The organism is Streptomyces sp. B15 (assembly GCF_018070605.1).
Taxonomy (GTDB): domain Bacteria; phylum Actinomycetota; class Actinomycetes; order Streptomycetales; family Streptomycetaceae; genus Streptomyces; species Streptomyces smyrnaeus.
Window position 1 is genome coordinate 1 of sequence record NZ_JAGPXJ010000056.1, and the last position, 49,716, is coordinate 49,716.

At 71.9% G+C, this 49,716-nt stretch carries 45 protein-coding genes, 2 pseudogenes and 1 riboswitch; of the genes and pseudogenes, 29 read left to right on the top strand and 18 right to left on the bottom strand.

The features are described from left to right. Positions 1-48: 48 nt before the first annotated feature. Entirely contained in the window at positions 49-1,023 is a 975-nt protein-coding gene (locus KBY19_RS23255) for a carbohydrate kinase family protein (protein ID WP_099880038.1), read from the bottom strand. Between the two features lie 162 nt (positions 1,024-1,185). Here KBY19_RS23255 and KBY19_RS23260 point away from each other — a divergent pair, with 162 nt between their 5' ends. After that, a complete protein-coding gene (locus KBY19_RS23260; protein WP_099886439.1) occupies positions 1,186-1,398 on the top strand; it encodes a hypothetical protein in 213 nt (70 codons plus the stop codon). Positions 1,399-1,538: 140 nt separating this feature from the next. After that, positions 1,539-2,930 (top strand): hypothetical protein, encoded by a 1,392-nt coding sequence (locus tag KBY19_RS23265; RefSeq protein WP_210966626.1) that lies wholly within the window; start codon positions 1,539-1,541, stop codon positions 2,928-2,930. Between the two features lie 105 nt (positions 2,931-3,035). On the opposite strand, the gene erpA is transcribed toward KBY19_RS23265, so the two are convergent. Continuing rightward, positions 3,036-3,389 carry an iron-sulfur cluster insertion protein ErpA gene (erpA, locus tag KBY19_RS23270; protein WP_099880034.1) on the bottom strand — a complete coding sequence of 118 codons (354 nt, stop codon included), beginning with the start codon at positions 3,387-3,389 and terminating at the stop codon, positions 3,036-3,038. Between the two features lie 248 nt (positions 3,390-3,637). On the opposite strand from erpA, the gene nadA reads away from it, so the two are divergent. Together nadA and KBY19_RS23280 are read left to right on the top strand one after the other, a co-directional pair. Continuing rightward, positions 3,638-4,816 (top strand): quinolinate synthase NadA, encoded by a 1,179-nt coding sequence (gene nadA, locus KBY19_RS23275; protein ID WP_099880032.1) that lies wholly within the window; start codon positions 3,638-3,640, stop codon positions 4,814-4,816. Positions 4,817-4,865: 49 nt separating this feature from the next. After that, the gene (locus KBY19_RS23280) at positions 4,866-5,756 is read left to right on the top strand and encodes a GNAT family N-acetyltransferase (RefSeq protein ID WP_210966627.1); all 891 of its coding nucleotides are present in this window, start codon (positions 4,866-4,868) and stop codon (positions 5,754-5,756) included. Between the two features lie 13 nt (positions 5,757-5,769). On the opposite strand, the gene KBY19_RS23285 is transcribed toward KBY19_RS23280, so the two are convergent. Next, positions 5,770-7,161, bottom strand: a complete 1,392-nt coding sequence (locus KBY19_RS23285) for a cysteine desulfurase/sulfurtransferase TusA family protein (protein WP_099880028.1) — start codon at positions 7,159-7,161, stop codon at positions 5,770-5,772. Positions 7,162-7,463: 302 nt separating this feature from the next. On the opposite strand from KBY19_RS23285, the gene coxB reads away from it, so the two are divergent. The 4 genes from coxB (at position 7,464) to KBY19_RS23305 (ending at position 11,994) form a co-directional block, all read left to right on the top strand. Continuing rightward, on the top strand, positions 7,464-8,438 hold the full coding sequence (gene coxB / locus KBY19_RS23290) for a cytochrome c oxidase subunit II (RefSeq protein WP_099880026.1): 975 nt from the start codon (positions 7,464-7,466) through the stop codon (positions 8,436-8,438). Beyond that, positions 8,435-10,168, top strand: a complete 1,734-nt coding sequence (ctaD, locus tag KBY19_RS23295; protein ID WP_099880024.1) for a cytochrome c oxidase subunit I — start codon at positions 8,435-8,437, stop codon at positions 10,166-10,168. Before coxB ends, ctaD begins: the two co-directional genes overlap by 4 nt. After that, positions 10,165-10,563, top strand: coding sequence for a cytochrome c oxidase subunit 4 (locus KBY19_RS23300; RefSeq protein ID WP_099880022.1), 399 nt, complete (start codon positions 10,165-10,167; stop codon positions 10,561-10,563). The genes ctaD and KBY19_RS23300 overlap by 4 nt, the downstream gene beginning before the upstream one ends. A 132-nt stretch (positions 10,564-10,695) precedes the next feature. Then, on the top strand, positions 10,696-11,994 hold the full coding sequence (locus KBY19_RS23305; RefSeq protein WP_185016671.1) for an Ig-like domain-containing protein: 1,299 nt from the start codon (positions 10,696-10,698) through the stop codon (positions 11,992-11,994). 108 nt (positions 11,995-12,102) lie between these two features. Here KBY19_RS23305 and KBY19_RS23310 read toward each other — a convergent pair whose 3' ends face one another. After that, positions 12,103-12,516 carry a hypothetical protein gene (locus tag KBY19_RS23310; protein ID WP_099880020.1) on the bottom strand — a complete coding sequence of 138 codons (414 nt, stop codon included), beginning with the start codon at positions 12,514-12,516 and terminating at the stop codon, positions 12,103-12,105. Between the two features lie 243 nt (positions 12,517-12,759). On the opposite strand from KBY19_RS23310, the gene KBY19_RS23315 reads away from it, so the two are divergent. The 5 genes from KBY19_RS23315 (at position 12,760) to trpD (ending at position 18,275) form a co-directional block, all read left to right on the top strand. Further along, a complete protein-coding gene (locus KBY19_RS23315; RefSeq protein ID WP_099880018.1) occupies positions 12,760-13,377 on the top strand; it encodes a heme-copper oxidase subunit III in 618 nt (205 codons plus the stop codon). Between the two features lie 102 nt (positions 13,378-13,479). After that, positions 13,480-14,292 carry a c-type cytochrome gene (locus KBY19_RS23320; protein WP_099880016.1) on the top strand — a complete coding sequence of 271 codons (813 nt, stop codon included), beginning with the start codon at positions 13,480-13,482 and terminating at the stop codon, positions 14,290-14,292. After that, a complete protein-coding gene (locus KBY19_RS23325) occupies positions 14,289-15,356 on the top strand; it encodes a ubiquinol-cytochrome c reductase iron-sulfur subunit (protein WP_099880014.1) in 1,068 nt (355 codons plus the stop codon). Before KBY19_RS23320 ends, KBY19_RS23325 begins: the two co-directional genes overlap by 4 nt. After that, complete coding sequence (locus KBY19_RS23330) at positions 15,353-17,005, top strand: ubiquinol-cytochrome c reductase cytochrome b subunit (protein WP_099880012.1); 1,653 nt, start codon at positions 15,353-15,355, stop codon at positions 17,003-17,005. Before KBY19_RS23325 ends, KBY19_RS23330 begins: the two co-directional genes overlap by 4 nt. 202 nt (positions 17,006-17,207) lie before the next feature. Beyond that, on the top strand, positions 17,208-18,275 hold the full coding sequence (gene trpD, locus KBY19_RS23335) for an anthranilate phosphoribosyltransferase (RefSeq protein WP_099880010.1): 1,068 nt from the start codon (positions 17,208-17,210) through the stop codon (positions 18,273-18,275). A 166-nt stretch (positions 18,276-18,441) separates the two neighbouring features. Here the strand turns inward: trpD and KBY19_RS23340 are convergent, their stop codons facing one another. The 3 genes and pseudogenes from KBY19_RS23340 to KBY19_RS23350 all read right to left on the bottom strand — a co-directional run bounded on the left by KBY19_RS23340 (position 18,442) and on the right by KBY19_RS23350 (position 20,127). Beyond that, the gene (locus KBY19_RS23340; RefSeq protein ID WP_210957629.1) at positions 18,442-18,924 is read right to left on the bottom strand and encodes a VOC family protein; all 483 of its coding nucleotides are present in this window, start codon (positions 18,922-18,924) and stop codon (positions 18,442-18,444) included. A gap of 137 nt (positions 18,925-19,061) precedes the next feature. After that, a pseudogene (locus KBY19_RS37320) lies at positions 19,062-19,631 on the bottom strand (DMT family transporter); the annotation flags it as partial. 247 nt (positions 19,632-19,878) lie between these two features. Then, positions 19,879-20,127, bottom strand: a complete 249-nt coding sequence (locus tag KBY19_RS23350) for a hypothetical protein (protein WP_099880003.1) — start codon at positions 20,125-20,127, stop codon at positions 19,879-19,881. Between the two features lie 73 nt (positions 20,128-20,200). Here KBY19_RS23350 and KBY19_RS23355 point away from each other — a divergent pair, with 73 nt between their 5' ends. From KBY19_RS23355 to KBY19_RS23395, 9 genes are all read left to right on the top strand, one after another. After that, complete coding sequence (locus KBY19_RS23355; protein ID WP_185016669.1) at positions 20,201-21,121, top strand: LysR family transcriptional regulator; 921 nt, start codon at positions 20,201-20,203, stop codon at positions 21,119-21,121. Between the two features lie 91 nt (positions 21,122-21,212). After that, positions 21,213-22,649, top strand: coding sequence for a NarK/NasA family nitrate transporter (locus tag KBY19_RS23360; RefSeq protein ID WP_210966628.1), 1,437 nt, complete (start codon positions 21,213-21,215; stop codon positions 22,647-22,649). Positions 22,650-22,743: 94 nt separating this feature from the next. Beyond that, positions 22,744-24,843, top strand: coding sequence for a molybdopterin oxidoreductase family protein (locus KBY19_RS23365; RefSeq protein ID WP_099886437.1), 2,100 nt, complete (start codon positions 22,744-22,746; stop codon positions 24,841-24,843). After that, complete coding sequence (locus KBY19_RS23370; RefSeq protein WP_307843595.1) at positions 24,840-26,357, top strand: FAD-dependent oxidoreductase; 1,518 nt, start codon at positions 24,840-24,842, stop codon at positions 26,355-26,357. Before KBY19_RS23365 ends, KBY19_RS23370 begins: the two co-directional genes overlap by 4 nt. A 5-nt stretch (positions 26,358-26,362) precedes the next feature. Next, positions 26,363-28,951 carry a nitrite reductase large subunit NirB gene (gene nirB, locus KBY19_RS23375; RefSeq protein WP_247691328.1) on the top strand — a complete coding sequence of 863 codons (2,589 nt, stop codon included), beginning with the start codon at positions 26,363-26,365 and terminating at the stop codon, positions 28,949-28,951. 35 nt (positions 28,952-28,986) lie between these two features. Further along, complete coding sequence (gene nirD, locus KBY19_RS23380; protein WP_210966629.1) at positions 28,987-29,391, top strand: nitrite reductase small subunit NirD; 405 nt, start codon at positions 28,987-28,989, stop codon at positions 29,389-29,391. A 40-nt stretch (positions 29,392-29,431) separates the two neighbouring features. Then, positions 29,432-30,595, top strand: coding sequence for a uroporphyrinogen-III synthase (locus KBY19_RS23385; RefSeq protein WP_099879995.1), 1,164 nt, complete (start codon positions 29,432-29,434; stop codon positions 30,593-30,595). Continuing rightward, on the top strand, positions 30,592-31,320 hold the full coding sequence (locus KBY19_RS23390) for a sirohydrochlorin chelatase (protein WP_210966630.1): 729 nt from the start codon (positions 30,592-30,594) through the stop codon (positions 31,318-31,320). The genes KBY19_RS23385 and KBY19_RS23390 overlap by 4 nt, the downstream gene beginning before the upstream one ends. A gap of 629 nt (positions 31,321-31,949) precedes the next feature. Further along, a riboswitch (SAM riboswitch) is annotated at positions 31,950-32,068 on the top strand. A 234-nt stretch (positions 32,069-32,302) separates the two neighbouring features. Beyond that, positions 32,303-33,703 (top strand): aminotransferase class V-fold PLP-dependent enzyme, encoded by a 1,401-nt coding sequence (locus KBY19_RS23395; protein WP_099879989.1) that lies wholly within the window; start codon positions 32,303-32,305, stop codon positions 33,701-33,703. Between the two features lie 84 nt (positions 33,704-33,787). On the opposite strand, the pseudogene KBY19_RS23400 reads toward KBY19_RS23395, so the two are convergent. Beyond that, a pseudogene (locus KBY19_RS23400) lies at positions 33,788-33,898 on the bottom strand (NAD(P)H-binding protein); the annotation flags it as partial. Positions 33,899-33,970: 72 nt separating this feature from the next. Then, positions 33,971-35,200: an MFS transporter gene (locus KBY19_RS23405; protein WP_185016666.1), complete on the bottom strand. Its 1,230-nt coding sequence runs from the start codon at positions 35,198-35,200 to the stop codon at positions 33,971-33,973. A gap of 95 nt (positions 35,201-35,295) precedes the next feature. On the opposite strand from KBY19_RS23405, the gene KBY19_RS23410 reads away from it, so the two are divergent. Together KBY19_RS23410 and KBY19_RS23415 are read left to right on the top strand one after the other, a co-directional pair. Beyond that, positions 35,296-36,213 (top strand): LysR family transcriptional regulator, encoded by a 918-nt coding sequence (locus tag KBY19_RS23410; protein WP_210957609.1) that lies wholly within the window; start codon positions 35,296-35,298, stop codon positions 36,211-36,213. A gap of 92 nt (positions 36,214-36,305) precedes the next feature. Then, positions 36,306-36,494: a hypothetical protein gene (locus KBY19_RS23415; protein ID WP_210966631.1), complete on the top strand. Its 189-nt coding sequence runs from the start codon at positions 36,306-36,308 to the stop codon at positions 36,492-36,494. On the opposite strand, the gene KBY19_RS23420 is transcribed toward KBY19_RS23415, so the two are convergent. The 9 genes from KBY19_RS23420 to KBY19_RS23460 all read right to left on the bottom strand — a co-directional run bounded on the left by KBY19_RS23420 (position 36,470) and on the right by KBY19_RS23460 (position 44,022). Next, positions 36,470-37,300, bottom strand: a complete 831-nt coding sequence (locus KBY19_RS23420) for a MerR family transcriptional regulator (RefSeq protein WP_185016664.1) — start codon at positions 37,298-37,300, stop codon at positions 36,470-36,472. The genes KBY19_RS23415 and KBY19_RS23420 overlap by 25 nt on opposite strands. Positions 37,301-37,356: 56 nt before the next feature. After that, positions 37,357-37,713, bottom strand: coding sequence for a hypothetical protein (locus KBY19_RS23425; protein WP_185016663.1), 357 nt, complete (start codon positions 37,711-37,713; stop codon positions 37,357-37,359). Continuing rightward, entirely contained in the window at positions 37,710-38,927 is a 1,218-nt protein-coding gene (locus KBY19_RS23430) for a glycerate kinase (protein WP_185016662.1), read from the bottom strand. Before KBY19_RS23430 ends, KBY19_RS23425 begins: the two co-directional genes overlap by 4 nt. A gap of 44 nt (positions 38,928-38,971) precedes the next feature. Continuing rightward, positions 38,972-40,423, bottom strand: a complete 1,452-nt coding sequence (locus tag KBY19_RS23435; RefSeq protein ID WP_210966632.1) for an SLC13 family permease — start codon at positions 40,421-40,423, stop codon at positions 38,972-38,974. 80 nt (positions 40,424-40,503) lie between these two features. Beyond that, positions 40,504-41,163, bottom strand: coding sequence for a response regulator transcription factor (locus tag KBY19_RS23440; RefSeq protein ID WP_099879974.1), 660 nt, complete (start codon positions 41,161-41,163; stop codon positions 40,504-40,506). Continuing rightward, positions 41,160-42,722 carry a cell wall metabolism sensor histidine kinase WalK gene (locus KBY19_RS23445; RefSeq protein WP_210966633.1) on the bottom strand — a complete coding sequence of 521 codons (1,563 nt, stop codon included), beginning with the start codon at positions 42,720-42,722 and terminating at the stop codon, positions 41,160-41,162. The genes KBY19_RS23440 and KBY19_RS23445 overlap by 4 nt, the downstream gene beginning before the upstream one ends. Next, on the bottom strand, positions 42,625-42,981 hold the full coding sequence (locus KBY19_RS23450; protein ID WP_210966634.1) for a hypothetical protein: 357 nt from the start codon (positions 42,979-42,981) through the stop codon (positions 42,625-42,627). The genes KBY19_RS23445 and KBY19_RS23450 overlap by 98 nt, the downstream gene beginning before the upstream one ends. A 91-nt stretch (positions 42,982-43,072) precedes the next feature. Beyond that, the gene (locus tag KBY19_RS23455) at positions 43,073-43,354 is read right to left on the bottom strand and encodes an Lrp/AsnC family transcriptional regulator (RefSeq protein WP_099879968.1); all 282 of its coding nucleotides are present in this window, start codon (positions 43,352-43,354) and stop codon (positions 43,073-43,075) included. After that, positions 43,351-44,022, bottom strand: a complete 672-nt coding sequence (locus KBY19_RS23460; protein ID WP_099886434.1) for a rhomboid family intramembrane serine protease — start codon at positions 44,020-44,022, stop codon at positions 43,351-43,353. Before KBY19_RS23460 ends, KBY19_RS23455 begins: the two co-directional genes overlap by 4 nt. Positions 44,023-44,351: 329 nt before the next feature. On the opposite strand from KBY19_RS23460, the gene KBY19_RS23465 reads away from it, so the two are divergent. From KBY19_RS23465 to KBY19_RS23485, 5 genes are all read left to right on the top strand, one after another. Next, entirely contained in the window at positions 44,352-44,591 is a 240-nt protein-coding gene (locus KBY19_RS23465) for a hypothetical protein (RefSeq protein ID WP_099879966.1), read from the top strand. 164 nt (positions 44,592-44,755) lie between these two features. Beyond that, positions 44,756-46,057, top strand: coding sequence for an NYN domain-containing protein (locus KBY19_RS23470; protein WP_099886433.1), 1,302 nt, complete (start codon positions 44,756-44,758; stop codon positions 46,055-46,057). 349 nt (positions 46,058-46,406) lie between these two features. Further along, positions 46,407-47,438 (top strand): NlpC/P60 family protein, encoded by a 1,032-nt coding sequence (locus tag KBY19_RS23475; protein ID WP_099879964.1) that lies wholly within the window; start codon positions 46,407-46,409, stop codon positions 47,436-47,438. A gap of 217 nt (positions 47,439-47,655) precedes the next feature. Continuing rightward, complete coding sequence (locus tag KBY19_RS23480; RefSeq protein WP_180289613.1) at positions 47,656-48,702, top strand: NlpC/P60 family protein; 1,047 nt, start codon at positions 47,656-47,658, stop codon at positions 48,700-48,702. A 34-nt stretch (positions 48,703-48,736) separates the two neighbouring features. Then, a partial coding sequence (locus KBY19_RS23485) for a DUF4157 domain-containing protein (protein WP_210966635.1) occupies positions 48,737-49,716 on the top strand: 980 nt, incomplete at its 3' end.

The window sequence follows — 49,716 nt, forward strand, 5'->3', positions numbered from 1 at the left end:
CCCAACACCAGGGAGGGGGCCCAGGAGTGGGCCCCCATCCACTGGCCCTCAGGAGAGGTGAGCCTGCACTTCGGTGGCGGCATCATGGCCGTAGGCCTTGGTGAAGCGCTCCATGAAGTGCACGCGCTTCAACTCGTACTCCTGCGTACCCACCGTCTCCACGACGAGAGTCGCCAGCATGCACCCGACCTGCGCGGCCCGCTCCAGGCTGACGCCCCAGGCGAGTCCGGAGAGGAACCCGGCGCGGAAGGCGTCGCCGACCCCCGTGGGGTCGGCCTTCTGCTTCTCCTCGGCGACGCCGACCACGATCGGCTCCTGGCCCGCCCGGTCGATGCGGGCGCCCTTCTTGCCGAGCGTGGTGACGCGGGTACCGACCCGCTGGAGCACTTCCTCGTCGCTCCAGCCGGTCTTGGTCTCGATCAGTTCCTTCTCGTACTCGTTCGAGAAGAGATAGGTGGCGCCGTCGGTGAGGTTGCGGATGCCCTCGCCGTCCATACGCGCGATCTGCTGCGAGTAGTCGGCGGCGAAGGGGATGCCGCGGGTGCGGCACTCCTCGGTGTGGCGCATCATGCCCTCGGGGTCGTCGGCCCCGATGAGCACCAGGTCGAGTCGGCCGACGCGGTCGGCGACGTGCTGGAGTTCGATGTTCCGGGCCTCGCTCATGGCGCCGGTGTAGAACGAGCCGATCTGGTTGTTGTCCGCGTCCGTGGTGCAGACGAACCGTGCGGTGTGCGCGACTTCGGAGATGTGCACGGACTCCGTGTCCACGCCGTGGCGTTCGAGCCAGGCGCGGTATTCCTCGAAGTCCTCTCCCGCCGCGCCGACGAGGACCGGCCGGACGCCGAGTTGGCCCATGCCGAAGGCGATGTTGGCGCCGACGCCGCCTCGGCGGATGTCGAGGCGGTCGACGAGGAAGGAGAGCGAGACCGTGTGCAACTGGTCGGCGACCAGTTGGTCGGAGAAGCGCCCCGGGAAGGTCATCAGGTGGTCGTTTGCGATGGAGCCGCAGACTGCGATACGCACGACGAATTCTGCTCCTGAGAGACATCGGGTACCCCCGTACGCCCAGCGCACGAGGGGAAGGCGCTCGCCACGCTACCCGCTGGGTCCCCGGAGTCGAACAGGACACAACTACCTCATAGTAGGGTCTTCCGGGCAGCTCATCCGATGCGTAGCGTGATCCTCATGTGGAAAACAGCGCCTTTCCCGGCCGGATACGCCGAGCATGAGTCGATGGAACAACTGCTCGGCGACTGCGCACGGATGGTTCCGCACTGGGCCGCCGCGTGCTCGGTGCCCCAGGAGCGGCGCCCTGTCGCGTTCTCGTCGTTGCGCGGCGTCCGTGTGCCGGTGCGCTCCGCGCGGCTGCTGGAAGGGATGTCCGAGTACGGCGACTGACCGGGCCCGGCCGCGTCGCGGAGCCCCGGTCGGGAACCGTCCGCTTCCGGGGGCCGTCCCACTCACGTCCCCCGCATGAGGGAGGGCGGAAGCCCCCCTCGGGCAGGGGCCTCGTGGACGCGGAGCCAAAGGAGTTTTCGGTGAGTACAGACCAGTCCTCCGAGACCGAGGGCCGGCCGGCGCCCCGGAGCAGGCGGCGGCAGCTCTCCGTCGTCGCTGTGGCCGCCGCGGTTCTGGTGGCCGGCGGGGGCGGCGCGTACTGGGCGTCCTCCGCCTTCGACGGTGATGCGGGCGGGTCGGGCCGGGGCGCCGGCTCGGACAACGCGGCGGGCGGCGCGCGCGCCGACGGCCCTCCGAAGCTGGCGCTGGACGGCACCGCCACCTCGGCACGGGACAGCGGTGAGGGCATCGCCCCCGGTGAGCCGATGGGCCCGCGGGGCTATCGCGCCGAGGGTGAACTGCCGGACGGCCCCGAGTCCGCGGCCGTCCGCAAGCCCGGGCACGACGTGAGCCGGGGGCAGGTGGCGAAGCTCGCCGAGGCGCTGAAGGTCAAGGGCGGCGTCAAGGCCGAGGAGGGCCGCTGGCAGGCGGGTGGCGGCCAGGGCAAGGGTCCCCGGCTGACCGCGGAGCGTGGGGCCGCCGGCGGCGCGTGGACGTACCAGAACGGCGACACCGTTCCGCTGGACGCCGAGCCTGATCCCGCACCGGGCGGAAAGCCCCTCTCCGCCGCCGAGGCGAAGGACGCGGTACGCCCGGCGCTGCGCGCTCTCGGTCTCAAGGACGCCGAGCTGGACGCCGGATCGGCGGTCGGCGGCACCCGTACGGTCACCGCCTCGCCCAAGGTCGCCGGCATGCCGACGCACGGCTGGGACAGCACCTTCGTGGTGGACGACAAGGGGTCCGTCACCCGGGCGCAGGGCAGCTGGAACCAGACCCGCAAGGGCGCGGTCTACCCGGTGCAGAGCGCCACGGCGACGCTGGACCAGTTGAACAAGGCGAGCCAGTCGCGGGGCGGTCACGCGGGCGAGGGCGAGCAGGGGAAGGAGCCGACGAAGATCGGCGACGCGGTCTTCGGACTCTCGCTGGAGCGCTCGCAGGGCAAGCCGCTGCTCGTCCCGGCGTGGATCTACGAGGTGAAGCGGCCCGGTGGCGGTGATATGGAGGTCACCCATCCGGCGGTGAAGCCGGAGCATCTCAAGCCCTCGAAGACCTCCGGTCACCCCGGGAAGCCGGGCAGCGGCGATCTTGGCTCGGGCGGTGCGAAGGCCGTACAGGCTGCCGAGTCCTACCGGGTGGCGGGCCGCACCCTGAAGCTGACCTTCTGGGGCGGGGTGTGTCACACCTACAAGGCCACCGCCGAGGAGTCCGGCTCCGAGGTGAAGGTCAAGATCGAGGCCGAGAAGAAGAAGGACGGCAAGAACGTCTGCGTCAAGATCGCCAAGCGGCAGACGGTCGAGGTGGAGCTCGACAAGAAGCTGGGCGACCGCAAGGTGCTGGACGCGCGGGACGGCAAGCAGCTGCCCCGCAAGTGACCGGCGCCGCTCCCGGGAACGACAAGGGCGGCGGACTCCTGGTGGGGGGAGTCCGCCGCCCTTGTCACGGCTTGGAGCGGTCGGCAGCGGCTGACCGCGGGTGGCTCAGTTGAAGGAGTCGCCGCAGGCGCAGGAGCCGGTGGCGTTCGGGTTGTCGATCGTGAAGCCCTGCTTCTCGATGGTGTCGACGAAGTCGATGGAGGCGCCGCCGAGGTAGGGGGCGCTCATCCGGTCGGTGACGACCTTGACGCCGTCGAACTCCTTGACCACGTCGCCGTCGAGCGAGCGCTCGTCGAAGAAGAGCTGGTACCGCAGGCCGGAGCAGCCACCCGGCTGGACGGCGACGCGCAGCGCCAGGTCTTCGCGGCCTTCCTGCTCAAGCAGGCTCTTGACCTTCGCCGCGGCGGCGTCGGACAGGATGATGCCCTCGCTTACAGCGGTCTCGTCCGAAACGGACATCTGCTTCTCTCCCGGGTTGTACGGACTGCTCTCTTACCGTCGGCTCAACCGACGGCATCCCGGATTCATTCCAGGAGTGGTCACTTCATGCTCGCACACAGCCGGAGCGACTGGGAATGCGTCACATCGACGCGATGGCCATCGTCAAAGTGACGTGAAGCGGTTATGATAGATAACGTCACTTAGACGAGAATCCGACGCGGAGCCGTACCCGAGCGTCGAACCGAGCCACAGAAAGGGCTGGTCCTGTGAGTGCCGCCCAGCCGCTGGACGTACAGCCGACCCCGCTCGCACTGCTGCTGCTCGGCCGCGAGGCCGACCCCAAGAGCGAGCGCGGAGTCGAGTGCCCCGGCGACCTTCCCGCCCCCTCCGACCCGGACCTGGTGGCCCGTGCGCGCGCCGCGAAGGAGAAGCTCGGCGACCGCGTCTTCGTGCTCGGCCACCACTACCAGCGCGACGAGGTCATCGAGTTCGCCGATGTGACCGGTGACTCCTTCAAGCTGGCCCGGGACGCCGCGGCCCGCCCCGAGGCCGAGTACATCGTCTTCTGCGGCGTGCACTTCATGGCCGAGTCCGCCGACATCCTCACCTCCCAGGCCCAGCAGGTCGTCCTCCCCGACCTGGCGGCCGGCTGCTCGATGGCGGACATGGCCAGCGCCGAACAGGTGGCCGAGTGCTGGGACGTCCTGGCCGAGGCCGGGGTCGCCGACACCACGGTCCCGGTCTCCTACATGAACTCCTCCGCCGACATCAAGGCGTTCACCGGCCGGCACGGCGGCACCATATGCACCTCCTCCAACGCCGAACGGGCCCTGGAGTGGGCCTTCGGTGAAGGGGAGAAGGTGCTCTTCCTCCCCGACCAGCACCTCGGCCGCAACACCGCCGTGCGGGAGATGGGCATGACGCTGGACGACTGCGTCGTCTACAACCCGCACAAGCCGAACGGCGGTCTGACCGCGCAGCAGCTGCGTGACGCCAAGATGATCCTGTGGCGCGGCCACTGCTCGGTGCACGGCCGCTTCTCGCTGGAGTCGGTGCGCGAGGTGCGCGAGCGCATCCCGGGCGTCAATGTGCTGGTGCACCCCGAGTGCAAGCACGAGGTCGTCGCCGCGGCGGACCAGGTCGGCTCCACGGAGTACATCATCAAGGCCCTGGAAGCCGCTCCCGCCGGCTCCAAGTGGGCCGTGGGCACCGAGCTCAACCTCGTACGGCGGCTGGCCAACCGCTTCGCCGCCGAGGACAAGGAGATCGTCTTCCTCGACCGCACCGTCTGCTTCTGCTCGACGATGAACCGCATCGACCTGCCGCACCTGGTGTGGGCCCTGGAGTCGCTGGCCGACGGCAACGTCGTCAACCGGATCGAGGTCGACGCGGAGACGGAGAAGTACGCCAAGCTGGCGCTGGAGCGCATGCTGGCCCTCCCGTAGCCCAGCAACCCCGTTGAGGCGGCCCCTGGCAGCGCCGTACGGTGCGCGGATGCTGCTGCGACCTGTCAGGGACACCCAGGACGACGCGGAGACCGTACGGAAGCTGGCCGAGGCGGCGTTCGGGGCCTCGCACGCCCTCAAGGGCGACACTCCGCCGAACCCGCCCTCGGCGGCACGTGCGGCGCGCAGCCGGGAGAAGGTCCTGCACATCGCCCGGCACGACCCGGCGGGCAGCTGGCTCGCCGAGGACCGGACCGGCCAGGCCATCGGCGTGGCCCAGTCCCACATCCGCGAGGGCACCTGGGGCCTCGCGCTGCTGGCCGTCCTGCCCGGGGCCCAGGGCAAGGGGGTCGGAAGCGCACTGCTGCAGCGCACGCTGGAGTACGGACGCGGCTGCCTGCGCGGCATCATCTGCTGCTCCCGGCACCCCGCCGCCGCCCGGGTGTACCGGCAGGCCGGATTCGCACTGCACCCCACCATCCGGATGAGCGGCGTCGTCGACCGGGCGGGGCTGGGGGAGGTCGAGGGCGCCGCGGTCGAGGGCGGCCCGCGCGACCGGGACCTGCTCGACTCCGTCGACCGGCGGCTGCGGGGCGGCGCCCACGGGCCCGACCACGACTTCCTGCTGCGGCACCACCGGCTGGTCGTCGCGGACGACCTGGCCGGCAGCGGCTACTGCTACATCGGCGACGACTCCGACGGCGCCAAGGTCGCCCTGTTGGGCGCCACCTCGCGACGGCTCGCCACCCGGGTGCTGAGCGCGGCGCTGCTCGGAGTGGGGGAGGGGGTCGCGGTGGAGGTGCACGACATCACCGCCGAGCAGCAGTGGGCCGTGGACGTCGGACTCCGGGCCGGGCTGGAGCTGCGCGCCGAGGGCTTCGTCTGCTTCCGCGGCCTGCGCCCCCCGACCCCTTACATCCCCTCGGGAGCCTTTTTGTGAACGCCCCGCCCGGTCACGCCCCGCGACGGGGTGCCGTGCGCCGCACCCGGTACTCGACGCCCTCCACCCCTTCGAAGGCGTGCCCCGTCATCTCGCACCAGGCGGGGATGTCGAGCCGGGCGGCCTCGTCGTCGGCGAGCACCCGGACGACACCCCCGGCAGGCACGTCCTCGATCACCTTGGCCAGCTCGATCACGGGCAGCGGGCACAGCTTGCCCCGCGCGTCGACGGTGACCTCCGCCTCCGCCGCGCCGCGGTCGGCGGGCTCGGCCCGGGCGCCGATGCCCAGATGTGCCCGTACGCCCTCGACGGCCCCGGGCAGCGCCTCCAGGAACCGGTCCACCTCGCTCTCGGCCGTCCCCGGGGGCAGCGACACCCGCACGTTGCCCTCGGACAGCACGCCCATGGCCCGCAGCACATGGCTCGGGGTCAGCGTGCTGGAGGTGCACGACGAGCCGCTGGAGACCGAGTAGCCGGCGGTGTCCAGCGCGTGCAGCAGGGCCTCGCCGTCCACGTACAGACAGGAGAAGGTCACCAGGTGCGGGAGCCGCCGAACGGGGTCGCCGACGACCTCGGTGTCCGGCACCAGCTCCGGCACCCGGGCCCTGATCCGGTCGACGAGGGCCCGCAGCCGGGCGGCCTCCGCGTCGGCCTCGGCCCGTACGGCCCGCAGCGCGGCGGCGGCGGCGACCACGGCGGGGATGTTCTCGAAGCCGGGCGCGGCTCCCCGCTCCCGTTCGTCCACCGGCCCGGTCGGAGCGAAGCGCACCCCCTTGCGGACGGCGAGCAGCCCCACCCCGGCCGGGCCGCCCCACTTGTGGGCGCTCCCGGTCAGCAGCGACCACGGCCCCTCCACGGGCCCCCAGGGCAGCGACTGCGCCGCGTCCACCAGCAGCGGCACGCCCGCCTCGGCGCAGGCCTCGGCGGCCTCCGCGACCGGCTGGACCGTACCGACCTCGTGGTTGGCGGACTGCAGACAGGCCAGCGCGCAGTCCTCGCCGAGCGCCTGATTCCACTCCTGTGCCTCCACCCGTCCCGTGCGGTCGACGCCGACCTCCCGCACCAGGCCGCCGGAGCGCTCGTGGGCCTCGGCGGTGTGCAGCACAGCGGAGTGTTCGACGGCCGAGACGACCAGCCGCCGTCCGGCACGGCGGCGCGCCGCCAGCACCCCCCTGATCCCGGTGTGCAGCGCCTGGGTACCCGAAGAGGTGAACCGCAGTTCGTCCGGGCGGCATCCGACGGCCTCGGCCGCGGTCTCGCGCGCCGCGTCCAGCAGCATCCGCGCGCGTCGGCCCTCCCGGTGCGGGCGGGCGGGATCGGCCCAGCCCTCGTCCACCGACGCCAGCAGCGCCTGCCGGGCGACGGGGTGGAGCGGGAGCGAGGAGGCGGCATCGAAATAGGACACACTTGTACGCTACCGCCGCACCCGCACCGCGCGAACCGGGCGCCAAGACCGCCCCGGAGCGGGCCGGGAGCCGACCGGGAACCGGCCTGCACAGCGTCAGTTCGGGCGTGCCGGGGAGGCATTCCACCCCATCAGGGTGGCGCGCGGCGCGTTACGCCCCCTCCCCGCGCGACCCCAAATGGCGTCGGCTAGGGTTTGGTCCGCATAAACATCCAAACCCCTGCCCGCGCCTGGGCCGGCGCCCGACCACGTAAGAGGGCCGCGCCCGACCGACGCGGGCGAGACTCTCGGGAAGGCGCTACGTGAGTCCCAACGGCTCCGACCGCTCGTCGCGGCGCCCGATGCGGCGGAAGCTGCAGCAGGCGCTGGCCGCGGGCCTGGTCCTGGCGACCGCGACCGGTTGCACATCAAAGGACTTCCCCCGCCTCGGCATGCCCACCCCGGTCACGGACGAGGCGCCGCGGATCCTCTCCCTGTGGCAGGGCTCCTGGGCGGCCGCGCTCGCCGTAGGCGTGCTGGTGTGGGGTCTGATCCTGTGGAGCGTCATCTTCCACCGGCGCTCCCGGTCCAAGGTCGAGATCCCCCCGCAGACCCGGTACAACATGCCCATCGAGGGCCTGTACACCGTGGTTCCGATCATCATCATCTCGGTGTTGTTCTACTTCACGGCCCGGGACGAGACAAAGCTTCTGGCGACGTCCAACAAGCCCACGCACGTCATCAACGTCGTTGGTTACCAGTGGAGCTGGGGCTTCAACTACGTCGAGGACGTGGACGGCGATCCCAACACGGACGTCAACACGCGCAAGGCGCTGGACAAGGAGCTGAGCGCCATCCCGGACCGGATGGCCAAGGGCTTCCCCAAGGGTGCCGAGGGCGTCCACACGGTCGGTACCCCGGCCGACAAGAACCCGCAGAACGGCAACCCGGGTCCGACCCTGTGGCTGCCCAAGGGGGAGAAGGTCCAGTTCATCCTGACCTCCCGCGACGTCATCCACTCCTTCTGGGTCCTGCCGTTCCTGATGAAGCAGGACGTCATCCCGGGCCATGTCAACCGCTTCGAGGTGACTCCCAACAAGGAGGGCACCTTCAGGGGCAAGTGTGCCGAGCTGTGCGGCGTCGACCACTCCCGGATGCTCTTCAACGTGAAGGTCGTCTCCCCGGAGCGCTACCAAAAGCACCTGGAGGATCTGGCGAAGAAGGGCCAGACCGGCTACATCCCGGCGGGTACCGCCACCACGGGCGGCGCCAAGAATGCGGAGACGAATAACCCGTGAGCATCCTCAACGAACCCCAGGGTGCCGCCGCCGCAACGGCTGAGGCGACAACAACCCCTGGACGCCGTAAGCGGCCCGGCCAGGTCGTTGTCGACTGGATGACGACGACGGACCACAAGAAGATCGGCAGCCTGTACCTGATCACGTCGTTCGTCTTCTTCTGCATCGGCGGCGTCATGGCGCTCTTCATGCGCGCCGAGCTCGCCCGCCCGGGTATGCAGATCATGTCGAACGAGCAGTTCAACCAGGCGTTCACCATGCATGGCACGGTCATGCTGCTGATGTTCGCCACCCCGCTGTTCGCCGGCTTCGCGAACTGGATCATGCCGCTGCAGATCGGTTCACCGGATGTGGCCTTCCCGCGGCTGAACATGTTCGCCTACTGGCTCTACCTCTTCGGTTCGCTGATCGCGGTGGGTGGCTTCCTCACCCCGCAGGGCGCGGCCGACTTCGGGTGGTTCGCCTACTCGCCGCTGTCGGACGCGGTCCGCTCCCCGAGCGTCGGTGCCGACATGTGGATCATGGGTCTGGCCCTCTCCGGCTTCGGCACGATCCTCGGCTCGGTCAACTTCATCACCACGATCATCTGCATGCGCGCCCCCGGTATGACGATGTTCCGCATGCCGATCTTCACCTGGAACGTGCTGCTCACCGGTGTGCTGGTGCTGCTGGCCTTCCCGGTGCTGGCCGCCGCGCTGTTCGCCCTGGAGGCCGACCGGAAGTTCGGGGCGCACATCTTCGACTCGGCCAACGGAGGGGCGCTGCTGTGGCAACACCTCTTCTGGTTCTTCGGCCATCCCGAGGTGTACATCATCGCGCTGCCGTTCTTCGGCATCGTCTCGGAGGTCATCCCGGTCTTCAGCCGTAAGCCGATGTTCGGCTACATCGGTCTGATCGGCGCGACCATCGCCATCGCCGGTCTGTCGGTGACGGTCTGGGCGCACCACATGTACGTCACGGGCGGCGTGCTGTTGCCGTTCTTCTCGTTCATGACGTTCCTGATCGCCGTACCGACAGGTGTGAAGTTCTTCAACTGGATCGGCACGATGTGGAAGGGGTCATTGTCCTTCGAGACACCGATGCTGTGGACCATCGGCTTCCTGATCACCTTCACCTTCGGTGGTCTGACCGGTGTCATCCTGGCCTCGCCGCCGATGGACTTCCACGTCTCCGACTCGTACTTCGTCGTCGCGCACTTCCACTACGTCGTCTTCGGCACCGTGGTCTTCGCGATGTTCGCCGGCTTCCACTTCTGGTGGCCGAAGTTCACCGGCAAGATGCTCGACGAGCGGCTCGGCAAGATCACCTTCTGGACGCTGTTCATCGGCTTCCACGGCACCTTCCTGGTGCAGCACTGGCTGGGCGCCGAGGGCATGCCGCGCCGGTACGCCGACTACCTGCACGCCGACGGCTTCACCGCGCTGAACACCATCTCCACCATCAGCTCGTTCCTGCTGGGCATGTCGCTGCTGCCGTTCTTCTACAACGTGTGGAAGACGCACAAGTACGGCGAGAAGATCGAGGTCGACGACCCGTGGGGCTACGGCCGTTCGCTCGAATGGGCGACAAGCTGCCCGCCCCCGCGGCACAACTTCCTCACCCTGCCCCGTATCCGCTCCGAATCCCCGGCCTTCGACCTGCACCACCCGGAGATCTCCGCGCTCGATGAGCTGGAGAACGTGGACAGGGAAGAGAAGGCGCTCGCCGGCAGCAAGGAGGCCGGGAAGTGAAGATCCAGGGCAAGATGTTCCTGTGGCTGTCGGTCTTCCTGCTGGCGGTCGCCATCACCTACGGACTCTGGTCGAAGGAGCCGGTGGGTACCACGGGCCTCTTCCTGGCCTTCGGTCTGTCCATCATGATCGGCTACTACCTGGCGTTCACCGCGCGCCGGGTCGACACCGGAGCTCAGGACAACCGGGAGGCCGATGTCGCGGACGACGCCGGTGAGCTGGGCTTCTTCAGCCCGTACAGCTGGCAGCCGCTCGTGCTGGGCCTCGGTGGCGCCTTCGCCTTCGGGGGCGTGGCCCTCGGCTGGTGGCTGGTGTACGTCTCGGCACCGCTGCTGCTGATCGGCCTGTTCGGCTGGGTGTTCGAGTACTACCACGGTGAGAACCGCACCCAGTAGCCACCGCGGCACCGGACGAGCAGGACCGGACAACCGAAAAACGCAAGGATCGGCCCCCCGACACTCCGGGGGGCCGACCCGTTTGTACGCACCCAGCGCGCCCGAATTGACGATTCTTCATATTTTGGGCGCATGAGTCACATCCCACGCACCGCGATAGCGCAGGGGGTCCTCACCCCCCGAACCCTGTCCCGTAAGCACAAGCGCCGGATGGTCAAGAGCTGCGCCCTGCTGCTGGCGCCCCTCTCCGTGGGGCTCGCCGCCTGCGGCAGCGGCAGCACCGGTGACAGCTCGCTCGCCTCCGCCCCCTACGACGCCACCGACGTGGTCGCCGTCAACGCCGACGCCGACAGCAAGGACGTCGACCCCGAGAAGCCGCTGGAGATCACCGCCCAGCACGGCGACACCCTCACCGACGTCCTCGCCACCGACACGAAGGGCCGCGCGCTGCCCGGCGAGATGTCCGCCGACGGCAAGCGCTGGCACAGCACCGGATCGCTGGCCGCCGGAGCGCGCTACACCCTCCGGGTCAGCACGGAGAACGACGAGGGCGCTCCAGGGCGCCGCACGATGCATTTCGAGACCAAGCCCGCCTCCAAGCACCTGAAGGTCAAGCTGGGCCCGGACAACGGCACCTACGGCGTCGGACAGCCCCTCACGGCGGAGCTGAGCCGGCCCATCAAGGGCCACAAGCAGCGCGAGCTGGTCGAGCGGGCACTGAAGGTGAAGTCCAGGCCCCATGTGGAGGGGGCCTGGCACTGGGTGAACAGCAAGGAGCTGCACTACCGGCCCCGCTCCTACTGGCCCGCCCACGCCTCCATCACCCTCCGTTCCTCGCTCCAGGGCCTGAAGGTGCGCGACGGGCTGTACGGCGGCAAGGCCGAACCCGTTCGGATGAAGACCGGCGACCGAATAGAAGCGATCACGGACGCCTCCTCACTGGTGATGACCGTCAAGAAGAACGGCAAGACCGTCCGCTCCATACCCGTCACCACGGGCAAGGCGGGCTACGAGACCCGCAACGGCATCAAGGTGATCCTCACCAAGGAGCCCTTCGTGCGGATGACGAGCGCCAGCATCGGCGCCTCGGACTTCTACGACCTGCCGGTCTACTGGGCCACCCGGCTCACCAACAGCGGCGAGTACGTGCACGGCGCCCCCTGGTCGGTCAGCTCCCAGGGCGTCTCCAACACCAGTCACGGCTGCACCGGCATGAGCAGCGCCAACGCCAAGTGGTTCTTCAAGAACGTCCGCCAGGGCGACATCGTCCAGCACGTCAACACAGCGGGCGAGAAGATGGCCCCCTTCGGCAACGGCTTCGGGGACTGGAACCTGGAGTGGAAGAAGTGGCGCGCCGGCAGCGCCGTCCACAAGGACGAGCCGGTCGGCAGCGGCCCCGCGGACATCGCGCGGCTCCGCCCCCAGGTGTGACCCGTCCCCGGTGTGACGAGAACGGCGTGACAACGACGACGCGCCCGGCTGTCCCCCGTTCGGAGGACAGCCGGGCGCGACACTGCCTGCTCGGCCCCGACCCGGTGCTCAGGTGGTGGCGAGGCTCTTCTCGGCGGTGCGGTCCCGCAGCAGCCCGGCCAGCGCGTCGGCCAGCGCCACCGGGTCCACCGGGTGCGAGACGGTCGCCTCGGCCCGGCTCCAGGTCGCCAGCCAGGCGTCCTGCGGCCTGCCGATCAGCAGCAGCACCGGCGGGCAGTCGAAGATCTCGTCCTTGATCTGCCGGCACACGCCCATGCCACCGGCCGGGGCGCTCTCCCCGTCCAGCACACACGCGTCCACGTGCAGTTCCTCCAGCGTGGCGAGCACGGCCGGCAGGGTCGCGCACTCCACGTACCGGACCTCGGGCACGTCGGTGGCGGGTCGGCGCCCCCCGGCGAGCCGCACCTGCTCGCGGGTGGTGGCGTTGTCGCTGTAGACCAGCACCGTGGCGGTCGGCTGCATCGTTCCTCCGCGTCCGTATCGGGCGAACCGTGACGCACCGGGCGGCTCGTAGCCATGTTTCCACGGTGGCGCCGCTCGGATGCTACTCCCTCCGACGCACCGTCAACAGCGGTCAGCACGCACCGGTACGGGCCCGTAACGGGGGCACGTGCGTGCCGTCTTCGCTGGACACGGGGCGGGCGTCGGGTACGGACACACCGAACGGGACCCCCCGAAGTGAGGCCGGGATAAGCGACCGACATAATGTCGGTCGTGGCGACAGCAACAGCAGTAGAAACCGGGCACGCGCACCCATCGGTCAACCGGCCGAACCTCACCAGCGTCGGAACCATCATCTGGCTGAGTTCCGAGCTGATGTTCTTCGCGGCCCTCTTCGCGATGTACTTCACCCTGAGGTCGGTGACCGGTGCCGAGTACTGGAAGGAGCATGCGTCTGAGCTGAACCTTCCCTTCGCGGCGACGAACACCACGATCCTGGTGCTCTCCTCGCTCACCTGTCAGCTCGGCGTCTTCGCTGCCGAGCGCGGTGACGTGAAGAAGCTCCGCGCGTGGTTCATCGTCACCTTCATCATGGGTGCGATCTTTATCGGCGGCCAGGTCTTCGAGTACACGGAGCTGGTCAAGGAGGGCACCTCACTCTCCTCGAGTCCGTACGGATCGGTGTTCTACCTGACCACCGGTTTCCACGGGATGCACGTGACAGGCGGTCTCATCGCCTTCCTGTTCGTCCTGGGGCGCACCTATGCGGCCAGGCGGTTCACTCACCACCAGGCCACCGCCGCCATCGTCGTGTCCTACTACTGGCACTTCGTCGATGTCGTCTGGATCGGCCTCTTCGCCACGATCTACCTGATCCGGTAACCGGACGTACGCGGCACCGCCGCGCGCCGTACCGCACAGGCGGACTACGGAACAGACGGACAGACACGCATCGACGAGAAGATCCTGACACCGGGGTAATCCGTGAAAAAGCTCTCCGCACGACGGCGCCATCCGCTGGCGGCGCTTGTCGTTCTACTCTTCGCGCTGGCGGCCACCGGGGGGCTGTACACCGCGTTCGCTCCCGCGGGTGAGGCCAAGGCCGAGCAGGAGTCGAGTAAGTCCCTCGCCATCGAGGAGGGCAAGAAGCTCTACGCCACCGGGTGCTCCAGCTGCCACGGAACCGGCGGCCAGGGGACCAGCGACGGTCCCAGCCTGGTCGGTGTCGGGGCCGCGGCGGTGGACTTCCAGGTCGGCACCGGCCGGATGCCGGCGCAGCAGCCCGGCGCCCAGGTGCCCAAGAAGAAGAGGATCTACGACCAGGACGAGATCAACCAGCTCGCCGCGTACGTCGCCTCGCTCGGCTCCGGCCCGAGCACACCCACCAAGGACATGTACGACCCGAGCGGTGCGGACGTGGCCAGGGGTGGGGAACTCTTCCGCACCAACTGTGCGCAGTGCCACAACTTCACCGGTGAGGGCGGCGCCCTCACACACGGCAAGTACGCGCCCGACCTCAGCGGTGTCTCCGAAAAGCACATCTACGAGGCCATGCAGACCGGCCCCCAGAACATGCCGTCCTTCACCGACGGTGCGCTTCCCGAGAAGGACAAGCGGGACATCGTCGCGTACGTGAAGGAGGTCAACGGCGAGAAGTCGGAGAGCCCGGGCGGGTTCAAGCTCGGTGGCTTCGGCCCCGTCGCCGAGGGCATGTTCGCCTGGATCTTCGGCCTCGGCGCGCTGATCGCTGTCGCCGTCTGGGTCGCCGCTCGGACTGCAAAGGCCAAGAAGTCATGAGTAGCCAGACTGGACCAGACGAGAACGTGTCAGACGAGAACCTGCCTGCCGCGCAGGAAGAAGCCCACGGGGCTCAGGTGGCCAAGTCCGATCCCTTCGCGGATCCGGGACTGCCGCCGCACGAGCACCGCATCCAGGACATCGACGAGCGGGCGGCCAAGCGCTCCGAGCGCACCGTCGCCTTCCTCTTCACGCTGTCCATGCTGGCCACGGTGGGCTTCATCGCCTCCTTCGTGGCCTTCCCGATCGACGAGATCGTCTATGTCTGGCCTCTCGGGCGCGTCAGCGCGCTGAACCTGGCGCTCGGCCTCACCCTCGGTGTCGCCCTCTTCTGCATCGGCGCCGGTGCCGTCCACTGGGCGCGCACCCTGATGTCCGACGAGGAGATGGTCGACGAGCGGCACCCCATCGCCGCTCCTCCGGAGGTCCGCGAGAAGGTCATCTCCGACTTCAAGCAGGGCGCCAAGGAGTCGGCCCTCGGCCGCCGGAAGCTCATCCGCAACACGATGTTCGGTGCCGTGGCCCTGGTGCCGCTCTCCGGTGTCGTCCTGCTGCGCGACCTGGGCCCGATGCCGAAGGACAAGCTGCGGCACACCGCCTGGGCCAAGGGCAAGCTGCTCGTCAACGAGAACACCAACGAGCCGCTGCGCCCCGAGGACATCGCCGTCGGGTCGCTCACCTTCGCCAAGCCCGAGGGCCTGGAGGAGGACAGCCACGAGTTCCAGACGGAGATCGCCAAGGCGGCCCTGATGATCGTCCGGCTGGAGCCGAGCGACATCAAGGACAAGCGCGAGCTGGACTGGTCGCACGAGGGCATCGTCGCCTTCTCCAAGATCTGCACGCACGTCGGCTGCCCCGTCAGCCTCTACGAGCAGCAGACCCACCACGTCCTGTGCCCGTGCCACCAGTCGACGTTCGACCTCGCCGACGGTGCGCGCGTGCTCTTCGGACCCGCCGGCCATCCGCTGCCGCAGCTCAACATCAGCGTCAACAAGGACGGCTACCTCGAAGCGCAGGGCGACTTCGCGGAGCCCGTCGGTCCGGCCTTCTGGGAGCGCGGATGAGTACTGGAACCGATACCCCGGGCAGCGCGGCTGCCGAGGGCAAGAAGAAGGCACCCGCGGGCGAGCGGGTCGCCGACTGGGCCGACGGACGGCTGGGCCTCTACAGCCTGGCCAAGGCCAACATGCGCAAGATCTTCCCGGACCACTGGTCCTTCATGCTGGGTGAGGTCGCGCTCTACAGCTTCATCATCATCATCCTGACCGGCGTCTATCTGACGCTGTTCTTCCACCCGTCGATGGCCGAGGTGGAGTACCACGGCTCCTACACGCCGATGCACGGTGTGCGGATGTCGGAGGCGTTCGCCTCGACGCTGGACATCAGCTTCGACGTACGCGGTGGTCTGCTCGTGCGGCAGATCCACCACTGGGCGGCGCTGATCTTCCTCGCGGCGATGTTCGTGCACATGATGCGCGTCTTCTTCACGGGGGCGTTCCGCAAGCCGCGCGAGGTCAACTGGGTCTTCGGGTTCCTGCTCTTCGTGCTGGGCATGTTCACCGGCTTCACCGGCTACTCGCTCCCGGACGACCTGCTCTCCGGTACCGGTGTCCGGTTCATGGAGGGCGCGATCCTGTCCGTGCCGATCGTGGGCACCTATCTGTCGATGTTCCTGTTCGGCGGGGAGTTCCCCGGCGACGACTTCGTGGCCAGGTTCTACTCGATCCACATCCTGCTGCTGCCGGGCATCATGCTCGGGCTGCTGGTGGCACATCTGATCCTGGTCTTCTACCACAAGCACACCCAGTTCGCCGGTCCCGGCCGCAAGAACACCAATGTGGTCGGTATGCCGCTGCTGCCGGTCTACATGGCCAAGGCCGGAGGCTTCTTCTTCCTGGTCTTCGGTGTGATCTCGGCCATCGCGGCGCTGTTCACCATCAACCCGATCTGGGTGCTCGGGCCCTACCGGCCGGACCAGGTGTCGACCAACGCCCAGCCCGACTGGTACATGGGCTTCTCCGAGGGCCTGATCCGGGTGATGCCTGGCTGGGAGATCAACCTGTGGGGTCATACGCTGGCGCTCGGCGTGGCCATCCCGCTCGTGATCGTCTTCCCGCTGGTGCTCGTCGTCATCGCCATGTATCCCTTCATCGAGGCATGGGTGACCGGGGACAAGCGCGAGCACCACATCGCGGACCGGCCGCGCAACGCGCCGACGCGTACCGGGTTCGGTGCGGCGTGGATCACCTGGTACTTCGTGCTCCTCGTCGGTGGCGGCAACGACCTGTGGGCGACGCACTTCCACTTGTCGATCAACGCGATCACCTGGTTCGTGCGCATCGCGTTCTTCGTCCTGCCCGTCCTGGTCTTCTGGGTCACCAGGCGCATCTGTCTGGGGCTGCAGCGCAAGGACAGGGAGAAGGTGCTGCACGGCCGGGAGACCGGCACCATCAAGCGGCTGCCGCACGGTGAGTTCGTCGAGATCCACGAGCCGCTGTCGCAGGAGCACCTGCACACGCTCACCGCGCACGACCAGTACCAGCCGGTGGAGATCGGTCCGCTGGCGGACGAGAACGGCGTCGAGCGGAAGGTCTCCCGCGGGCAGAAGCTGCGGGCCAGGCTCTCCAAGGGCTACTTCGGGGAGTCGGGACAGATCCCCAAGCCCACCCGCGAGGAGTACCAGGAGATCGAGAGCGGACACGGGCACCACTGACGCCCACGTCAGCGACCGGTTCGCACAGCTGGATCCGCCACATCGGGAGGGGTCCACGGGCACTGCCCCGTGGGCCCCTCCCGGCTGTGTGCCCGGCGACGGAGGGCGCCTGTTCACGGGCCGAACAGTGGCTCGGCCCGGTCGGCGGACTCGGTAGGGTGGCCGCACCAACGCGTCGGTCTATTGCCAGGAAGTGGTCACCATGAGCGCTGCTACCCCCGCCGGAGGCGACACCATGGCGGCGCGTACCTGGCCCGACGTACTGAGCACGCTGCTGGCCGGGGAGGACCTGAGCGCGGACGCCACCGCCTGGGCGATGGACCGGATCATGCGGGGCGAGGCCAGCGATGTGCAGATCGCCGGCTTCGCCGTGGCGCTGCGGGCCAAGGGCGAGACCGTCGAGGAGATCTCCGGCCTGGTGCAGGCGATGTACGAGCACGCCCGGACCATCGAGGTTCCCGGCCCGGCCGTCGACATCGTCGGTACGGGCGGCGACCGGGCGAAGACCGTCAACATCTCCACCATGTCGGCGATCGTGGTGGCCGGTACCGGCGTCAAGGTCGTCAAGCACGGCAACCGCGCGGCGAGCAGCGCCAGCGGCGCCTCGGACGTCCTGGAGAAGCTGGGCGTCAACCTGGAGCTGTCGCCCGGACGGGTCGCCGAGATGGCGGAGGAGGCGGGCATCACCTTCTGCTTCGCGGTCAAGTTCCACCCGGCGCTGCGGCATGTGGGCGTCGCCCGCAAGGAGTTGGGCGTTCCCACCCCCTTCAACTTCCTCGGCCCGCTCACCAACCCGGCCCGGGTCGCCGCGCAGGCGACGGGAGTGGCCGACGCCAGGATGGCGCCGATCATCGCGGGGGTGCTGGCGGCGCGGGGCTCCTCGGCGCTGGTCTTCCGCGGGGACGACGGGCTGGACGAACTGACGACGACGGCGACGTCCACCGTGTGGGTCGTGCGGGACGGCGCCGTACGGGAGGAGAGCTTCGACCCGCGCGACGTGGGTATCGAGCTGGTGCCCGTCGAGGCGCTGCGCGGCGCGGACGCCGCCTACAACGCCGATGTGGCGCGGCGGCTGCTGGAGGGGGAGCACGGCCCCGTGCGGGACGCCGTGCTGCTCAACTCCGCCGCCGCGCTGGCGGCGCTCTCGCCGAGCTCCGTCCCGCTGCACGAGCAGATCGCGGCGGGCATGGAGCGGGCCGCCGAGTCCATCGACTCGGGCGCGGCCCGGGCCGCCCTCGAACGCTGGGTGGCGGCGAGCAACCGTCCGTGACGGCTCGCCCGCTTGTGCCCAGCCGTCCCCCGGGCCGGGAGACCTCCCGGCCGCGGGCCGGGGGAGGGCGCGCACAAGCGGGCCGCACGCGCGAAACGGCCGTACCCCGCACCGCGGGGCGGGCGCGCGCGGCACGGGGCCGCGGCAAGGGGCGGGGCCGAAGCCCTCACACCTTGGCGGCGGCCTCCAGGCCGGCGATGTCGAGCTTGTGCATGCCGAGCATCGCCTGGACGACGGCGTCCGCCTGCTTCGGCGCCGTCTCGTCGAGCAGCTCGAACAGCCGGCGCGGCACGATCTGCCAGGACACCCCGTACTTGTCCTTGAGCCAGCCGCACGGCCCTTCCTCGCCGCCGTCGGCCGACAGCTTCGTCCAGAGGGTGTCCACCTCCTCCTGCGAGTCGCAGTCCACCTGGAGCGACATGGCCTCGGTGAAGGAGAACTCGGGACCGCCGTTGAGAGCCACGAACTGCACTCCGGCCAGCTCGAAGTCGACCGTCATCACCGATCCGGTCTCGCCGGGGGACGACTCGGTGTAGTGGGTGACGCCCCGGATACGGGAGTTGTCGAAGAGGGAGACGTAGAACTCCGCCGCCTCCCGCGCCTTCCCGTCGTACCAGAGGAACGTCTTGATCTTCTGCGGCTGCTGCATGATGGATCTCCCGGTGTGGGTGGTATGACGCTTGTCAGTACAGACCTGGCCCGACGCCGGAACTCATCGGTCCCTGCCGAGTTTTTCGCGTCCACCCCGCCGGCCCAGTGCCCGAGGACCGTTCCGGTCGAGGCGAGGGCGATGCAGCAGATGGCCAGCCACTGGAGCGTGGTGAGGTGTTCGCCGAGCAGGACGAGCCCCGCGCAGCCGGCGGCGACCGGCTCCAGGGACTGGAGCACGCCCACGACGCGGGCGGGGAGGCGGCGCAGCGCCGCCAGTTCGAGGGAGTAGGGGGCCGCGGCCGACAGGAGCGCCACGCCCAGTCCCGCCAGCAGGGTGGGGGGCTCGGCGAGCCGGGTCCCGGCCTGCGCCAGCCCGAACGGCAGCGTCAGCACGGCGGCCCAGCACACGGCGAGGGCCAGCGGGCCGCTGCCGCTCAGCGTGGTGCTGGTGCGCTTGCTCAGCAGCAGGTACGCGCCCATGGAGATCGCGGAGGCCACCGCCCAGGCCGTGCCCACCGGGGAGAGCGGCTGCCCTCCCGCCCCCGGGAGGGCGAACAGGGCCGTCCCGGCCGCCGCCAGCAGGCCCCAGGCGGCGTTGGACCAGCGGCGGGACGTCAGCAAGGCGACGGCGAGCGGGCCGGAGAGCTGGATCGTCATGGCGACACCGAACTGCAGGTGGTCCATGGCCAGATAGGAGAGGTTCATCCCGGCGATGGCCGTACCCAGGGCGAGGACGAGCAGCAGGGAGCGGCGGTCGGTGGGCAGACGGGGGCGCCAGAGCGCCAGCAGGAGGAGCGCGGCCAGACCCAGGCGCAGCGCCACCGCGCCGAGCGGGCCGCCCACGGCGTCGAACAGGCCCTTGCCGAGGGCCTGCCCGGTCTGGACGCTGACGACGGCGCCGAGGACCAGCAGCGGTGCGGGCACCGTACCCGGGGCGGGTCCGGGCGCGGGTTCAGCCGACGCGGCCACCGGGCTCCTCCGGTGGGGCCACCGTGTCCCGTGCGGTGCTGCCGGCGCCGACGACCAGCCGGTCGCCGCCCCGGTGCTGCTGGAGCCAGACGCGGAGGGTGCCGCAGGCGCAGCGCGCGTAGACGACGGTGCCCGCGGCGACGGGGTGGCGGGAAGCGATCTGATACGGGTCGTGCAGCGGCCAGCCACAGATGGCGCACCGGCCGCCGCCGACGTCACGGAGTTTGCCCATACGGACAGCGTCAGCTGTAGCGAACGTGCACGTCCATCGCATCTTTGTGCACATAATCGTTTTGAATGGCCGCATGATTGATCTGCGGCTCCTGCACACCCTGCGCGTACTGCACTCCGAGGGCACCGTGGCGGCCACGGCCCGAGCGCTGCATCTGTCCCCGTCGGCCGTCTCCCAGCAGCTGCGTCAGCTGGCCCAGCAGGTGGACGCCGAACTGCTGCGGCAGGAGGGGCGCATCCTGCGCTTCACCCCCGCCGGACGGGTACTGCTGCGCCACGCGGACGTGCTGCACACCCAGTGGGAGAGGGCCCGGGGCGAGCTGGCCGCACACGGGGGCGGCAGCGACCGCACGCTCCGGCTGGAGGGGTTCGCCACCGCCATGGCCTCCCTGCTGGTGCCGACGACACGCGAGCTGCGGGACGCTGACCCGCCCGTCCACGCCCGCATCAACGAGTCGGACACCCGGCTCAGCTACCAGCGGCTGCTGGCCGACCAGGCGGACATCGCCGTGCTCACCCCGCACCCCGACAGCCCGACCGCCGACGATCCGCGCTTCGAGCAGCGTCCGCTGATGGACGACTTCCTGGACCTGGTGGTGCCGAGCGGTCACCCGCTGGCCGGTTCGGGGCCGGTCGACCTGGCGGCTGCCGCCGAGGACGACTGGATCATGCCCCACCACGACCAGGACCGGCTGATCCAGACCCTGTGCGGGGCGGCGGGGTTCTCACCGCGCCGGGTGCACCACTCGGACGAGTGGCCCGTGGTGCTGGAGATGATCGGGCACGGGCTCGGTGTGTGCCTGGTGCCCAGGCTGGTTTCGGTCGCCGGCCTTCCGGATGTCGCCCGGGTTCCGCTGCGCGGCGGCACACCACCGGCCCGGCGGGTGCTGACCGCGGTGCGGCGCGGCAGCGCCCGGCAGCCGGCGGTCGCTGCCGGGCTCACCGCGCTGCGGGCGCGGGCCGCGGTTCTCACATCGGACTCCGCGCCGCAGTGAGCACTCCCTTTCCTGCGCGTTACGCGCGGACACGGAGGCGGTAACAGCGGGCTCCTAGCGTCGGTCTTCCTTCCAGCGGACAGGAGGCGACGTGAGCGCACGGTGGATCACCCGATGGGAGCCCGAGGACCCGGGCTTCTGGGCGGACGAGGGGCGGCGTACTGCGCGGCGGAATCTGTGGCTGTCCGTGTTCGCCGAGCACATCGGGTTCGCGGTGTGGAGCCTGTGGTCGGTGCTGGTGCTGTTCATGACGCCCGAGGCGGGCTTCACCCTCACCCCGGACCAGAAGTTCCTGCTGGTCTCGCTGGTCTCCCTGGTGGGCGCCGTACTCCGGCTGCCGTACGGATTCGCCGTCACCCGGTTCGGAGGGCGCACCTGGACGACGATGTCCGCGCTGGCGCTGCTGGTCCCGGTGGTGCTGGCGGCCGTTTTGATGCGGCGGCCGGAGACGCCCCTGTGGGCGCTGCTGCTGTGCGCGGCGGTCTCCGGACTGGGAGGGGGCAACTTCGCCTCGTCCATGGTCAACATCAACGGCTTCTTCCCCGAGCGGGAGAAGGGCTGGGCGCTCGGGCTGAACGCCGGGGGCGGCAACCTCGGGGTCGCCACGGTGCAGCTTCTCGGACTGGCGGTGCTGGCCACCGCCGGGGCCGCGCACCCGGAGCTGCTGCCGCTGCTGTTCGTCCCGGCCCTGTTGCTGGCCGCCGGACTGGCGCACCGGCGGATGGACAACCTGGCCACCAACCGTACCGACTACGGCGCCTACCGCAGCGCCGTGCGCGACCGCCACTGCTGGACCATCTCGCTGCTGTACATCGGGACGTTCGGCTCCTTCATCGGCTTCGGCTTCGCCTTCGGACTGGTGCTGCAGAACGAGTTCGGCAAGAGCCCGGCGCAGGCCGCGGCGCTCACCTTTCTGGGACCGCTGCTGGGCTCGCTCTCCCGGCCGCTGGGCGGCCGGATGGCCGACAGGTTCGGCGGGGCCCGGGTGACCGCCTGGTCGTTCCTCGCGCTGGCGGTGGGCGCCGGGGGAGTACTGGCCGCCTCGGCGGCGGGATCGTTCGCCGCGTTCGTCGCCGTCTTCGTCGTGGTGTTCGTCGTCACCGGGCTGGGCAACGGGTCGACGTACAAGATGATCCCCGCCCTCTACGCGGCGCGGGCCGAGAGCGCCGTGGAGGCGGGCGCCGACCCGGCCGAGGCCCGCAACCAGGGGCGCAGGCTCTCCGGTGCCGTCATCGCCGTCTCCGGAGCGGTGGGCGCGCTGGGCGGCGTGGCGATCAACCTCGCCTTCCGCGAGTCGTACCGGCACACGGGCGACGCGAGCGCGGCCATCGCCGGCTTCCTCGCCTTCTATCTGCTGTGCCTGGCCGTGACCTGGGCCGGGTACGTACGGCGGCCAGCTGCGGAGCGCGCCGACCGGACGGCCGGAGCGCGCCGGCCGGAACCCCGACCGCAGCCCGAGCCCGGGCCCGAGCTCGAGCCGCAGCCCCAGCCGAAGCCCGAGCCGGCCGGCACCGAGCGGAGGGCCTGACGTGACCCCGGCCGCCGACCCCCTGGACGCGACCGCCTCCGCATCCGTCTCCGCCACCGCCACCCACTGCCCGTACTGCGCCCTCCAGTGCGCCATGACCCTCACCCCGCAGGCCGCACCCGGCCCCGCGGCGGGCGGACTGACTCTCGCCCCGCGCGAGTTCCCCACCAACCGGGGCGGCCTCTGTCAGAAGGGCTGGACCTCCGCGCAGCTGCTGGACTCGCCCGAGCGCCTCACCACCCCCCTCGTCCGGGACGCCAAGGGCGCACCGCTCCGCGCGGCGGGCTGGGACGAGGCCCTGGACCTGGTGGCCCGGCGCTTCGGCGCGCTGCGTGAGGCGCGGGGCGCGGACGCCGTGGCGGTCTTCGGCAGCGGCGGGCTGACGAACGAGAAGGCGTACGCGCTCGGCAAGTTCGCCCGGATCGCGCTCGGCACCTCGCAGATCGACTACAACGGCCGGTTCTGCATGTCGTCGGCCGCGGCGGCCGGAAACAAGGCGTTCGGACTCGACCGGGGGCTGCCCTTCCCCGTCACCGACCTGGACGACTCCGAGGCCGTGGTGCTCGTCGGCGCCAACCCGGCCGAGACCATGCCACCGCTGATGGGCCACTTCGACCCCGCGCGGCTGATCGTCGTCGACCCGCGCCGCACGGCCACCGCACAGGCCGCGCTGGACGGCGGGGGCATCCATCTGCAGCCGGCGCCGGGGACGGACCTGGCACTGGCGCTGGGGCTGCTGCACGTCGCACTGGTGGAGGGCCATCTGGACACGCCGCAGCGCACCGCCTACCGGCGGGAGCGCACGGTGGGCTGGGAAGGCGTACGGCAGTGCGCCGCGCGCTGGTGGCCGGAGCGTACCGAGCGGCTGACCGGGGTGGCCGCCGCCGAACTGCGCCGCGCCGCCGCCGTCCTGGCCCGCGCCCGCCGCGCCCACATCCTCACCGGGCGCGGAGCCGAACAGCACAGCAAGGGCGTGGACACCGTCTCCGCCTGGATCGACCTGGCCCTCGCGCTCGGCCTGCCCGGCACCCCCGGTTCCGGATACGGCTGCCTGACCGGCCAGGGCAACGGGCAGGGCGGCCGCGAACACGGCCAGAAGGCCGACCAACTGCCCGGCTACCGGCACATCGAGGACGCGGCGGCCCGTGCCCACATCGCCCGGATCTGGGGCGTCCCGCCCGAGTCGCTGCCCGGCGCCGGACGCAGCGCCTGGGAGCTGCTGGACGCGCTCGGCACCCCCGAAGGACCCGCGGCGCTGCTGGTGATGGGCTCCAACCCGGCGGTCTCGGCACCGCGGGCGCGCCGCGCCGTCGAGCGGCTGCGCGCCCTGGACCTGCTGGTCGTCGCCGACTTCTTCCGCTCGGAGACCGCCGAACTCGCCGATGTCGTCCTCCCGGTGACCATGTGGGCCGAGGAGTCCGGCACCATGACCAATCTGGAGGGCCGCGTCCTGCGCCGCCGCCCCGCCCGGACCCCGCCGCCGGGCGTACGCACCGACCTGGACGTGCTGCACGGCCTCGCCCTGCGGCTGGGCCGGTCCGCGCACGAGTTCCCCGCCGACGCGGGTGCGGTCTTCGACGAACTGCGCCGCGCCTCGGCGGGCGGCACCGCCGACTACGCGGGCGCCGCCCCCGAACACCTGGACGCGGGCGAGGCCGTCTACTGGCCCGTACCCGAAGGCGCGGACGGCGAAGCGGGCACCCGCGGCACGCCGCGGCTCTTCCTCGACCGGTTCGCGCACCCCGACGGGCGCGCCCGCTTCCTGCCCGTCGAGCACCGGGAAGCGGCCGAACTGCCCGACACCGAGTACCCGCTGTACGCCACCACCGGGCGGCAGTTGCAGCACTACCAGTCCGGCGCGCAGACCCGCCGGGTGCCCGAACTGCTGGCCGCCGCACCCGAGCCGTACGTCGAGGTGCACCCCGACACGGCCCGCCGCGCCGGGCTCGACGACGGGGACACCGCCCGGATCGTCTCGCGGCGCGGGGCCACCCTCGCCCGCACCCGCTGCGTACCGAGCCTGCGCCCCGACACCGTCTTTCTGCCCTTCCACTTCCCGGGCGACGGCGCCGCCAACGCGCTGACCAACCCCGCGCTCGACCCCGTGAGCCGGATGCCGGAGTTCAAGCTGAGCGCCGTACGGCTGGAGCGCGCCGACCGGCGGGGCACCGCGAGCCGGGAGGAGGCCGCGTGAACCGGGCGCTGAACGTCGTGGTCGTCGGCAACGGCATGGTCGGCGCACGGCTGCACGAGGAGACGCTGCGGCGCGATCCGACCAGCAGGCGGGTGCGGATGACCGTACTGGGCGCCGAACCCGTCGGCGGCTACAACCGGGTACTGCTACCGGGGCTGCTGTCCGGCTCGCTGACCGAGGCCGACCTGGCACCGGAACCCTCCGGCGCGAGCCCGCTCGCCACCGGCACCACCGTCGTCGGCATCGACCGCGCGGCCCGCACCGTCGCCACCGCCGACGGGCGGCGACTCCCCTACGACAGGCTCGTGCTGGCCACCGGCGCCCGCACCGCCGTACCCCCGCTGCCCGGACTGCGGGAAGACGGCGCGGACGGCGACAGCGGCGCGCCGGCGCGGGGCGTCACCGCGCTGCGAACGCTCGCCGACGCGCGCAGGCTGCGCCGCCTCGCCGACCGGGCCCGGGCCGTCGGCGCGCGCATCGCCGTGCTCGGCGGCGGCGTCCTCGGCCTGGAGGCGGCCCGCGCGCTGGTGGCACGCGGCGTCGCCGTGACCGTCGTGCACCCCGCGCCGCATGTGATGGACCGGCAACTGGACGCGCCCGCAGGACGGGTGCTGGGCCGCGCGCTGCACCGTACCGGCGTCGAACAGCGGCTGGGCGTCGCGGCGGTGCGCTGGGAGCCGGGCAAGGGGCTGCACCTGGACGACGGCAGCGTACTGCCCGCCGCCGGGCTGCTGCTGTGCACCGGCGCACGCGCCGACACCGCCCTCGCCGAGGAGTGCGGGCTGGACGTGGGCCCGGCCGGGATCGCCGTCGACGACACCCTCACCACCTCCGACCCGGACATCCACGCCCTCGGCGACTGCGCCGACGCCGAACCCGGCCTCATACAGCCCGGCTGGGAACAGGCGGGCGTCCTGGCCGCACGGCTCACCGGCGAGGACCCGTACGCCCGCTACCTGGGCACCCCGCGGGTGACCCGGCTCAAGGCGGCCGGTATCGAACTGGCCTGCCTGGGCGACCCGTTCGTGACGGACGACGGCCTCACCGGGCACGCCCCGGCCGAAGGCGGCCCCGAGGTCCTGCGGCTGGAGGACCCGACCCGCGAGCGGTACGCCAAGCTGGTGCTGCACGGCGACCGGGTCACCGGCGCCATCCTGCTCGGGGTGCCCGACGCGGCCGCCGGACTCGTCCAGCTCTACGACAAGGGCGCCCCCGCCCCCTCCGACCGGCTCGCCCTGATGCTCGGCCGGGCACTGCCGCCCGAGGGGGGCGGCGAGACCGGCGAGGCGCTGCCCGACCACGCGATGGTGTGCCGCTGCAACAGCGTCACCAAGGGCGCCCTGCGCTCCGCCTGGTACGACGGCGCCCGATCGGCCCGCGAACTGGCCGACGCCACCCGCGCCACCACCGGCTGCGGCGGCTGCCGCGGCGCCGTCGAGAAGCTCGCCGCCTGGCTCGCCGAGACCGACCCGCTCTCCAGCCGTGACACTCCCGCCACGACCGCCCCGAGGTGACTCCCATGACCCACGCACGCCCTGAAACCGAAACCGGGTCCTCGGCCATGCGCCGGCTCGTCGTCGTCGGCCACGGCATGGTCGGCCACCGACTGGTCGAAGCCCTCGACTCCCGCGACGTGGAGCGCCAGTGGCAGATCACCGTGCTCGCCGAGGAACCCCGCCCCGCCTACGACCGGGTGGCCCTCTCCTCCTGCTTCGACGGTGCCGACGAGAGCGCCCTGCGGCTGCCCGAGCACGACCCCGAGCGGGTCGGACTGCGGCTGGGCGACCCGGCGTGCGCACTCGACCGCGCCGGGCGCACCGTACTCACCGCCTCCGGCGACCGGGTGCCCTACGACGCCCTCGTCATGGCCACCGGCTCCCGGCCGTTCGTCCCGCCGCTGCCCGGTGCCACAGCACCCGGCTGCCTCGTCTACCGCACCCTGGACGACATCGCCGCCATCCGCGCCGCGGCCGACAAGTCCACCACCGGGCGCGGTGTCGTCGTCGGCGGCGGACTGCTCGGACTGGAGGCCGCCAACGCGCTGCGGCTGCTGGGGCTGGCCACCCATGTGGTGGAGATGGCCCCGCACCTGATGGCCGTCCAGCTCGACGAGGGCGGCGGCGCGCTGCTCGGCCGCATGGTGGGCGAGCTGGGCGTGACCGTGCACACCGGCACCGGCACCCAGCAGGTGCTCACCGACCCGGAGACCGGCGCCGTCAGTGGCGTGGAGCTTTCCGACGGCACCTTCCTGGAGACCGATCTGGTGGTCTTCGCCGCCGGAGTGCGCCCCCGCGACGAACTCGCCAGGGACGCGGGACTGGAGGTGGGGGAGCGCGGCGGAGTCGTCGTGGACGAGACCTGCCGCTCGGTCACCGACCCCCGCGTCTGGGCCGTCGGCGAGGTCGCCTGCATCGAGGGGCGGACCCTCGGACTGGTCGCACCCGGATACGCCATGGCCGAGACGGTCGCCGACCGGCTGCTGGGCGGCGAGGCCGGCTTCCCCGGCGCCGACACCGCCACCCAGCTCAAACTGCTCGGCGTCGGCGTGGCCTCCTTCGGCGACGCGCACGCCACCACGCCCGGCGCGCTGGAAGTCGTCCTCAACGACCCGGTCGCCGCCACCTACGGCAAACTCGTCGTCTCCGACGACGCCAAGACGCTGCTCGGCGGCATCCTCGTCGGCGACACCTCCGGCTACCCGCTGCTGCGCCCACTGGTCGGCAGCGCACTGCCCGCCGACCCCGCCACCCTGCTGGCCCCGGAGTCCGCAGGCGGCGTGGGGGCCGGGGGAGGGGTGGCCGGGCTGCCGGACAGCGCGCAGATCTGCAGCTGCCACGCCGTCACCAAGGGCGCGTTGACCGAGGCCATCACCGAACAGGGCTGCGCCGACGTGCCCGCGCTCAAGTCCTGCACCAAAGCCGGAACCGGCTGCGGCTCCTGTGTCCCCGCCCTCAAACAGATCCTCGAAGCAGCCGGCGTCGAGCAGTCCAAGGCGCTGTGCGAGCACTTCGACCACTCCAGGGCCGAACTGTTCGAGATCGTCGCGGCCACCGGCATCACCACCTTCTCGCAGCTGGTGGCCGAACACGGGCGCGGGCGCGGCTGCGACGTGTGCAAACCCGCCGTCGCCGCGATCCTCGCCTCCCGCGACAGCGCCACCCACATCCTCGACGGCGAACGCGGCAGCCTCCAGGACACCAACGACCGCCACCTGGCCAACATGCAGCGCAACGGCACCTACTCCGTCGTGCCCCGCGTCCCCGGCGGCGAGATCACCCCGAACCGCCTCATCGTGCTGGGCGAGGTCGCCCGCGACTTCGGCCTCTACACCAAGATCACCGGGGGCCAGCGCATCGACCTGCTCGGCGCCCGCCTCGAACAGCTCCCCGCCATCTGGCGCCGGCTCACCGACGCGGGCTTCGAGTCGGGGCACGCCTACGGCAAGGCCGTCCGCACGGTGAAGTCCTGCGTCGGCTCCACCTGGTGCCGCTACGGCGTCCAGGACTCCGTCGGCCTCGCCATCGAACTGGAGCTGCGCTACCGCGGACTGCGCGCCCCGCACAAACTCAAGGCGGGCGTCTCCGGCTGCGCCCGCGAGTGCGCGGAGGCCCGCAGCAAGGACTTCGGCATCATCGCCACCGAGCAGGGCTGGAACCTGTACGTCGGCGGCAACGGCGGCTTCACCCCCCGGCACGCCGAACTCCTCGCCTCCGACCTCGACCACGACACGCTGGTGCGGACCATCGACCGCTTCCTGATGTTCTACGTCCGCACCGCCGACCGCCTGCAGCGCACCGCCGCCTGGCTCGAAGCCCTCGAAGGCGGCCTCGACCACCTGCGGGCCGTCGTCATGGACGACTCGCTCGGCATCTGCGCCGAACTCGACGCCGCCATGGAACGGCACGTCGCCGACTATCGCGACGAGTGGCGCGGCGTCCTGGAGGACCCGGCGAAACTGGCCCGCTTCACCTCCTTCGTCAACGCCCCCGACACCCCCGACCCGGCGATCTCCTTCGCCGTCGAGCGGGAACAGCCGGTACCGGTGCCGGGCCCGGTGTCCCTCGGTATGCCGCAGCTGCCCGCCGCCGACGGGGCGGGCGCCCGATGAAGACCCCCGCCCCCGCCGGCAGAAAGGTGACCACCATGACCGCCACCAGCACCATGAACACCATGACCACCAGCCCCCCGACCGACTGGTCCGCCGTCTGCCCGCTGGACGCGCTCCCCGTCGAACAGGGCCGCGCCGCACTGCTGCCCGACGGCAGCGCCGTCGCCCTGTTCCGGCTGCACACCGGCGAGGTGCACGCCGTCGGGAATCTCGACCCCTTCAGCGGGGCACCCGTCATCTGCCACGGCATCGTCGGCGACCGGGAGGGCGTCCCCGTCGTCACCGGCCCCCTCGGCAAGGAGACCTTCGAGCTGGCGACCGGCCGCTGCCTGGACGCCGAAGACGTCCGGCTCCCCGTCCACGACGTGCGGCTGACCGGCCCGGTGATCGAGGTCTCGACCCGGCGAAACACGGTGGAAACGCTGGTCGGGGGAGGATGAACACCAGGCAGCATCCGGGAGAGCACTGGAAGGAGACGCGGTGTCGGCACCTGACCCGTCGCGGAACCGCACGGGACCCGTCCCCCCGCTGGCCGGGTTCACCGTGGCGGTCACGGCCGCGCGCCGGGCCGAGGAACTGGGCGCGCTGCTGGAACGCCGCGGCGCCGAGGTCGTCCACGCGCCCGCGCTGCGCATCGTCCCGCTCGCCGACGACGAAGAGCTGCGCGACGCCACCAAACAGCTGGTGGCCCGCCCACCGGACGTGGCCGTCGCCACCACCGGCATCGGCTTCCGAGGCTGGATGGAGGCCGCCGACGGCTGGGGCGAGGGTGAAGCCCTGCGCGGCGCCCTCGGCCGAAGCGAACTGCTGGCCCGCGGCCCCAAGGCATGCGGTGCGCTGCGCGCCGCCGGGCTCCGCGAAGCCTGGTCCCCGGCCTCCGAATCCTCCACCGAGGTCCTCGAACGCCTGCTGGCCCGCGACGACCTCGACGGACTGCGCGTCGCCGTCCAACTGCACGGCGAACCACTGCGCGACTTCATCGACGCGCTGCGCGGCGCCGGTGCCGAGGTCGTACCGGTGCCCGTCTACCGCTGGACGGGCCCCCTCGACCCCGGCCCCCTCGACCGGCTCATCGACGCCGTGCTGGGCGGCGGCGTGGACGCCGTCACCTTCACCAGCGCACTGGCCGCCGCCGGGATGTACGCCCGCGCCGAGGAAGGCGGCCGCACCGAAGAGCTGACCCGGGCACTGCGCGGCCGCACCCAGGTCGCCTGCGTCGGCCCCGTCACCGCCGCGCCCCTGCTCGCACGGGACATCCCCGCCTACTGGCCCGACCGCTTCCGGGTCGGCGCCCTCGTCCGGCTGCTCGGCGAACGGCTGCCCGCCTCCGCGCCCACCCTGCCCGCCGCCGGGCACACGCTGGAAGTACGCGGCTGGGCCGCGCTGCTCGACGGCGAACTGCGGCCCGTCAGCCCCGGGCCCATGGCCATACTGCGCGCCCTCGCCCGCCACCCCGGACAGGTGATGTCCTGCGCCGACCTGCTGCCGTACCTGCCCGGCGGCGGCACCGACGAGCACGCCGTCGAAGCCGCCGTCGCCCGGCTGCGCACCTCGCTGGGGGCCTCCTCGGTCGTCCAGACCGTCACCAAACGCGGCTACCGCATCGCCCTCGACCCCGCTGCCGTCTGCGAGGCCGACATATGACCGTGCTGCTCGTCGCCCACGGCACCCGGCACCTCGCCGGCGTCCGCACCGTCAGGGAACTGGCCGACGGGGTCGCCGCCCGGCTCGGGCAGCCGGTCGCCGTCGCCTACGCAGACGTACGGGGTCCGACCATCGCGGAAGCCCTCGCCCGGCTACCGGGCCCCGTCACACTCGTGCCTGCCTTTCTCGCCTCCGGCTACCACGTGCGGGTCGACATTCCCGCGCAGGTCGCTGCCGCGGGGCGGGCCGGCGATGTGACCGTCGCACCCGCGCTGGGGGCCGACCCCGCGCTGCTGCCCGCACTCGTCGACCGGCTCGCCGAGGCCGGCGTCCAGGAGGGCGACGCCGTGCTGCTCGCCGCCGCCGGCTCCTCCGACCCCGGCGCCCGCGCCGAGGCCCGCGCCATGGCACGGCGGCTCGGTCGCCTCCTGCGGCGGTCCGTGCCGGTGGCGTGGGCCGCCACCGCGGAGCCCGCCGTTGCGGAGGAGGTCGCCCGGTTGCGGGGGGAGGGAGCCGCTCGGGTGGCCGTCGCCGGCTGGTTGCTGGCTCCCGGTCTCTTCGCCGATCGGCTGGCTGCCGCCGGTGCCGATGTGGTGGCCGCGCCGTTGGGGGCTCACCCCGCTGTAACCACCACCCTGACCTCCCGCTCCCGGCTGGGAGGGAGCCCCCTCCCTGGTGTTGGGGGCTCTGCCCCCAAGCCCCCGGTCCTCGCCGGACAGGCGTAGGGCGGGCTCCGCCCCCCTACACCCCCCGCTAGGTGGGCTCCGCCCCCCTAGGACCCCCCTTCCGCAATCACAAAAGCCATTGCCTTACGTGAAGTCCCCCATCGACTTGAGGTCCTTGGACCCGCCGGTGGCGACCCTGCGGGAGCGTCGCTGGTGCGACTCCTCCCGCGAAGGAGACACCGGCAACGCAATTTCGGCGTCCCTCCCACCCGGCGTTGCCGGTAACGCCGGTGCGGGCGGAGTGGCACCAACACTCGACCCGCAGGGTCGTCACCGGCCGGATTGGGGGCAGTAACGCACGGGCGGATTCCATGTAAGGCAATGGCTTGCCTGGTTGCGGAAGGGGGGTTCTAGGGGGGGCGAAGCCCACCTAGCGGGGGGCCGTCGGGGGGCAGAGCCCCCCGACACGACCCCTCGGCGGCAGCCGAAGAACCCAGGGGGCGTGCCCCCACAAGCAGGGGCGGCGGCAGCCGGAGAACCCAGGGGGCGTGCCCCCACAACAGGGGGCGGCGCACCCCGCGGAGCGAGGGCGTGCGGCCACAACAGGGGGCGGCGGCGAGGAAGCGCCCCGTCCACATGGTGGACGGGGCGATGGTGGGGCCGAAAAGCCTGTGGCATACTCCCTCGCAGGTCACGAGCGACAGCGACCAAGGCCCCGGCCCGCTGTCCGGCAACCCTCCGTCCGTGGCGGGGTGCCCCGGGTGATGACCAGGCCGTAGGACAGCAAGGTCTACGGCAAGCGCGGATCCCTCTCCGCCAGGGGTCCTGGTCTACGAGGGAGTCTTCTGTGAGCAAGCGAATGCGCTAGGGCCGACGGGCGGCACTTTTCCACGCCCCCGGCCCTCCACTGTTCCGCCGGCCGGCCTCTTCACGCCGTCAGGCGACCAGCATCTGTCACGCCGACAGGCGACCCGCACACGACGTCGCCATGCCGTGATTCCCCCTTGCCGCTGACTGCCTTCACCTTGCCAGGAGTACCGCCATGTCGCTCACCGCCACTTTTGCCCCTTCTTGTTCCTCCGTGTCCGTCGACTCCCGTACCGATGAGGTACTGCCGGTGCTGGGCCGCGACGTTCAGGTGCCGCTCGTCACCGGGGGCGAAGCCCCCTACGCGGCGCTGGACTACGCGGCGAGCGCGCCCGCGCTGCAGCGCGTGTGGGACGACGTGGCGGCGTACGCGCCGTACTACGGCAGCGTGCACCGCGGCGCCGGTCACCTCTCGCAGCTGTCGACGGAGCTGTTCGAGAACAGCAGGCGCACCGTCGCCGAGTTCCTCGGCTGCCGTGAGGGCGACCAGGTGGTCTTCACCCGGGCCACGACCGACTCCCTCAATCTGCTGGCGGCGGCGCTGCCCGAGGGGACCAGGGTGTTCGTGTTCGAGACCGAGCACCATGCCTCCCTCCTCCCGTGGCGCGCGCACGACGTGACGTATCTGGACGCGCCGCGCTCGCCCGAAGCGGCCGTCGCCACGCTGGAGTCGGCGCTGCACGCGGCGCCCGCCGGGCCGAAGCTGGTCTGTGTGACGGGCGCCTCGAACGTCACCGGCGAGGTGTGGCCGGTGCGGGCGCTGGCCCGCGCCGCGCACCGGCACGGGGCGCGGCTGGTGCTGGACGCCGCGCAGCTCGCCCCGCACCGCCGGGTCAGCCTGACGGAACTGGAGGCGGACTGGGTGGCGTTCTCCGGGCACAAGCTGTACGCGCCCTTCGGTGCGGGAGTGCTGGCGGGGCGCGCCGACTGGTTGCGCGCCGCGGAGCCGTATCTGGCGGGCGGTGGCGCGAGCCGCCGAGTGTCCCGCACCGACGACGGCACCGTGGAGGTGGAGTGGCAGCGAAGCGAGGCGCGGCACGAGGCGGGCTCGCCCAATGTCATCGGTGCCTACGCCATCGCTTCGGCCTGCCGGGCGCTGGCCGAGGCGGGGTTCGACCGTCTCGCCGCCCGCGAGGAGGAGCTGCTGGGCCGGCTCCGCAGGGGTCTGGCCGACCTTCCCGAGGTGAAGGTCCTCTCCCTGTTCGGTGAGGACGCCGACCGGGTCGGCGTGGTCTCCTTCGTCGTCGAGGGGTGGAACAGTTCGCACTTCGCGGCGGCGCTCTCGGCCGAGTACGGGATCGGCGTCCGGGACGGTCTGTTCTGCGCGCATCCGCTGCTGCGCACCCTGCTCGGGCAGCGGGGCGACACCCCGGGCGAGTGCGGGGCGGCCGGGGGGACGCCCGCGCTGAACGCGATCCGCGTCAGCTTCGGCGCCGGAACGCCCGACGAGCACGTGGACCGGTTCGTCACCGCCGTCCGGGAGTTGGTGCGTGACGGGGCGCGCTGGACCTACCGTACGGAGGACGGCCGCTGTGTCCCGGATTCCGCCGAGCGCGCCGCGAACCGAGCTCAGTAGGCCACCGTGAACCGCTCCCGGTGGTGCTCGGGCCGCTCTTCCCCCAGCCTTCGGCCGGGAGGTGTCCCCAGGGTGCAGGGCGGGGAAGCGGACCGGGTCGCGGACGACGGCCGTGACCCGGTGGCCGCGCGAGAGGGCCTCGGTGACGACCCGGCTGCCGACGTTCCCTGCCGCGCCGAAGACGAGTATCCGCATGGTGTTCAACTCCCGAGTGAGCGAAGGGGGATCGACCGCCGGGGTCGGCAGTCGGTTGTGGGATCTGCCAGGTCAGTGCTTCGCCCGCACCCGCTCCAGGCCCCACACTGCCAGCGCGGCGGCGGCCAGTCCGGTGCCCAGCAGGCACACGCCGCTCCAGCCGGCGTGGGTCCACACCACGGCGGTCAGCGCGGAGCCGGTGGCGCCGCCGACGAAGAAGCTGGTCATGAAGACGGAGTTGAGGCGGTTGCGGGCTTCGGGGCGCAGCGCGTACAGCACCGTCTGGCTGCTGTTGAGCACGGCCTGCTGGCCGACGTTGAGCGCGACGATGCCCACCGACAGCCACAGAAGGGAGCGTTCACCTGCCAGGAGCAGCAGCCAGCCGCCGCCGAGCAGGACGATGCCGGACCCGGTCACGTGCTGGACGAAACCGCGGTCGTTGAGCCGCCCGGCGAAGGTCATCGCCAGGACGCCGACGGCGCCGAGCAGCCCGAAGAGTCCGATCGCTCCCTCCGACCAGTCGTAGGGCGGGCGGGCCAGCACAAAGGTGAGCGCGGTGAGCTGCACGCTGTACGAGGCGAGGGAGAGGCCGCCGAGCAGCGAGCGGTGGCGCAGCAGCGGCTCCTGGCGCAGCAGGGCGAGGGAGGAGCGCAGCAGCGCGGGGTAGGACAGCCGGGCCGTCGACCGTACGCGCGGCAGGTAGCGGTGCAGCAGTACGGCCATCACGGCGACGGGTATCGCGCTGACCCAGTACACGGTGCGCCATCCGCCGAGTCCGGCCAGCGCGCCGGAGACGGTACGGGCGAGCAGCCCGCCCAGCAGCACCCCGGACATCACGGTGGCCACCGCCCGTCCGCGTGCCTCCTCCGGTACGAGGGCTGCCGCGTAGCCGACGACGACCTGTGCGCCGACCGCCGTCAGTGCCACGGCCACGGTGCCCGCCAGCAGCAGCGGTCCGTTGGGGGCGGCGGCCGTCAGTGCGAGGAGGAGCGCGGTGGCCGCCAGCAGTCCCACGGCCAGCCGGCGCCGGTCCAGGACGTCCCCGAGGGGAACGATCAGCAGCAGGCCGAGCGCGTATCCGGCCTGGGAGGCGGTCACCAGCAGTCCCGCGAGGGTGGTGCCGATATGCAGGTCGCGGGAGATGAGGTCGAGGAGCGGCTGGGCGAAGTAGTTGCCGGCACAGGAGAGTCCGGTGGCGACCGCCATCAGGAGCAGCAGGCCCCGGCCGGGTGCGGCGGCAGCGGGGTCCGGGCTGGTACGGGCGGGTCTCGCCGAGGAGGTGCCGAGGGCTGTTTCGGTCATGGATTCAGACTGCGGCGGACGCCATCGATGAGTCCAACACATCCTTGTCATGCGAGCGATCGTGCAGCGCGATCGATCGGGGCTAGGGTGCGCACATGGAACTTCAGCAGTTGCGCTACGTCGTCGCCGTCGCCGAGACCGGTGGCTTCACCCGCGCCGCCGAGCGCTGCCATGTCGTCCAGTCGGCGCTCAGCCACCAGCTTGCCAAGCTGGAGAAGGAGTTGGGCGCCCGGCTGTTCGACCGTACTAGCCGGCGGGTGGCGCTCACCCCGGCCGGTGAGGTGTTCCTGCCCGCCGCCCGGCAGTCGCTGGAGGCCGCCGAGCGGGCCGCCGCCGAGGTCGCGGCGGCCACCGGCGAGATCCGCGGCACCCTCGCCCTCGGCGCGATCAGCACCATCGCCTCCGTCGACCTGCCACGGCTGCTCCGCGACTTCCACACCCGCTATCCGCAGGTGCGTATCAGTCTGACGTCCAGCCGCAGCGAGATGCTGGTCGAAGAGGTCCGCCGGGGCACCCTCGACCTGGCGTTCCTCGGCGTCACCCCGGCCTTCCGCACCAAGGGTGTCCGCAGCCGCACCCTGGTGCGCGACCACCACGTCGTCATGGTCGCCCCCGACCATCCGCTCGCACAGGAGGGAACGCGGGAACCGCTGGAGCTGGCCCGGCTCGCCGAGGAGACCTTCGTCGACTTCGCCGCCGGCAGCCATGCCCGCGCCCAGACGGAGGAGATCTTCGCGGCGGCCGGACTGCACCGTGAGGTCGCCTTCGAGGTCTCGCACTGGGAGTTCCTGGTCGGTCTCGTCCGCAACGGCATGGGCATCACCCTGCTCCCCTCCGCCTTCGTCTCCCAGCTCTCCGGCGTGCGCGTCCTGCCCGTACGCGACGGTCCGCAACGCGAGGAGCGCCTGGTGTGGAGCGCCACCCGCCTCACCCCGGCAGGCACGGCGTTCCTCCGGGAGCTGGGGGTGACAGCGGAGGAAGAGGAGGGCGAACGGTCCGGCAGCGAGGTGTGATTCCGGCCGCGCGAGTCGCGGGCCTGCCGCAAGCGGGGGCAGTTCCAAGAGGGCGGGGTTCAACGGCCGTACTGCGGGTTTGCGTTGGGTACGTGGCGACCGAGTGGGCGGTCACCGGGCTCGCCGAGAGCACCCGGCGGATGGTCACCGGGCCGAGACCCCGTCCCCCGCCCGGTGACTTCCAGACCGCGCACGGGCCCGAACTCGGCCGGCTCGGGGTCGTCGGCGGCGGTGTACCAGGAAGCGGTATCGGTCTTCATACGAGCGTGCCGTTCGGTTGAGGCGTCTCGTGCACCGGAACCAGCAGGTAGGTGACGAGCTGCTCGGGTGGGGTGCCGGCGGGGTCGCTGACGTAGACCTCACGCAGCGGCCCGGCGGGGTCGTGGCCGTGCTCGGCGCACCAGGCCAGCAGGGCGTGCGCGGTCAGCGGCATTTGCGCGTACGGGCCCAGGTGGGTGGCGCAGGCGAACATCCCGCCGGGCAGCAGGTCGACCGCGGCGGACTCCGGCGCCAGGGCCCCCTCCTCCAGCGCGGCGGTGATCGTGATCGGGATCTGCTCGCCCATGTCGAGGGGGAAGAGCCCGGTGAGCCGGGGAGGGCGGTCGCGCGGGAGCAGCGGCAGCAGCCGGGCCACACACTGCGAGGTGACCCGCCCGATGCCGAACGGCGAGGAGGCGACGTCCCGTACGAGAGCGACCCGCTGCGGGGGCTCCTCGCGGAGGGTGACCTCGGCGGTGTCGGCGCCGGGCAGCCCTCGCTCCAGGATCCGTTCCAGCGCGGCGAGGCTCTGCTGCCGCCGGGCCAGCTCCTCGTCGAGCTGGTCGCGCACGGCCGCCAGCGCGCCGTCGGCGTCGGGTTCCCCGCGCAGCACCTCCGCGACGACGGGCAACGGCACGTCGAGGGAGCGCAGCAGCCCGACGGTCAGCGCGTCGCGGGCCTGACCGGCGCGGTAGTAGCGGTACCCGGTGGCGGGATCCACCCGGGCGGGAGGCAGCAGGCCGAGGTCGGCGTAGTGCCGCAGCTGTTTGACGCTGAGCCGGGCCAGGCGGGCGAACTGTCCGATGGACAACAGGTGGTCGTCGTTCACGGGACAACAATGGACTCTCCCACGGAGGGAGAGTCCATCCCCGTCGGTGCGTCAGTTCACCGGAACTCGTGCACGACCTCGATCGTCCCGACGATGTGCGCGTTGAACTCCGCCAGCTCCTCGGCCGGGACCCACAGTTCGAGGATGGTCTCGCCACCCGCCTGCTGGACGGGATAGCGCGTGAGGAACTCCGTGTCGACCTCGAACCGGGTCACATACCCCGCCCCGTCGTGCTTGACGTTCCAGTCCCGAGCGATCCGCACGGCGTAGTCCTCGTTGAGCACCGGATAGAAGATCGGCTGCTCCGGCAACCGCGGCGGCCACGCCCGCCACCCCAGCTCCCGTACCAGCTCCAGCTCCGCCGGCCCGGTGGGCCGCCACAGTGTGGTCGTCGCAACCTGCCCCGTGCTCATTCCCCCACGCTACCGGCCCCGGTCAGCTGCCGCCGTACGGGGAGCCGGGTGCCCAGCAGCACCATGCGGACGGCGTGTTCGGTGGCGTCGGCCAGATGGCGGGGCGCCAGCGCGAGGGCGTCGGAGAGGGCGAGCGGCGCGGGGAGTATGGAGCGGTAGGCGTCGATGCCGGTGGCGCGGGTCTCGTCGGCGCCCTCGCCCAGGGTGCCGGCCAGCGCCAGTACCGGCTTGCCGAACCCCTTGGCGCGGCGGGCGACTTCGGCGGGCACCTTGCCGCGCGCGGTCTGCCGGTCCAAGGAGCCCTCGGCGGTCAGGACGAGGTCGGCGCGGGCGAGCCGGGCATCCAGGTCGAGGTGGTCGAGCAGCACCTCGAAACGGGGCAGCAGCCGGGTGCCGAGCGCGGCCAGACCGGCGCCCAGGCCGCCGGAGGCGCCCGTACCGGGACCGGTGCGCAGGTCGACTGCCGCCCTGCTGTGGCTCAGATCCCGCGCCAGCACCGTCGCCCACCGCTCCAGTGCCGCCGCCAGCGACCGCACCTGGGCGGGCGTCGCGCCCTTCTGCGGCCCGAACACCCCGGCCACACCCGAGGGCCCGCACAGCACGTTGAACGGATTGCAGGCGGCCAGCAGTTCGGTCTGCGCCAGCCGGGGGTCGAGACCGGACGGATCGATCCGGTCCAGCCGCGCCAGAGCGGCTCCGCCGGGTGGCAGCTCCACGCCGTCCGCGTCCAGCAGCCGCGCGCCCAGCGCCTGCAGCGCTCCGGCGCCGCCGTCCGAGGTGCCGGAGTCGCCACATCCGACGATCACCCGGCGCACCCCGGTCTCCAGCGCCGCCCGGATCAGCTCCCCGACCCCGTACGTGGTCGTCGCCCCCGGATCGCGGCGGTCCGCCGGAACCAGGGAGAGACCCGCGACCGCGGCCATCTCCACCACCGCGGTGGGACGTGTGCCGAGCGTCCCGGACGTGCCCAGGAGCGCGAAGTGCGTGGGCACCGGCTCACCCACCGGGCCGGTCGCCGCACGGTGCACCAGTCGGCCGCCGGTCGCCAGGGCCAGCGCCTCGGCCGTGCCCTCGCCGCCGTCCACCAGCGGTATCAGGTCGAGCGTGGCCTCCGGCGCGACTCTGCGGACGCCTGCGGCCATGGCCTCGGCGGCCTGCCGCGCGGAGAGGGATTCTTTGAATCCGCTGGGTGCGAGAGCGAAGTGGAACGGCATCCGAAGCTCCTGGATGGGAGTGGAGGAAGGGAGGGCGGTACGGCTCAGCGCACGGGAACGCCGAGCAGCGGCCAGACCGCCAGGGCGAACACCACGACCAGCAGCGCCGTCAGCGGTGCCAGGACGGCGGACAGCCGCAGCAGGTCGCGCGGTGTGTAGGTGGGGGTCTCGGGGAGGTCGGCGAAGAGGGCCACGGGCTTGGCCGAGGCGGGGAGCGTGTGGCAGAAGCCGGCCGCCGCCGTGGAGGCGAGCGCGGCCGACACCGGGTTGACGCCCGCCCCCGCCGCCGCGGCGACCACGAGCGGCACCAGCACACTGGAGCGCGCCGACCGCGACTGCAGCAGCAGATGCGCCGCCGTGCTCACCACCACGACACCCGAGAGGAACGCCCATGGCGGTACGGCCGCGCCACCGGGCAACCCGCCCACCAGCCACTGCGCGGCACCCGAGGCCGACAGGGCGACGCCCATCGCCATCGTCGCGGCCATGAACAGCAGCAGCGACCACGGCACCGTCTTGAGCGCGTCCTTCAGCCCGACCGTGCCCAGCGCGGGCGAGGCGGCGACCACGGCGCCGATCAGCGCGACCAGCGAGGGCGGGACCCCGTGCAGCGGCTCCGCGCACCACAGCACGACGACCGTGCCGAGCAGCAGCGCCGAACGGGCCTGGGGCGGGGACAGCGGCCCGGTGACCCGGGTCGTGGAGTGCTGCTGGATGTCCTCGACGGTGACGCGTACCCCCTCGCGCCGATCAGCCCGCCGCGTGGTGGTCAGTAGCACCGCCTCGGCCGCCAGATGCGAGGAGGCGACGGCCAGCGGCAGGCCCAGCAGCAGCCACCGGGTGAAGCCGATGTGCTGCCCCGTCGACTCCCACAGCACGCTGACGGTGATCAGATGCGCGCCCGCGCCGATCAGCGTCGCCACAGCGGACAGCAGGATGACGGTGGGGAAGAGCAGCGCGAGCATCACCACCAGGCGCACCCGCTCCCGCAGGGCGGCGGCGAGCGCGAGGAAGACGGGCAGTGCCAGCGCCGCCCGCCCCGAGGTGGCGGGTATCGCGAACGCGCTCACCACCAGCGCCGCGGTCGTCAGATGGACCAGCTGCCGCACCGATCGGGCGCCGCTGACCAGAAAGGCGGCCGCCCGCGTCGGCAGCCCCGTGCGCGTAACGGCCGCCGCGAGGACGAACGCGCAGATCAGCAGCCAGACCGTGGCGTCGCCCAGGGTGCCGAACAGTGTCTCGGAGCTGATCACCCCGGTCGCGGCCAGCGCCAGCCCCCCGCCGAGCGCGACATAGGTGTCGTCGATCGGAGTGCCGATCCACGCGCACGTCGTCAGGGCGAAGACGGCCAGGGTCAGCCGCGCCTGCCCGCCCAGCCCGGGGAAGTTGCCGGGGACGGCGAGCAGTGCGCACAGGCTCAGCCCGACGCAGAGCGCGCAGAGGGTGGCGGGGGAGAGGGCCTTCCGGACGGACGGCCCGGTGACGGACGCTGTCATGCCTGCGAGTCTTCGGCCCGGCGGTGAGCCGTCGATGAGCGCTCGATGAAGGGGGTTTCATCCGGCCCGCCCGGCCCGGTTCAAGGCAGCCGGTATCCCATCCCGCGTACCGTCTCCACCCGCTCGGCGCCCAGCTTCTTGCGGAGGGCGCGCACATACACGTCCACGATGTTGGAGCCGGGGTCGAAGTCGTAGCCCCACACGTGCGAGAGGATCTGCTCCCGCGACAGCACCTGCCCGGGGTGGCGCAGGAACAGCTCCAGCAGAACGAACTCCCGCGCCGTCAGGTCCACCGTCCGGCTGCCCGCACGGGCCCGGCGGGTGCGCAGGTCCAGTGACAGCTCGCCGCTGCGCAGCACGGTGATCTCCGGTTCCCGTGCCGCCGTGCGCAGCCGCAGCCGCACCCGGGCCAGCAGTTCCTCGAAGCGGAACGGCTTGGTCATCCAGTCGTCCGCGCCGCCCTCCAGCCCCGCGACCGTGTCGCGTACCGAGTCCCGCGCGGTCAGCACGATCACCGGCACCGTCACCCGTGCCTCGCGCAGCTGCCGCAGCACGGTGAAACCGTCCCGGCCCGGCAGCCCGATGTCGAGGATGACCAGGTCGAAACCGCCGGTGTGGGCGTAGTCGTAGGCGGTGTCCCCGTCGGCGGCGACCGTCGTGGTGAAGCCGCTGGCGCGCAGCCCCTTCTCCACGAACGCGGCGATCCGCTCCTCGTCCTCCACGATCAGCACCCGCGTCATCGCTCTTCCTCCTCCTGCTTCGGCCGGTCCGGCACCGCCTCGGGCAGGACGAGCACGAAAGTGGCCCCGCCGCCCGTCGTGGTCCGCAGCTCCACCCGGCCTGAGGGATGTCCCTCCGCGATGGCCTTCACGATGGCGAGCCCGAGCCCGGCGCCGCTGCCGCGCGAGCCGCGCCGGGCGGTGCCCCTGCGGAAGCGTTCGAAGATCAGCTCGGCGTCCGCCCCGCCGACGCCGGGCCCGCTGTCGGCGACGTACAGCTCGACCGTGCGCCTGGTGGGGCAGCGCCTCGAACCGATGCGTACGGCCGTGCCCCGGGCGGTGTGCTGGACGGCGTTCTGTGCCAGCTGCACCATCGCCTGGGTGACGCGCTGCGGGTCGAGCCGCACCGTGCCCTCCGCCACCTCGGCCAGCTGCCATGCCCGCTCGCCCAGCGCGCGCGCCTTGACGAAGACATCGGCCGTCAGCTCGGCGAGCTCCACCGGTTCGGGGGTGACGAAGTCCGGCCGCTCGGCCTTGGCGAGCAGCAGCAGGTCCTCCACGATGCGGCTCATCCGGTCCAGCTCGTCGGTGACGACCCGCACGGTCTCCTCCCGCTCCCGCGGACCGTCTCCCATCAGCTCCAGATGTCCCCGCACGATGGTGATGGGGGTGCGCAGCTCGTGCCCGGCGTCGTCCACGAACTGGCGCTGCGCCGCGAAGGCCCGCTCCAGTCGGTCCAGCATGGCGTTGAAGGTCTCGGCCAGGGCCGAGATGTCGTCCCGGCCGCGCACCGGGATGCGCCGGGTCAGATCCTGCTCGGTCAACTGCGCCGCCGTCGTCCGCACCAGCCGTACGGGAGCCAGGATGCGGCCCGCCACGGCCCAGCCTATGCCGCAGGTCAGCAGCAGTGCGACGCCGGATATGGCCAGCAGGATGCGGAAGACCGTCTCGGGCCCCGCCTGTTCACGGTCGGCGTGGATGGCGACGACGAAGGTGCCCGACGGCGAGCCGCCGCCCGGCTCGATCGCGACGCGCGCCCAGCGCACCTCGCCCTGCGGCCTGTGCAGCACGCCGCTGCGCCGCTCGCCCGAGGTGATACGGCGCAGCGCCGCCCTGTCCTGGTACAGCGGCAGCGCGGAGGGGATGTCCCGGCTCTGCCGGATCACCTTGCCGCGCACCACACCCAGCAGTTCCTCGTCCGGGTCGGAGTACTGCCTCTCCAAGAAGACCTTCAGCAGCCGCCTGGCCTCGGTGAAGGGGCGCCCGGTGCGAGGGTCCTGGCCCCGTTCGACGAAGTTGGCGAACTCGCCGGTCTCCTGCTCCAGCAGCCGGGTCACCCGCTGTTCGACGTCCCGCACCAGGATCGACCTGGTGGTGGTGGCGACGGTGCCGAGCGCCACCGCCATGACCGCCAGCAGCCACAGCAGGATGCGGACGCGGGCCGAGATCCACGGCCGCCGCGCGGGGCCGCCGGCTGCGCTCTCAGCCGTCCTCGCCGCCGTCGTCCCGGCCGCCGGAGTCGTCGCGTTCGTCCCGGCCGCCGTCGTCGTTGCGGTCGTCCGTTTCCTCGCTACGGTCATCGTCGCTCGTGTCGTCGGTGGCGGGCGGTCCGACCGTCTCGTCCCCGGACGGCCGGGGCGAGCCCTGCGAAGGGGAGGAGGACGGGTCCGGGCTCTGAGCGGACGGGCTCCCGTTGGACGGGCTCTCGCTGTCCAGTTCGACCTTCGCGGGCGGCTTGGGCGGGTCCGGGCTGTCGGTCAGCGCGTAACTGGTGGCGGCGATGCCCAGCGGGATCGCCACCACGGCCGTGAGCGTCGCGATGCGGTGTGAGAAGGCCATACGGGCCACGCTGCCGTGCCCACCGGTGCCCGGTGATGAAGCGCGGATGAGGAAACGTTCATCGACACCGCCGCGGGCGATGCGGACCCGGTCAGGCGTCGAGACCGATGGCGAAGGCGGTTTCCAGGTCGTGCTGGGAGTAGGTACGGAAGGCGATGTGCGTCTCGGTGGACTCGACGCCCGGGACCTTGCTGATCCGGCCGGGGATGATGTCGGCGAGGTCGTCGTGCTGGGCGACGCGGACCATGGCGATCAGATCGTGCGCACCGGTGACGGAGTAGACCTCGCTGACGCCCTCGATGGCGGCGATCTGCTCGGCGATCTCGGGGATGCGGTCGGTGCTCGTCCGGATGAGGACGATGGAAGTGATCACGGTGGGGTCTCTCCCTCTGACGCCGGGGTTGGCCCGGTCACTTTAGCCCGGCGGTAGTGGAGCCAGGCATACAGGAAGCCCAGCGTGAAACCCACCACATGGGCCAGGTGGGCGACGCCGGGTCCGTCGCCGTCCTGCCTGGCGGACAGCCACTGCAGGGTCAGCCAGAACAGCAGCACCACCCAGGCGGGGAAGCGCAGCGGAAGGAAGAGCAGGAAGGGGAAGACACTGGTCACCCGGGTGTGCGGATGCAGATGGAGGAAGGCGCCCAGTACCGCCGAGATCGCCCCGGAGGCGCCGACCAGCGTCTCACCCGAGGCGGGATGGGCCGCCGCGTAGCAGAGCATGGCCACATAGCCGGCGCCCAGATAGAAGAGGGTGAAGCGGACCGGCCCCATGCGCTGCTCGACCAGGCCGCCGAAGACGAACAGGAAGAGCAGGTTGCCGAGCAGATGCAGCCAATTGCCGTGCAGGAACAGCGCGGTCAGCGGCGTCGTGAGCGGGCGTACGGCACCACTGAGCAGTGCGCGGGGCACCACGCCCCACTGGTTGAAGTAGGCCGACCGGGCTTCCTGGAGCGCCTGCCCCGTACCGTAGGAGGGGACGAAGCCGGAGGCCGGCCCGATCAGGAAGACCAGGCAGCAGCAGCCGATCAGGGTGTAGGTCATCAGGGGCCGCGCCGTCCGGGCACGGTCCGGGTGCGCGCCGCGGGCCGCCCTGGCGCGGCCCGGGGGCTCGCTGCGGTCCGCCTCGGCGCGGGGCGTGGGCCCGTCGCGCTCCGGGTGCGCGGCGTCGGCGCGGTCGGTGCCGTCCATGACCGGATCATGGACCGCTCGGTGTCCGGGCATGCTCCTCGACACACGCGGAGGCACGCGGACGGTCCCAGGCCGTAGGGTTTACGGGACGTGACCCCGCGCCGCATGTCCGTGATGTGTTCCGCGGAATCGACAGCCGAGACCTTCGAGACTTCGACCTTCGAAGAAATGAGGACGAGACGATGGCGGTCCCCACGCCGACGGCCGAGACCCGCTGGCGCTGCACCCTGTGCGGCAATCTCACCCGGTTCGACGTGACCCGATCCAGCAAGGTGGTCGAGTACGTCCATCTGGACCTGGCCGGAGCGCCGACGGTCGAGGAGCGGGACGTGGTCAGTGAGAGCATCGAGTCGGTGCGCTGCAGATGGTGCAACGCCGTGGACCAGGTCGAACTGGTGGACCGGCCCAGCGCTCAGGTGTAGGGCTCAGGGCTCAGAGACGGCAGGTGTGACCGGTGGAGGAACGGACGGGCGGCGACCCTCGGCAGCCGGAACCGGCTGCCGGGAAGGACGCCGGGCCCGCTGCCCGCGCGGCGGCTGAGGGCCCGGCGGGCCGGACGGACCCGGACCCCGCCGAGCAGGAGAGCCTGGAGCGGCCGCTGCCGGAGCGGGTGCGGCGGCGGGTGGTCGCCTTCACCGGGGACGCCCTCGGCGGGCTGACCATCGCCGAACTCCCACCCCCGCTGCGGCAGTACGCCCGCTTCACCCCGCAGCGGCGCGCCAAGTTCGGCGGGAACGCCATGGCGGCGGCGCTGGAGAGCGACGCCGCCTTCCGGCAGCGCATCGCCTCCCGGGTACGCGAGCAGCTGCCCGAGCTGACGGGCGCCCTCGACGAGGGCACACCGCCTCCGGCCGCCGACCCGGTGGACGTGGCGGCTGCGGCCTACATCCTGCGGCCCTCCGGCTGGGCCAAGCTGGTCGCGGCGGCGGGTGAGGAGGCCCAACGGGCCCAGGCCGAGCGCGCCGGCGAGGAGGCCCAGCGCGAGCTCGCCCGGCTGCGCGACGAGCTGTCCCAGGCCAAGGGCGCCGCCCGTGACGAGGCCGAACGGGGCCGCCGCGAGCTGGAGGCGCTGCGCAAGGAGCTGGACGGCACCCAGCGCAAGCTGCGCAGTGCGCAGGCCGATGTGCGCCGTCGTGAGGCGTCGCTGCGCAAGCTCCAGGAGGAGCTGGACGCGGTGCGCTCGGCGGCCGGTACGGAGAAGGCGGCGCTCGACAGCGAGGTGCGCCGGCTCAAGTCGCGCCTCGCCGAGACGGAGTCCGCGCTGGAGGCCGGGCGGCGTGCCGCGCGGGAGGGCCGCAGCGTGGAGGACATGCGGGTGCGCCTGCTGCTCGACACCGTGCTCGACGCGGCCCAGGGGCTGCGCCGCGAACTGGCGCTCCCACCGTCCGAGACGCGTCCCGCCGATACGGTCGACGCCGTGGAGCCGGGCCGGATGTCGCCCAAGGACGTGGCGGCGCGGGCGCTTTCGGAGACCGATCCGGCGCTGCTGGACCAGCTGCTGGCCCTGCCCCAGGCCCATCTGGTGGTGGACGGCTACAACGTCACCAAGACCGGCTATCCCACGCTGCCGCTGGAGAAGCAGCGGCTGCGGCTGCTGGGCGGCCTCGCCGTGCTGGCGGCCCAGTCGGGCGCCGAGGTCACCTGTGTCTTCGACGGCGCCGAACTGGCCGCGCCCGTGCTGCTGGCCCCGCCGCGCGGGGTGCGGGTGCTCTTCTCCAAACCGGGCCAGACCGCGGACGAGTTGATCCGCCGTCTGGTGCGCGCCGAACCGCCGGGCCGCGCGGTCGTGGTGGTCTCCAGCGACCGCGAGGTCGCCGACGGCTGTGCGGCGGCCGGGGCCAGGCCGGTGGCTTCCGTGCTTCTCCTCAAGCGACTTGCCCGCAGCTGACCGGTATGCGCCCTGATGTGACCGGGGGCGCGCGTTCTCAACTCCTTTGCGCATAAGGGGCATCCCGCCTGCCGTGTCGCGCGGGTGATGAGCGCTGTGTGAGGCGGTGCTCGCCGTGCGTGGGTGCCGGGTAAAGAATGCGGCTGTGAGACGCCTTTTTCCCTGAGGGATTTGATCGGATCACTACGCGTGGCTAACCTCAGGCGCGAACCTTCGCTCGGTTGATCACCTATCCGGGGTGGCAGCGGAGGACCGCCTCGTTCCGTCCGATCGGGATCGCCCAGTCCTGAGAAGCGGAGCCGGAGATGACCAGACCGGCAGGCGGCTGAGGAAGAAGGAGCTCGCCCCAGTGGCGTCCCACCGTCGTCCCAAGCAGCCGAGTCGCGCACGAGTCAGTGTCTTCACCATGACCGCTGCCGCGGCTGTCGCGCTCACCTCCCAGGCGGCCCACGCCGACCCGCAGTCCTCCAAGAAGGACGTCAAGGAGAAGGTCGACAAGCTCTACGAGGACGCCGAGGCCGCCACCGAGAAGTACAACGGCGCCAAGGAGAAGCAGTCCAAGCTCTCCAAGGAGGTCGAGAACCTCCAGGACAGCGTCGCCCGCGGCCAGGGTGAGCTCAACAGCATGCGCGACAAGCTCGGTTCGATGGCCACCGCGCAGTACCGCACGGGCGGTATCGACCCGTCGGTGCAGCTGTTCCTCTCGTCCGACCCGGACAACTATCTGGACAAGGCCTCGGCCATGGACCAGCTGAGCACCAAGCAGGCCAGCGCGCTCAAGAAGATCCAGGCCAAGCAGCGCAGCCTCGCGCAGCAGCGCAAGGAGGCCGCGGGCAAGCTGAAGGACCTCGCCAGCACCCGCGAGGAGCTCGGCAAGAAGAAGAGCGAGATCCAGGGCAAGCTCGCCGAGGCCCAGCGGCTGCTCAACACGCTGACCGCCAAGGAGAAGGCGAAGCTGGCCGAGAAGCAGGAGCGCGCCGACCGTGCCTCCAGCGACCGCGCCGACCTGGGCAAGCTGCCCGCCGGCTCCGGCCGTGCGGCCGCCGCGCTGTCTGCAGCCAAGGGCAAGATAGGCAGCCCCTACGTGTGGGGCGCCACCGGCCCCAGCTCCTTCGACTGCTCCGGGCTGACCTCGTGGGCGTACAAGCAGGCGGGTGTCTCGCTGCCGCGTACCTCCCAGGCGCAGGCCAACGCCGGAACCCGCATCTCCAGCCAGAGCCAGCTCAAGCCGGGCGACCTGGTGCTGTTCTACGGCGACCTGCACCACATCGGCCTCTATGCCGGCAACGGCCAGGTGCTGCACGCCCCCAAGCCGGGTGCCAACGTGCGCTTCGAGGCGATGGGCAACATGCCCTTCCAGTTCGGTGTCCGCGTGGGCTGACCGATCAGCAGCCAGTGTGATGACCGCTAAACGTCCTTCGTCCGAGTGAACCCACCCGGGTGCGGATGACCCCCGGACCCGGCCGGTGACCTGCGTGATCGGCGAACGCCGGGGCGCGGAGCAGGACTTACGGGCACCGAAGGGTCCTTTGTCCCCTGTAAGGGCACGGCTACATTCTGCGGGCGCAAGTCGCCTAGCGGAAGGAACGCCTCCTCCAGTGGCATCGCACCGGTCCCCTCGACGTACCCCGCAGCCCGGGCAGGGCTGGCCAGCGCGGGTCACCGTGCTGTCCGCCGCCGCTGCGGGCGCGGCAGCCGCGCTCGTGCCGTCGGCGCCGGCGGGCGCCAAGCCCGACGACCAACCGTCAGCAGCCGCCCTCAACTCCCGTGTCGACCGGCTCTACGAGCAGGCGGAAGTCGCGACGGAGAAGTACAACGGGGTGGCGGAGCGCGCCGGGAAGCTGCGCGAGCAGGTGTCCAACGCCCAGGACGGCGTCGCCCGCGGCCAGGCCAAGGTCAATCGGCTGCGCGACTCCCTCGGCTCCCTCGCGGGCGCGCAGTACCGCTCGGGAGGCATCGACCCGACCGTGGCGCTGATGCTCACCACCGACCCGGACAGCTTCCTCGACAAGGCCGCCACCCTCGATCGCATCAGCAGCCGCCAACTGCTCAAGCTGCGCCGGCTCCAGTCCGCCCAGCGCGACCTGGAGCAGCGGCGCAGCGAGGCGTCCGACAAGCTCGAACAGCTCGACGGCCTCCAAAAGACGCTGCAGCGCCAGAAGAGGGACGTCCAGAAGAAGCTGGCCGCGGCCCGGCGGCTGCTCGACCAGCTCTCGCCCGAGGAGCGCGCCTCCCGGAACAGCCACCGGTCCGGGAAGGAGACGGCCGGTGCGGGGCCCGGCGGCGCCGAACCGTCCTCCGAGCGTGCTGCCGCGGCCGTCGCCGCCGTCAAGTCGGCGCTGGGGCGCCCCTACGCGTGGGGTGCGGCCGGGCCGGGGTCGTTCGACTGCTCGGGGCTCACCCAGTGGGCGTACAAACAGGCGGGCATCTCCATCCCGCGCACCTCCCAGGCGCAGCGCTCGGCCGGCCGGCAGGTCCCGCTCGGCCAGGCCCGCCCCGGCGATCTGGTGATCTACCGGGACGACGCCAGCCATGTGGGCATGTACGTGGGCGGCGGCCAGGTCGTGCACGCCCCCCACCCGGGCGCCCCCGTGCGCTACGACCCGGTCGGCATGATGCCGGTCTCCTCCGTCACCAGACCCTGAGCTGCCCGGTTTCCGCCCCCGTACCCTCGGTGGAGTGGGTGAGCGGCGGCAGTGGATGCACTACGGGCGGGCGCTGAGCGGTACGGCAGCGCTCGCCCTGTTGTGCGGGCTCGGCGCCTGCGTGCGTGCGGACGGCCAGCAGCACGCCCCGTTCCAGCAGATACTCGACCGCCAGGCCGCGGCAGTGCGTACCGGGGACGAGCACGGCTACCTCGCCCCCGTCGATCCGGGCGCCCCCGACCACCGCGACGCGCAGCGGCAGGTCTTCCGCAATCTGCGGAAGCTGCCGTTGGCCGAGTGGTCCTACGACGTGCGCGAGGTCACCGAGCGGGACCGCGCCGCCACCGTCGAGGCCACCTTGCGCTACCGGTTCGCGGGGTACGACCCGGTCACCACCACCGACACCGAACGGCTGCGCTTCGTACGGCGTGACGGTGCCTGGCACCTCGCCGCCGAGGCCCCCGGCAGCGACCGCCAGCTGTGGGAGCAGGGCGCCATGACGGTCGTACGGGGCGAGCACAGCCTGGTGCTGGGAGTGGGGCGGCAGCGGTCCGGGCTGCGGGCGCTCGCCGACGCCGCCGACCGCGCCGTGCCCGCGGTCGCCCGGACGTGGCCGGACGCGTGGTCCCGCAAGACCGTGCTGGAGGCGCCCGCCTCAACGCGGCAGATGGCCCGGCTGCTGGGCCCGCCCGGCGCGGACTCCCGGACATACGCGGGCATGGCCGCCGTCACCACCGGGGAGGCGACCGGCGCGGCCGGGACCGACGCCGACCGCATAGTCGTCAACCCCCGTGCCTACGGGCTGCTCAGCGAAGAGGGCCGGCAGGTCGTACTCGCCCATGAGACGACCCATGTCGCCACCCGCCGGCAGACCACCTCCGTGACGCCGCTGTGGCTCTCCGAGGGCATCGCCGACTGGGCCGGGTACCGCGGCTCGCGGCTGACCCCCCGCGAGGCCGCCCCGGAGTTGGCGCGCGCGGTCGCCGACCGGCAACTGCCCAACGCCCTCCCCTC

What these genes read in the sequence shown, in the direction of transcription:
- KBY19_RS23260 (WP_099886439.1), top strand. Translation starts at nt 1,186, where the DNA reads ATGTGGAAAACAGCGCCTTTCCCGGCCGGATACGCCGAGCATGAGTCG.
- erpA (WP_099880034.1), bottom strand. Translation starts at nt 3,389, where the DNA reads ATGTCCGTTTCGGACGAGACCGCTGTAAGCGAGGGCATCATCCTGTCC.
- KBY19_RS23280 (WP_210966627.1), top strand. Translation starts at nt 4,866, where the DNA reads ATGCTGCTGCGACCTGTCAGGGACACCCAGGACGACGCGGAGACCGTA.
- KBY19_RS23305 (WP_185016671.1), top strand. Translation starts at nt 10,696, where the DNA reads ATGAGTCACATCCCACGCACCGCGATAGCGCAGGGGGTCCTCACCCCC.
- KBY19_RS23310 (WP_099880020.1), bottom strand. Translation starts at nt 12,516, where the DNA reads ATGCAGCCGACCGCCACGGTGCTGGTCTACAGCGACAACGCCACCACC.
- KBY19_RS23315 (WP_099880018.1), top strand. Translation starts at nt 12,760, where the DNA reads ATGTCGGTCGTGGCGACAGCAACAGCAGTAGAAACCGGGCACGCGCAC.
- KBY19_RS23325 (WP_099880014.1), top strand. Translation starts at nt 14,289, where the DNA reads ATGAGTAGCCAGACTGGACCAGACGAGAACGTGTCAGACGAGAACCTG.
- KBY19_RS23330 (WP_099880012.1), top strand. Translation starts at nt 15,353, where the DNA reads ATGAGTACTGGAACCGATACCCCGGGCAGCGCGGCTGCCGAGGGCAAG.
- trpD (WP_099880010.1), top strand. Translation starts at nt 17,208, where the DNA reads ATGAGCGCTGCTACCCCCGCCGGAGGCGACACCATGGCGGCGCGTACC.
- KBY19_RS23340 (WP_210957629.1), bottom strand. Translation starts at nt 18,924, where the DNA reads ATGCAGCAGCCGCAGAAGATCAAGACGTTCCTCTGGTACGACGGGAAG.
- KBY19_RS23350 (WP_099880003.1), bottom strand. Translation starts at nt 20,127, where the DNA reads ATGGGCAAACTCCGTGACGTCGGCGGCGGCCGGTGCGCCATCTGTGGC.
- KBY19_RS23355 (WP_185016669.1), top strand. Translation starts at nt 20,201, where the DNA reads ATGATTGATCTGCGGCTCCTGCACACCCTGCGCGTACTGCACTCCGAG.
- KBY19_RS23365 (WP_099886437.1), top strand. Translation starts at nt 22,744, where the DNA reads ATGACCCTCACCCCGCAGGCCGCACCCGGCCCCGCGGCGGGCGGACTG.
- nirB (WP_247691328.1), top strand. Translation starts at nt 26,363, where the DNA reads ATGACCCACGCACGCCCTGAAACCGAAACCGGGTCCTCGGCCATGCGC.
- nirD (WP_210966629.1), top strand. Translation starts at nt 28,987, where the DNA reads ATGACCGCCACCAGCACCATGAACACCATGACCACCAGCCCCCCGACC.
- KBY19_RS23390 (WP_210966630.1), top strand. Translation starts at nt 30,592, where the DNA reads ATGACCGTGCTGCTCGTCGCCCACGGCACCCGGCACCTCGCCGGCGTC.
- KBY19_RS23395 (WP_099879989.1), top strand. Translation starts at nt 32,303, where the DNA reads ATGTCGCTCACCGCCACTTTTGCCCCTTCTTGTTCCTCCGTGTCCGTC.
- KBY19_RS23405 (WP_185016666.1), bottom strand. Translation starts at nt 35,200, where the DNA reads ATGACCGAAACAGCCCTCGGCACCTCCTCGGCGAGACCCGCCCGTACC.
- KBY19_RS23410 (WP_210957609.1), top strand. Translation starts at nt 35,296, where the DNA reads ATGGAACTTCAGCAGTTGCGCTACGTCGTCGCCGTCGCCGAGACCGGT.
- KBY19_RS23425 (WP_185016663.1), bottom strand. Translation starts at nt 37,713, where the DNA reads ATGAGCACGGGGCAGGTTGCGACGACCACACTGTGGCGGCCCACCGGG.
- KBY19_RS23430 (WP_185016662.1), bottom strand. Translation starts at nt 38,927, where the DNA reads ATGCCGTTCCACTTCGCTCTCGCACCCAGCGGATTCAAAGAATCCCTC.
- KBY19_RS23435 (WP_210966632.1), bottom strand. Translation starts at nt 40,423, where the DNA reads ATGACAGCGTCCGTCACCGGGCCGTCCGTCCGGAAGGCCCTCTCCCCC.
- KBY19_RS23440 (WP_099879974.1), bottom strand. Translation starts at nt 41,163, where the DNA reads ATGACGCGGGTGCTGATCGTGGAGGACGAGGAGCGGATCGCCGCGTTC.
- KBY19_RS23445 (WP_210966633.1), bottom strand. Translation starts at nt 42,722, where the DNA reads ATGACCGTAGCGAGGAAACGGACGACCGCAACGACGACGGCGGCCGGG.
- KBY19_RS23450 (WP_210966634.1), bottom strand. Translation starts at nt 42,981, where the DNA reads ATGGCCTTCTCACACCGCATCGCGACGCTCACGGCCGTGGTGGCGATC.
- KBY19_RS23460 (WP_099886434.1), bottom strand. Translation starts at nt 44,022, where the DNA reads ATGACCTACACCCTGATCGGCTGCTGCTGCCTGGTCTTCCTGATCGGG.
- KBY19_RS23465 (WP_099879966.1), top strand. Translation starts at nt 44,352, where the DNA reads ATGGCGGTCCCCACGCCGACGGCCGAGACCCGCTGGCGCTGCACCCTG.